The 41,685-nt window shown below is 68.1% G+C and carries 38 protein-coding genes, 1 tRNA gene and 8 pseudogenes; 22 read left to right on the top strand and 25 right to left on the bottom strand.

All coding sequences use genetic code 11. The annotated features are described in order from the left end of the window. The 5 genes and pseudogenes from WA944_RS12075 to WA944_RS12055 form a co-directional block, all read left to right on the top strand. Positions 1–202: pseudogene (locus tag WA944_RS12075) on the top strand (4-(cytidine 5'-diphospho)-2-C-methyl-D-erythritol kinase); the annotation flags it as partial. 309 nt (positions 203–511) lie between these two features. Beyond that, positions 512–2,149: a fatty acyl-AMP ligase gene (locus tag WA944_RS12070; protein WP_526375568.1), complete on the top strand. Its 1,638-nt coding sequence runs from the start codon at positions 512–514 to the stop codon at positions 2,147–2,149. A 76-nt stretch (positions 2,150–2,225) separates the two neighbouring features. Beyond that, positions 2,226–3,188, top strand: coding sequence for an efflux ABC transporter ATPase subunit, DrrA-related (locus WA944_RS12065; protein WP_526375566.1), 963 nt, complete (start codon positions 2,226–2,228; stop codon positions 3,186–3,188). Further along, on the top strand, positions 3,185–4,039 hold the full coding sequence (locus WA944_RS12060; protein WP_526375564.1) for an ABC transporter permease: 855 nt from the start codon (positions 3,185–3,187) through the stop codon (positions 4,037–4,039). The genes WA944_RS12065 and WA944_RS12060 overlap by 4 nt, the downstream gene beginning before the upstream one ends. 65 nt (positions 4,040–4,104) lie before the next feature. After that, positions 4,105–5,134, top strand: a pseudogene (locus WA944_RS12055) (4Fe-4S binding protein). Here the strand turns inward: WA944_RS12055 and pth are convergent. The 8 genes from pth to WA944_RS12015 all read right to left on the bottom strand — a co-directional run bounded on the left by pth (position 5,131) and on the right by WA944_RS12015 (position 11,167). Beyond that, the gene (gene pth, locus WA944_RS12050; RefSeq protein WP_526375562.1) at positions 5,131–5,733 is read right to left on the bottom strand and encodes an aminoacyl-tRNA hydrolase; all 603 of its coding nucleotides are present in this window, start codon (positions 5,731–5,733) and stop codon (positions 5,131–5,133) included. The pseudogene WA944_RS12055 and the gene pth overlap by 4 nt on opposite strands. A 23-nt stretch (positions 5,734–5,756) precedes the next feature. Beyond that, positions 5,757–6,413, bottom strand: a complete 657-nt coding sequence (locus WA944_RS12045) for a 50S ribosomal protein L25/general stress protein Ctc (protein ID WP_526375569.1) — start codon at positions 6,411–6,413, stop codon at positions 5,757–5,759. A gap of 157 nt (positions 6,414–6,570) precedes the next feature. After that, on the bottom strand, positions 6,571–7,440 hold the full coding sequence (locus WA944_RS12040) for an SDR family oxidoreductase (RefSeq protein ID WP_526374048.1): 870 nt from the start codon (positions 7,438–7,440) through the stop codon (positions 6,571–6,573). Between the two features lie 103 nt (positions 7,441–7,543). Beyond that, complete coding sequence (locus WA944_RS12035) at positions 7,544–8,197, bottom strand: LpqN/LpqT family lipoprotein (RefSeq protein WP_526374047.1); 654 nt, start codon at positions 8,195–8,197, stop codon at positions 7,544–7,546. Continuing rightward, positions 8,194–8,547: an arsenate reductase (glutaredoxin) gene (gene arsC / locus WA944_RS12030; RefSeq protein WP_526374046.1), complete on the bottom strand. Its 354-nt coding sequence runs from the start codon at positions 8,545–8,547 to the stop codon at positions 8,194–8,196. The genes WA944_RS12035 and arsC overlap by 4 nt, the downstream gene beginning before the upstream one ends. A 1-nt stretch (position 8,548) precedes the next feature. After that, a complete protein-coding gene (locus tag WA944_RS12025; protein WP_526608777.1) occupies positions 8,549–9,529 on the bottom strand; it encodes a ribose-phosphate diphosphokinase in 981 nt (326 codons plus the stop codon). A gap of 91 nt (positions 9,530–9,620) precedes the next feature. Next, on the bottom strand, positions 9,621–11,078 hold the full coding sequence (glmU, locus tag WA944_RS12020; protein WP_526646976.1) for a bifunctional UDP-N-acetylglucosamine diphosphorylase/glucosamine-1-phosphate N-acetyltransferase GlmU: 1,458 nt from the start codon (positions 11,076–11,078) through the stop codon (positions 9,621–9,623). A 17-nt stretch (positions 11,079–11,095) separates the two neighbouring features. After that, positions 11,096–11,167 (bottom strand) — tRNA-Gln (locus WA944_RS12015). 95 nt (positions 11,168–11,262) lie between these two features. On the opposite strand from WA944_RS12015, the gene WA944_RS12010 reads away from it, so the two are divergent. The 3 genes from WA944_RS12010 to WA944_RS12000 all read left to right on the top strand — a co-directional run bounded on the left by WA944_RS12010 (position 11,263) and on the right by WA944_RS12000 (position 16,609). After that, the gene (locus tag WA944_RS12010) at positions 11,263–11,856 is read left to right on the top strand and encodes a TetR/AcrR family transcriptional regulator (RefSeq protein ID WP_163896398.1); all 594 of its coding nucleotides are present in this window, start codon (positions 11,263–11,265) and stop codon (positions 11,854–11,856) included. Between the two features lie 112 nt (positions 11,857–11,968). Continuing rightward, a complete protein-coding gene (mfd, locus tag WA944_RS12005; RefSeq protein ID WP_526609359.1) occupies positions 11,969–15,625 on the top strand; it encodes a transcription-repair coupling factor in 3,657 nt (1,218 codons plus the stop codon). A 30-nt stretch (positions 15,626–15,655) separates the two neighbouring features. Then, complete coding sequence (locus tag WA944_RS12000; protein WP_526609358.1) at positions 15,656–16,609, top strand: nucleoside triphosphate pyrophosphohydrolase; 954 nt, start codon at positions 15,656–15,658, stop codon at positions 16,607–16,609. 27 nt (positions 16,610–16,636) lie between these two features. On the opposite strand, the gene WA944_RS11995 is transcribed toward WA944_RS12000, so the two are convergent. From WA944_RS11995 to WA944_RS11985, 3 genes are read right to left on the bottom strand one after another with little or no spacing between them, the layout of a single operon-like run. Beyond that, on the bottom strand, positions 16,637–17,686 hold the full coding sequence (locus WA944_RS11995) for an ABC transporter ATP-binding protein (protein ID WP_526370452.1): 1,050 nt from the start codon (positions 17,684–17,686) through the stop codon (positions 16,637–16,639). After that, positions 17,683–19,254 (bottom strand): ABC transporter permease, encoded by a 1,572-nt coding sequence (locus tag WA944_RS11990; RefSeq protein ID WP_526370464.1) that lies wholly within the window; start codon positions 19,252–19,254, stop codon positions 17,683–17,685. Before WA944_RS11990 ends, WA944_RS11995 begins: the two co-directional genes overlap by 4 nt. 18 nt (positions 19,255–19,272) lie before the next feature. Next, the gene (locus tag WA944_RS11985; RefSeq protein WP_526370454.1) at positions 19,273–20,298 is read right to left on the bottom strand and encodes an iron ABC transporter substrate-binding protein; all 1,026 of its coding nucleotides are present in this window, start codon (positions 20,296–20,298) and stop codon (positions 19,273–19,275) included. Between the two features lie 163 nt (positions 20,299–20,461). Between WA944_RS11985 and WA944_RS11980 the strand changes: the two genes are divergently transcribed. From WA944_RS11980 to WA944_RS11950, 7 genes are all read left to right on the top strand, one after another. Then, complete coding sequence (locus tag WA944_RS11980) at positions 20,462–21,394, top strand: EfeM/EfeO family lipoprotein (RefSeq protein WP_526370456.1); 933 nt, start codon at positions 20,462–20,464, stop codon at positions 21,392–21,394. After that, entirely contained in the window at positions 21,391–22,650 is a 1,260-nt protein-coding gene (locus WA944_RS11975) for a Dyp-type peroxidase (RefSeq protein WP_526370458.1), read from the top strand. The genes WA944_RS11980 and WA944_RS11975 overlap by 4 nt, the downstream gene beginning before the upstream one ends. A 132-nt stretch (positions 22,651–22,782) precedes the next feature. After that, positions 22,783–23,514 (top strand): lytic transglycosylase domain-containing protein, encoded by a 732-nt coding sequence (locus WA944_RS11970; RefSeq protein ID WP_526370460.1) that lies wholly within the window; start codon positions 22,783–22,785, stop codon positions 23,512–23,514. 100 nt (positions 23,515–23,614) lie between these two features. Continuing rightward, positions 23,615–24,904 carry a phosphopyruvate hydratase gene (gene eno, locus WA944_RS11965; RefSeq protein ID WP_526609354.1) on the top strand — a complete coding sequence of 430 codons (1,290 nt, stop codon included), beginning with the start codon at positions 23,615–23,617 and terminating at the stop codon, positions 24,902–24,904. A gap of 3 nt (positions 24,905–24,907) precedes the next feature. Beyond that, entirely contained in the window at positions 24,908–25,639 is a 732-nt protein-coding gene (locus WA944_RS11960; RefSeq protein WP_526646975.1) for an FtsB family cell division protein, read from the top strand. Next, the gene (locus WA944_RS11955) at positions 25,632–26,126 is read left to right on the top strand and encodes a DUF501 domain-containing protein (protein WP_163894212.1); all 495 of its coding nucleotides are present in this window, start codon (positions 25,632–25,634) and stop codon (positions 26,124–26,126) included. Before WA944_RS11960 ends, WA944_RS11955 begins: the two co-directional genes overlap by 8 nt. Further along, the gene (locus tag WA944_RS11950; RefSeq protein ID WP_526374633.1) at positions 26,123–27,070 is read left to right on the top strand and encodes a Ppx/GppA phosphatase family protein; all 948 of its coding nucleotides are present in this window, start codon (positions 26,123–26,125) and stop codon (positions 27,068–27,070) included. The genes WA944_RS11955 and WA944_RS11950 overlap by 4 nt, the downstream gene beginning before the upstream one ends. Before the next feature lie 70 nt (positions 27,071–27,140). On the opposite strand, the gene WA944_RS11945 is transcribed toward WA944_RS11950, so the two are convergent. Both WA944_RS11945 and WA944_RS11940 read right to left on the bottom strand, forming a co-directional pair. Beyond that, positions 27,141–27,599, bottom strand: coding sequence for a DUF4383 domain-containing protein (locus WA944_RS11945; protein ID WP_526374631.1), 459 nt, complete (start codon positions 27,597–27,599; stop codon positions 27,141–27,143). A 78-nt stretch (positions 27,600–27,677) separates the two neighbouring features. Beyond that, positions 27,678–29,549 carry a propionyl-CoA synthetase gene (locus tag WA944_RS11940; RefSeq protein ID WP_526374629.1) on the bottom strand — a complete coding sequence of 624 codons (1,872 nt, stop codon included), beginning with the start codon at positions 29,547–29,549 and terminating at the stop codon, positions 27,678–27,680. A gap of 38 nt (positions 29,550–29,587) precedes the next feature. Here WA944_RS11940 and WA944_RS11935 point away from each other — a divergent pair, with 38 nt between their 5' ends. Then, the gene (locus WA944_RS11935; RefSeq protein ID WP_526374627.1) at positions 29,588–30,454 is read left to right on the top strand and encodes an alpha/beta fold hydrolase; all 867 of its coding nucleotides are present in this window, start codon (positions 29,588–29,590) and stop codon (positions 30,452–30,454) included. 75 nt (positions 30,455–30,529) lie between these two features. Here WA944_RS11935 and WA944_RS11930 read toward each other — a convergent pair. The 9 genes and pseudogenes from WA944_RS11930 to WA944_RS11890 form a co-directional block, all read right to left on the bottom strand. Beyond that, positions 30,530–31,221 (bottom strand): annotated as a pseudogene (locus WA944_RS11930) (response regulator transcription factor). Continuing rightward, positions 31,218–31,913 (bottom strand): annotated as a pseudogene (locus WA944_RS11925) (sensor histidine kinase); the annotation flags it as partial. The pseudogenes WA944_RS11930 and WA944_RS11925, both read right to left, overlap by 4 nt. Positions 31,914–31,980: 67 nt before the next feature. After that, positions 31,981–32,064, bottom strand: a pseudogene (locus WA944_RS11920) (hypothetical protein); the annotation flags it as partial. Between the two features lie 91 nt (positions 32,065–32,155). Beyond that, positions 32,156–32,982: pseudogene (locus tag WA944_RS11915) on the bottom strand (potassium-transporting ATPase subunit C). 1 nt (position 32,983) lies between these two features. Then, a pseudogene (gene kdpB, locus WA944_RS11910) lies at positions 32,984–35,020 on the bottom strand (potassium-transporting ATPase subunit KdpB). A gap of 59 nt (positions 35,021–35,079) precedes the next feature. Next, positions 35,080–36,748 (bottom strand): annotated as a pseudogene (gene kdpA / locus WA944_RS11905) (potassium-transporting ATPase subunit KdpA). Further along, a complete protein-coding gene (locus WA944_RS11900; RefSeq protein ID WP_526375165.1) occupies positions 36,748–36,849 on the bottom strand; it encodes a potassium-transporting ATPase subunit F in 102 nt (33 codons plus the stop codon). The pseudogene kdpA and the gene WA944_RS11900 overlap by 1 nt, the downstream one beginning before the upstream one ends. Then, positions 36,831–36,923 (bottom strand): potassium-transporting ATPase, encoded by a 93-nt coding sequence (locus WA944_RS11895; protein ID WP_526375167.1) that lies wholly within the window; start codon positions 36,921–36,923, stop codon positions 36,831–36,833. Before WA944_RS11895 ends, WA944_RS11900 begins: the two co-directional genes overlap by 19 nt. Positions 36,924–36,995: 72 nt before the next feature. Then, positions 36,996–37,214 (bottom strand): hypothetical protein, encoded by a 219-nt coding sequence (locus tag WA944_RS11890; RefSeq protein WP_526375169.1) that lies wholly within the window; start codon positions 37,212–37,214, stop codon positions 36,996–36,998. Between the two features lie 111 nt (positions 37,215–37,325). On the opposite strand from WA944_RS11890, the gene WA944_RS11885 reads away from it, so the two are divergent. Beyond that, complete coding sequence (locus WA944_RS11885; RefSeq protein ID WP_526375171.1) at positions 37,326–37,808, top strand: DUF6328 family protein; 483 nt, start codon at positions 37,326–37,328, stop codon at positions 37,806–37,808. Positions 37,809–37,819: 11 nt separating this feature from the next. Here the strand turns inward: WA944_RS11885 and WA944_RS11880 are convergent, their stop codons facing one another. Next, positions 37,820–38,536 (bottom strand): pyrimidine reductase family protein, encoded by a 717-nt coding sequence (locus WA944_RS11880; protein WP_526375173.1) that lies wholly within the window; start codon positions 38,534–38,536, stop codon positions 37,820–37,822. Beyond that, complete coding sequence (locus tag WA944_RS11875; protein WP_526375175.1) at positions 38,533–39,042, bottom strand: flavin reductase family protein; 510 nt, start codon at positions 39,040–39,042, stop codon at positions 38,533–38,535. The genes WA944_RS11880 and WA944_RS11875 overlap by 4 nt, the downstream gene beginning before the upstream one ends. A 192-nt stretch (positions 39,043–39,234) precedes the next feature. On the opposite strand from WA944_RS11875, the gene WA944_RS11870 reads away from it, so the two are divergent. Together WA944_RS11870 and WA944_RS11865 are read left to right on the top strand one after the other, a co-directional pair. Beyond that, positions 39,235–39,405 (top strand): Rho termination factor N-terminal domain-containing protein, encoded by a 171-nt coding sequence (locus tag WA944_RS11870; RefSeq protein WP_526375177.1) that lies wholly within the window; start codon positions 39,235–39,237, stop codon positions 39,403–39,405. A gap of 25 nt (positions 39,406–39,430) precedes the next feature. Then, the gene (locus tag WA944_RS11865; RefSeq protein ID WP_526375179.1) at positions 39,431–39,799 is read left to right on the top strand and encodes a hypothetical protein; all 369 of its coding nucleotides are present in this window, start codon (positions 39,431–39,433) and stop codon (positions 39,797–39,799) included. A gap of 4 nt (positions 39,800–39,803) precedes the next feature. Here WA944_RS11865 and WA944_RS11860 read toward each other — a convergent pair whose 3' ends face one another. Further along, a complete protein-coding gene (locus tag WA944_RS11860) occupies positions 39,804–39,974 on the bottom strand; it encodes a hypothetical protein (protein WP_526375181.1) in 171 nt (56 codons plus the stop codon). Positions 39,975–40,122: 148 nt separating this feature from the next. On the opposite strand from WA944_RS11860, the gene WA944_RS11855 reads away from it, so the two are divergent. The 3 genes from WA944_RS11855 to WA944_RS11845 are packed head-to-tail and all read left to right on the top strand — an operon-like array spanning position 40,123 to position 41,563. Then, complete coding sequence (locus WA944_RS11855) at positions 40,123–40,743, top strand: flavodoxin family protein (RefSeq protein WP_526375183.1); 621 nt, start codon at positions 40,123–40,125, stop codon at positions 40,741–40,743. A gap of 36 nt (positions 40,744–40,779) precedes the next feature. Then, positions 40,780–41,091: a protein UsfY gene (gene usfY, locus WA944_RS11850; RefSeq protein WP_163894178.1), complete on the top strand. Its 312-nt coding sequence runs from the start codon at positions 40,780–40,782 to the stop codon at positions 41,089–41,091. 52 nt (positions 41,092–41,143) lie between these two features. Then, positions 41,144–41,563 (top strand): DoxX-related protein, encoded by a 420-nt coding sequence (locus WA944_RS11845; RefSeq protein WP_526375185.1) that lies wholly within the window; start codon positions 41,144–41,146, stop codon positions 41,561–41,563. Positions 41,564–41,685 lie beyond the last annotated feature (122 nt).

The following is a 41,685-nucleotide window of genomic DNA, read 5'->3' as shown; positions in this document are numbered from 1 at the left end:
GCGCGCGGGCGTGGCGGCCGGCGCCCTGGCCGGTGTGGTGTCCGGGTCGGGGCCCACCTGTGCGTTCCTGTGCGGTTCGGCAGGCGCCGCGGTGGATGTCGGCACCGAGCTCGCCGGGGCCGGGGTGTGCCGCACGGTGCGGGTGGCCAGCGGCCCGGTGCAGGGCGCCCGGGTCGTCCCCAGTCCGTCGACCTCGGTGTGAACACGCTTCGACCAGGTCACGAACCGGTGTGACTAATGACTCATTCCTCGCTTCCGTTTGGCAGTTACTTAAGAGTTGCCTAAGATGAGCGACGGTGAGAGCTAGCGGTCGAGCAATGGACGCAACCAGTTCCGCCACCGTTGAGCACGGTGGGCGACGGACTGGGTGTGATCGCGCTTATGGGCCATCACCGATTCGAGACACAACTGCTGCCCAACCGTGTGCGCGCCTCCGTGAAAACGCCTCCCAGCAGGCGGAGCATGGCAAACGCGCATGCGCATCGGGGCAGATGTCGGCGAGGAGGTCGTGGTGAGCAGATTCACCGAGAAGATGTACCGCAGTGCGCACACCACCGGCAGGGGCATGGTGACCGGCGAGCCGTACGAGCCGGTCCGGCACACCTGGGGTGAGGTGCACGAGCGGGCCCGGCGCATCGCCGGAGGTCTTGAAGCGGCCGGTATCGGCCTCGGCGACGCCGTGGGCGTGTTGGCCGGGTTCCCGGTGGAGATCGCCCCGACGGCCCAGGGCCTGTGGATGCGCGGTGCGAGCCTGACGATGCTGCACCAGCCGACCCCGCGCACCGACCTGGTGGTGTGGGCCGAGGACACGATGAACGTGATCGGCATGATCGAGGCGAAGGCCGTGATCGTGTCCGAGCCGTTCCTGGTGGCGATCCCGGTGCTCGAGGAGAAGGGCATCAAGGTCCTCACGGTCGCCGACCTGCTGGCCTCGGAGCCGATCGACCCGATCGACGTCGGCGAGGATGACCTCGCGCTGATGCAGCTGACGTCCGGGTCCACGGGCTCCCCCAAGGCGGTGCAGATCACCCACCGCAACATCTACTCGAACGCCGAGGCGATGTTCATCGGCGCCGAGTACGACGTCGACAAGGACGTCATGGTCAGCTGGCTGCCCTGCTTCCACGACATGGGCATGGTCGGCTTCCTGACCATCCCGATGTACTTCGGCGCGGAGCTTGTCAAGGTCACGCCGATGGACTTCCTGCGGGACACCCTGCTGTGGGCCAAGCTCATCGACAAGTACAAGGGCACCATGACCGCGGCGCCGAACTTCGCCTACGCGCTGTTCGCCAAGCGGCTGCGCAGGCAGGCCAAGCCGGGTGAGTTCGACCTGTCCACGCTGCGCTTCGCGCTGTCGGGGGCCGAGCCGGTCGAGCCTGCCGACGTCGAGGACCTCATCGACGCCGGCCAGCCGTTCGGCCTGCGGCCCGAGGCGATCCTGCCCGCATACGGCATGGCCGAGACGACGCTGGCGGTGTCGTTCTCGCCGTGCAACGCCGGCCTGGTCGTCGACGAGGTCGACGCCGATCTGCTGGCCGCGCTGCGTCGTGCGGTGCCCTCGAGCAAGGGCAACACCAAGCGGCTGGCCACCCTCGGCCCGCTGCTCACCGATCTCGAGGCCCGCATCATCGACGACCACGGCAACATCATGCCGACGCGCGGTGTCGGGGTCATCGAACTGCGTGGCGAATGCCTGACACCGGGCTACCTCACCATGGGCGGCTTCATCCCGGCTCAGGACGAGCAGGGCTGGTATGACACCGGAGACCTCGGCTACCTGACCGACAACGGCCACGTCGTCGTCTGCGGACGCGTCAAGGACGTCATCATCATGGCCGGCCGCAACATCTACCCGACCGACATCGAGCGCGCGGCGGGCCGGGTCGAAGGGGTCCGGGCCGGTTGTGCCGTTGCGGTTCGACTGGACGCTGGGCACTCGCGCGAGACCTTCGCCGTCGCCGTCGAGTCCAACGCCTGGGAGGACCCGATCGAGGTCCGCCGGATCGAACACCAGGTCGCCCACGAGGTGGTCGCCGAGGTCGACGTGCGGCCCCGCAACGTCGTTGTGCTCGGGCCGGGCAGCATCCCGAAGACGCCGTCGGGCAAGCTGCGCCGCTCCACGTCGGTCTCGCTGATCACCGGCTGACCCTTCAGCGCGCCCTGCGTGCCGCGACGGGAAATCGAGTGGCCGGATGTCGGTCCGCGCGGATACCGTCGAGCCCATGTCATCCCCGCCGGCGATCGAAGCGATCGAACTGGTCAAGCGTTACGGCCAGGAAACTGCCGTCGACGGCGTCAGCTTCACCGTTCCCCCCGGCACCGTGTTGGGTCTGCTGGGGCCCAACGGCGCCGGGAAGACCACAACGGTCCGGATGATGACCACGCTCACCGAGCCCACCAGCGGCACCGCACGCGTCGCCGGCTACGACGTGCTGACCGAACCCGACCAGGTGCGCCGCCACATGGGCCTGACGGGTCAGGTGGCCACCGTCGACGAGCTGCTCACCGGGCGGGAGAACATCCGGATGATCGGCGGCCTCTACGGTATCCGGCGCAAGGACCTGAGCAGGATCGGCGATCAACTGCTGCAGCAGTTCTCGCTCACCGACGCGGGGGACCGGGTGGTGAAATCCTATTCCGGCGGCATGCGGCGTCGGCTGGACCTCGCCGTGAGCCTGCTGGCGTCGCCGCCGGTGCTGTTCCTCGACGAGCCCACCACCGGGCTCGATCCCCGCAGCAGAAGCGAGCTGTGGGACGTGCTGCGCGGGCTGGTGGCGCAGGGGACCACTCTGTTGCTGACCACCCAGTACCTCGAGGAGGCCGATCAGCTGGCCGACAACATCGTGGTGATCGACCGGGGACGCATCATCGCGCAGGGCTCGCCGCTGGAACTCAAGCAGCAGGCGGGTCGTGCCAGCCTGGTGGTCACCGTCGCCGACGCCGCCGACCTGCAACCCGCCCACGCACTGTTGGCCAGGACCGGGGCCGAGGTGTTCACCGACACCGCGGCCCGCAGGCTGACCGCCTCCGCCGACGGGCTCGACGACATGATCAGTGTGGCGGGCTGGCTGCGCGACAGCGGCATCGGTGTCGACGACATCGGGTTGTCGCGACCCAGCCTCGATGACGTGTTCCTGACGCTGACCGGGCACCGAACCGAAGACAGTGAGGAGGTGGGCGCATGACCGCACTCGAGACCAGGGCGCAGGCGCCCATCGCCCCCCGCCCCGTTCCCACGCATCCGACGAACCTGCGGCAGCAGTCCTGGATCATGGTCAAGCGCAACATGATCCACACCAAACGGATGCCCGAGATGCTCAGCGACGTCACGGCGCAGCCGATCATGTTCGTGCTGTTGTTCGCATTCGTCTTCGGGGCGTCGATCACCAACACCGGCGGGGCTTCCTACCGTGAGTTCCTGCTTCCGGGCATTCTGGCGCAGACCATCGTGTTCTCGGCGTTCGTGGTGGCGGCGGGAATCACCGCCGACGTCGAGAAGGGAATCATCGACCGGTTCCGGTCGCTGCCGATCTCCCGGTCGTCGGTGCTGATCGGGCGCAGCATCGCCAGCGTCATCCACTCGTCGCTGGGCGTGGTGGTGATGGCGGTGACGGGGCTGCTGATCGGATGGCGGATCCGGGGCGGCATCGCCGAAGCGGTGCTGGCGTTCGCGCTGCTGCTGTTGTTCGGCTTCGGGATGATCTGGTTCGGCATCCTCGTCGGTTCACTGATGCGCACCGTCGAGGCGGTCAACGGCGTGATGTTCACCGCGCTCTTCCCGGTGACCTTCTTGGCCAACACCTTCGTGCCGACCGAGCCGATGCCGCACTGGTTGCGGATGATCGCCGAGTGGAACCCGGTCTCGTCGCTGGCTCAGGCGATGCGCGAGCTGTGGGGCAACGGCGGTCCCGCACCCGCCGGCGCCCAACTGCCGCTGCATCATCCGGTGCTGTCGACGATCCTGTGGTCGCTGGCGTTGACGGCCGTCTTCGCGCCTGTGGCGTTGTATGCCTACCGGCGCCGCACGTCCGGATGACAACGTCCGGTCTGCCCCGGCGAGGCCACTGCCCGACCATCTGAGTATTGTATACTATACCTAGCATGGAGAGGTTACCTGCGCGACTGGCCGAACATCCCACCGTGCGCACGGTTCGCGCCCGTCCCGCACAGAAACCCGGCACCCTCGACGCGGACTGGCTGCGGCAGGTGTGTCTGGACGCCGGGGCCGACGACGTCGCCTTCGCCGCCGTCGACGACCCGGCCCTGAGCTCGGAGCGCCAACACGTCGAAGCCGCCCTGCCGGGCACGCTCAGTTACATCTCCCTGGTGGTGAAGATGAACCGCGACAACGTCCGGTCCAGTGAGCGCAGCGTGGCCAACCAGGAGTTCCACTGCAGCGGCGAGATCATGAACGAGGCGGCGCACCGGATCACCCGGGTGCTGCAGTACATCGGCTACCGGGTGGTCAACCCGTCGGCCACCTTCCCGATGGAGATGGACCGCTTCCCCGGCCGGATCTGGGTGGTGGCGCACAAACCCGTCGCAGTCGCCGCCGGCCTTGGGGTGATGGGCATCCACCCGCAACGTGATCCACCCCAGGTTCGGCAACTTCATCCTCCTCGGCACCATCCTGGTCGCCGCGCCGATCAGCAGTTACGGTGAGCCGCTGGACTACTCGCCGTGCCTGGAATGCAAGCTGTGCGTTGCGGCGTGCCCAGTGGGTGCCATCAAGAAGAACGGCGACTTCGACTTCTTCGCCTGTTCGGTGCACAACTACCGCGAGTCCATGGGCGGTTTCACCGACTGGGCGCAGACCGTCGCCGACAGCACCGACGCCGCCGACTTCCGCTCCCGCATCACCGATTCGGAGAACGCGTCGATGTGGCAGAGCCTGTCGTTCAAGGCGAACTACAAGGCTGCCTACTGCCTGGCTGTCTGCCCTGCGGGGGAGGAGGTGATCGAACCCTATCTCGATGACCGCAAGGGGTTCATGGACCTGGTGCTGCGGCCACTTCAGGACAAGGTCGAGAACCTATATGTGCTCAAGGATTCCGACGCCGAGGCGCACGCGAGAAAGCGTTTTCCCCACAAGCCCGTCAAGGTGGTCGACGGCGGGATGGGGCTGCGCTAGGACCACGCGTGGACGGTGTTCTGCGCGGTTTCGAGTCCCTGGGCGATCAGCAACTCCGCGGCGTCGGCGGCCTGCTCACAGATCGTCGGAACCTCGGCGCGCTCGACCGAACTGAAGTTCTCCAGCACATAGGCGGCCGGATCCTTGCGGCCGGGCGGCCGGCCGATGCCGAACCGTACCCGCTTGAAGTCCTTGGTGCCCAACGCCGAAACGATGGAACGCAGCCCGTTGTGGCCGCCCTCGCCGCCGCCGAGCTTGAGCCGGATGCGACCGAAGTCGATGTCGAGCTCGTCGTGGATCACCACGATGTCCGCCGGGGCCACCGAATAGAACTTCGCCAGCGGCCCGACCTGCCTGCCGGACTCGTTCATGTACACCCGCGGCTTGGCCAGCACCACCGACCGACCGGCGAGCCGGGCGGTGGCCACATCGGCCCCGGACTTCTTGTGCACCTTGAACGTCTCACCGACCCGGTCGGCAAGGACGTCGACGACCATGAAGCCGACGTTGTGCCGGTTCTGGGCATACTTCGGTCCCGGGTTGCCGAGGCCGACCACCAACAGGGGCCCCTGCCCGTGGGCAGGGGGCGGCTCGGCCACGGCAGCAGTCCGTCCCGGCAGGCCTACTCGGAGTCGGATGCGGCTTCCTCGGTGGCTTCCTCGTCGGCGGACTCGCCGGTGGCGGCCTCGCCCTCGTCGCCGGCACCCTCGGACTCGAGGTCGGCGGCCGTCGGCGCCACGATCACGTTGACCACCAACAGCTCGGGGTCGGACACCAGCGTCACGCCCTCGGGCAGGTCGACCCCGGCGGCGGTGATCTGGGTGCCCGCAGTGGCGCCCTCGACCGACACCGTGAACTGCTCGGGGATCGACTGGACGTCGGCCTCGATCTCGATCGTGTTGGTTTCCTGGTTGACCAGGGTGTCGGGGGCGGCGTCACCCTCGACCACGATGTGGACCTCGACGGTCACCTTCTCGCCGCGGCGCACCACCAGCAGGTCGGCGTGCTGGATGTTGCGGCGGATCGGGTGGATCTCCAGTGCCCTGGTCAGCGCGAGCTGCTCGGTGCCCTCGATGTCGAGCGTGAGCACGGCGTTGGTGCCCGTGTGGCGGAGCACGGCCGCGAAGTCACGTGCGTCGAGCTCGAGATGGCGCGGGTCGGAGCCGTGGCCGTACAGCACCGCGGGTACCTTGCCCTCGCGGCGGGCGCGGCGCGAGGCGCCCTTGCCGGTCGCGGTGCGGACCTGCGCGGTCAGATTGTTGGGGGCGTTCTTCGCCATTGTGGTGCTCCTGTGCCGGTGATCGATGTCGGGCACGGCCAGGGTTGAACACCATCGAAGATGCTGGTTCCCGTCGATAACGGTGGCCATGAAGAGCAGGGCCACCCTCGCCGTGACGTGTCGGTAAGGGTAGCGCAGAACCGTGGTCAGCCAAAAATCAGAAGGGAAACTCCACTCCGGTGAGCTGCTCGGACAGAATCCACAGCGCTGCGGCCTTGGCGCGGTTGCGGGCCAGCGGGCTGCGCTGGGCTGCTCCGGTGGGGCCGCGCATGGCGAATCGCGGCCCGATGAAGCTGTCCCCGGGCAGCGGCTGTGACGCCGCGTAGAGGGTCTGGCGGGCTCCGAAGTCGGCGTCGGTGGCAAACAGTCGGTTGCCGACGTCCGCGACGCGGGTGCCGAACTGGTTCCCGCTCTGTCCCTGCAGGTTGGTCGCCGAGTACCCGGGATGGGCCGCGACGGCCGTCAGCGGCGACCCGGCTGCGTCGAGCCTGCGCTGCAACTCGGTGGTGAACAGCAGGTTGGCGAGCTTCGACTGGCCGTAGGCCGGCCAGGCGAGGTAGGGCCGGGACTTCCAGTTGAGGTCCTTGAGGCTGATGTAGCCGAACAGGTGCATCATCGAGGACACGGTGACCACCCGGTCGGTGATCTTCGGCAACAGCAGATTGGTCAGCGCGAAGTGGCCGAGGTGATTGGTGCCGATCTGGCTTTCGAAGCCGTCGGCGGTCAGTGCGTACGGCACCGCCATGATGCCGGCGTTGTTGATAAGCACGTCCACGGTGGCGCCGGACTCGGCGAAGGCCCGGATCGAGGCCAGGTCTTGAAGGTCGAGCTTGCGCACCTCGACGTCGCCATCCATCTGCGCGGCGGCCGTCTCACCTTTGTCGAGGTTGCGCACCGCCAGGATGGTCTTGGCGCCGACGCGGGCCAGCTCGCGTGCCGTGACCAGGCCGAGGCCGCTGTTGGCGCCGGTGACGATCACGGTGCGTCCGGCGAAGGAGGGCAGATCGGAGGCGGTCCAGTCGCTCATGGCTTCCCACCCTAGTGTTCGCCCCCCACCTCCGCCGGAACGATATTCCAGCAGGCCGTGACTCGCAAAACCTCTGCTGGAATACCGTTCCGGCGAGGACGGGTCAGGGCACCTCGACGGTGAAGCCCTCGATGATCTCCTCGATGTCCGGCGCCTCGTCGGCGGCGTCCTCGGCATACCCCGTCACGGTGAACTGGATCAGGTAGCGCTGGTTGGCCGGTGGTGCGCCGGTGGCGATGACGATCCGGTTGTAACTGTGCATCCGGGCCCCGTTGAGGTCGTAGCTGCCCTCGATCATCGACGACGGGAACCCGGCGAAGTCGGCTGCGGAAGTGTTGAGCTCCCGGAAGTTCTGCGACATCTGGGCGTCGACGTTGCCGTGTGTGACGGCTTCGCGGGCGTCGAAGTCACCTTCGAGTCGGAACACCATCAGCATCGCGGTCGGGTAGGTGTCACCCTTGACGATCATCCGGGTGCCCGGTGCCAGGTTGGTGCCCTGGTACGGGGTCCATCCCTGCGGCGTGGGCATCTTGATCGTGAGGTCTGTCAGCTTGTCGAAGACGACGGGCTCGCCGACGACGCCGGCCTGTTCCAGGAAACCGGCGATGTTCACCGGAGCCGCCACCGCCGAGGTGGGTGGCACCGCGCTCGTCTCGCTGGGCGTCGACCACACGGACTGGTAGTCGGGGGCTTCCGTCCCGCAGCCCGCAGCCACCACGGCCACCGCGGCAGCCGCCGCCAGGGACCGTACCGTCACAGAATCTCTCGGACGTTGTCCAGCGGCCGCGCCAGCCGGGTTCCCTTGGAGGTCACCACGAACGGCCGCTCGATCAGGATCGGGTGCTGCGCCATCGCGTCGAGCAGTTCGTCCTCCGACGCCGAGGCCAACCCCAGCTCGGCGTAGAGCGGTTCCCGCTTGCGCACGGCGGTCCGCACGTCGATCCCGGCATCGGCGATCAGCTTCGCGATCTCGGCCCGTGACGGCGGGGTCTTCAGGTACAGCACGATCTCGGGCTCAACGCCGTTGTCGCGCAACAACTCGAGCGTCTTGCGCGAAGTCGAGCACTTCGGGTTGTGAAAGATGGTTGCCGTGTCACGCCCCGACATGTCACGCGGACCCGTCGAAAAGCCCTGTCACCGAGCCGTTCTCGAAGACCGCACGAATGGTGTTCGCCAGCAGTGGCGCGATCGACAGCACGGTGAGTTGCGGAAAAATCTTCTCCTCGCCGATCGGCAGGGTGTTGGTGACGATGACCTCGCGGGCGCCGCTCTCGGCCAGTCGCTCCCGGGCGGGGTCGGACAGCACGCCGTGGGTGGCGGCGATGACGACGTCGACCGCGCCGTCCTCCTTGAGCAGCCGGACCGCGCCGGCGATGGTGCCGCCGGTGTCGATCATGTCGTCGGTGAGGATGCACGTCTTGCCCCGCACGTCGCCGACCACCCGGTTCGACTTGACCTGGTTCGGCACCAGCGGGTCGCGGGTCTTGTGGATGAAGGCGAGCGGGACACCGCCCAGCGAATCGGCCCACTTCTCGGCGACACGCACCCGTCCCGAGTCGGGGGAGACGACGACCATGTCGTGGTTCGAGTAGTGCTCGGCGATGTAGCCGGTCAGCAGCTTCTGCGCGCGCATGTGGTCGACCGGGCCGTCGAAGAACCCCTGGATCTGGTCGGTGTGCAGGTCGACGGTCACGATCCGGTCCGCGCCTGCGGTCTTGAGCAGGTCGGCGACCAGGCGCGCGGAGATCGGTTCGCGGCCGCGGTGCTTCTTGTCCTGGCGGGCGTACGGATAGAACGGCAGGATCGCGGTGATCCGCTTGGCGCTGCCGCGCTTGAGCGCGTCGATCATGATCAACTGCTCCATCAGCCACTGGTTCAGCGGCCACGGATGGCTCTGCAGCACGAACGCATCGCAGCCGCGCACGGACTCGTCGAAGCGGACGAAGATCTCACCGTTGGCGAAGTCGCGGGCGGACTGCGCGGTGACCGGAACGTCGAGTTCCTTGGCGACCTGCTCGGCCAGTTCGGGGTGCGCCCGCCCGGAGAACAGCATCAGGTTCTTGCGATTGTCGGTCCAGTCGTGGCTCACGGGCTGCCCTCGCGTCGGCGATCAATACCGGGCCATCGTACGTAGCGCTCACGCACGCACGCTGCCGGGTTACCAGAATGCCAACAAACGGCTACTGATCGGTAGGTACGGAATCCTCCGCTGCCTCGGCCGCCGCCGCTGCGGACGCCGCCGCGCTGCCCGGGCGCTTGCGCTGCACCCAGCCCTCGATGTTGCGTTGCGGGCCCGCGGACACGGCCAGCGCGCCTGGGGGCACGTCCTCCCGGATCACCGTGCCCGCACCGGTGTAGGCGCCGTCGCCGATGGTCACCGGTGCGACGAACATGGTGTCCGAACCGGTGCGGACGTGGGAGCCGATCGTGGTGCGCCGCTTGGTTTCTCCGTCGTAGTTGACGAATACGCTGGAGGCGCCGATGTTGCTGTGCTCGCCGATGTCGGCGTCGCCGACATAGGTCAGATGCGGCACCTTGGTGCCGTCGCCGATGGTGGCGTTCTTGGTCTCGACGAACGCGCCCAGCTTGCCTGCGGCGCCCAGCACGGTGCCGGCGCGCAGGTAGGTGAAGGGGCCGACGACCGCCCCGGCCCCGATCACCGAGGCGCTGCCGTGGGTACGCACCACCTCCGCGCCGTCGCCGACGGTGACGTCGGTCAGGGTGGTGTCGGGCCCGATCTCGCAGCGGCCGCCGATCGCGGTGGCGCCCTGCAGGTGGGTGCCCGGGCGTACCACGGTATCCCGGCCGATCGTCACGTCGACGTCGATCCAGGTGGAGGCGGGGTCGACGATCGTCACGCCGGACCGCTGGTGGGCGGCGACGATCCGGCGGTTGAGCTCGGCGCCCAACTCGGCCAGCTGCACCCGATCGTTGACGCCGGTGACCAGCGCGGTGTCGTCGACCTGTTCGGCCCGCACGAGGTGCCCGTCGGAACGCACGATCGAGACCACATCGGTCAGGTAGAGCTCCTGCTGGGCATTGTCGGAGCGCAATCGGCTCAGCGCCGACCGCAACGCCCCGATGTCGAACGCGTACACACCGGCGTTGACCTCGGTGATCGCCCGTTGGGACGGGCTGGCGTCGGCCTGCTCCACGATGCCGATCACCTCACCGTCTTGGGTGCGAAGCACCCGGCCGTAGCCGGTCGGATCGGCCAGCGTGGTGGTCAGCACCGTGGCGACGGCCGATTCGGCGCTGTGCGCGGCGATCAGGCCGGCCAGCGTGTCGGCGTCCAGCAGCGGGACGTCGCCCGAGGTCACGACGACGACGCCGGCGAAATCCGGGGGCAGCGCCGACAGGCCGCACTCCGCGGCGTGCCCGGTTCCGCGCTGCTGCTCCTGCACCGCGATCTCGACCGGCCGGCCCAGGTCCGCGCCGATCTGCTGGGCCGCCGGTGCCACCCGCTCACGGTCCCGTCCGACCACCACGACCAAGTGCCCGGGCTCCACCGCGGCCACCGCGTGCAGACAGTGCGCCAGCATGCTGCGGCCGGCGAGGGTGTGCAACACCTTGGGGGTGTCGGATTTCATCCTGGTACCGGCACCTGCCGCCAACACCAGGACCGCGGCCTCACGCATAGACGTCCTCGCTAATGCTCCGTCGCCAGGACTCGAACCTGAACTATCTGAACCAAAATCAGAGGTGCTGCCGATTACACCACGACGGACTGATCACCCAGAGACTCTAGTCCAAGCAGTCTCGAGGTTTACCCTGACAACCGTGGCCGGCCCCGATAAGGAAATGCGTGCACCGCGCGCCCGAATGACCGGCAGCGAACGTCGCCAGCAGCTGATCGAGATCGCCAAGTCGCTGTTCGCGGAGCGTGGCTTCGACGGCACCTCGATCGAGGAGATCGCGCTGCGCGCCAACGTGTCCAAGCCGGTGGTCTACGAACATTTCGGCGGTAAGGAGGGGCTCTACGCCGTCGTCGTGGACCGGGAGATGTCGGCGCTGCTGGACGGGATCACCGCATCGCTGACCAAGAACCGGTCCCGGGTGCGGGTCGAACGGGTCGCGCTGGCACTGCTGACCTACGTCGAGGAGCGCACCGACGGCTTCCGCATCCTGATCCGCGACTCCCCGGCGAGCATCACCTCGGGCACCTACTCGACGCTGCTGAACGACGCCGTCAGCCAGGTGGCGTCGATCCTGGCCGGGGACTTCTCCCGCCGCGGGCTCGATCCCGACCTGGCGCCGCTGTATGCGCAGGCGCTGGTCGGCTCGGTGTCGATGGCCGCGCAGTGGTGGCTCGACGTGCGCGAGCCGAAGAAAGAGGTGGTGGCCGCCCACCTGGTCAACCTGTGCTGGAACGGGCTGACCCACCTCGAATCCGACCCGGTGCTGCACCAGGAGTGACCGGGCCCACACACCACCGCAACGGCGCCGACACCGCCTGCTGAGCACCGACTCCGGCGCCGCAGTGCCCGTGCCACAGGCAGTCCGGCAGATGCCTACGATGGACCCCATCATGACCGTATCGGGGACCCTTGACGTCCACACCCCGATCGCGGGCCTCGTCGATCTGGCACTGCGCGACCCCTCCCTGCAGGAGGCGGCTCGCCGTGCTGCGGACCGGCCCGCCGATCTCGACTTCGTCGGCCCGGCAAGTGCCCGGGTCTACCTGGCATCGGCGCTCGCGCAGTCCGGCCCGCTGCTGGTGGTCACCGCCACCGGGCGCGAAGCCGACGACCTGACCGCCGAGCTGCGCGGCGTGTTCGGCGACGCCGTCGCGATGTTCCCGTCCTGGGAGACGCTGCCGCACGAGCGGCTCTCGCCGGGGGTGGACACGGTCGGCGCGCGGCTGATGGTGCTGCGCCGGCTGGCGCATCCCGAGGATCAGCGGCTGGGGCCGGCGCTGCGGATCGTGGTGACCACCGCCCGGTCGCTGCTGCAGCCGATGGCCCCCGACATCGCCGCGGTGGAACCGGTCACGCTGACCGTGGGCGCCGACATCGCGTTCGATGCCACTATCGCCCGGCTCGTCGAGCTTGCGTACACGCGGGTCGACATGGTCGGCAAGCGGGGCGAGTTCGCGGTGCGCGGTGGCATCCTCGACGTCTTTCCGCCCACCGCCGAGCACCCGGTGCGGATCGAGTTCTGGGGCGACGAGGTCTCCGAGATGCGGATGTTCTCGGTCGCCGACCAGCGCTCGATTACGGAGATCGACATCAACACGGTGATCGCCGTGCCGTGCCGCGAGGTGTTGCTCACCGCCGACGTGCGCGAGCGCGCCGCCGCGCTGTCGGCCGAACACCCGGTGCAGGAGAACGGCGTTCCCGGCAACGTGCCTGACATGCTGGCCAAACTCGCCGAGGGCATCCCGGTCGACGGGATGGAGGCGCTGTTGCCGGTGCTGCGTCCCACCGATCTGGCGACGTTGCCTGCGCACCTGCCCGAGGGCACCCCGCTGTTGATCTGCGATCCGGAGAAGGTGCGCAGCCGCGCCGCCGATCTGATCAAGACCGGGCGCGAGTTCCTCGAGGCGTCCTGGTCGACCGCCGCCGTGGGCGGGGGCGTGCCCATCGACATCGAGGCGCTCGGCGCGTCCGGGTTCATCGGGTTCGGCGCCGCGCGCGACGCCGCCCGCGAGGGTGGCCATCCGTGGTGGACGTTGAGCCAACTCGACAGCGGCGGCGGCGAGGCGACCACACTCGACATCCGGCCGGCGCCGACCGCGCGGGGCCAGCAGCACAGTGTCGAGGAGATCTTCGCGATGCTACGCGCCCACGTGAGTCTCGGCGGGGCCACCCCGAACTACGCAGTCGTGGTCACCCCGGGCACCGGCACGGCGATGCGCGTCGTCGAGCAACTCGGTGAAGCCGACACTCCGGCAGCGATGTTGGAGCCGGGCGCCAGACCGAAGGAAGGTGTCGTCGGCGTCCTCAAGGGCCCGCTGCACGACGGGGTGGTGATCCCCGGGGCCAACCTGGTGGTGATCTCCGAGACCGACCTGACCGGCAACCGCGCCGCCGCCACCGAGAACCGCAGGCTGGCGGCGAAGCGACGCAACGTCGTCGACCCGCTCGCACTGACCGCGGGCGACCTGGTCGTGCACGATCAGCACGGCATCGGGCGGTTCGTCGAGATGACCGAGCGGGTCATCGGCGGGGCCCGGCGCGAGTACCTGGTGCTGGAGTACGGTTCTGCCAAGCGGGGCGGCGGCACCGACAAGCTGTACGTGCCGATGGACTCACTGGACCAGCTGTCTCGCTACGTAGGTGGTGAGGCGCCGAACCTGTCCCGCCTCGGCGGCAGCGACTGGGCGAACACCAAGACCAAGGCCCGCAGGGCGGTCCGGGAGATCGCCGCGGAGCTGGTCGCGCTCTACGCCAAGCGTCAGGCGTCGCCCGGGCACGCGTTCAGCCCGGACACCCCGTGGCAGACCGAGATGGAGGACGCGTTCGGGTTCACCGAGACCGTGGACCAGATGACCGCGATCACCGAGGTGAAGTCCGACATGGAGAAGCCGGTCCCGATGGACCGGGTGATCTGCGGCGACGTCGGTTACGGCAAGACCGAGATCGCGGTGCGCGCGGCGTTCAAGGCGGTGCAGGACGGCAAGCAGGTGGCGGTGCTGGTGCCGACGACCCTGCTGGCCGACCAGCATCTGCAGACGTTCACGGCGCGCACCGCCGGGTTCCCGATCACGGTGAAGGGACTGTCGCGGTTCACCGACCCGGCGCAGTCCCGAGCCACCCTCGAGGGGATGAAGGACGGCTCGGTCGACATCGTCATCGGCACCCACCGGTTGCTGCAGACCGGGGTGGCGTGGAAGGACCTCGGCCTGGTCGTCGTCGACGAGGAGCAGCGGTTCGGGGTCGAACACAAGGAGCACATCAAGTCGATGCGCACCCACGTCGACGTGCTGACCATGTCGGCGACGCCGATTCCGCGCACCTTGGAGATGAGCCTGGCGGGGATCCGGGAGATGTCGACGATCCTGACGCCGCCCGAAGAGCGCTACCCGGTGCTGACGTACGTCGGGCCACAGGACGACAAGCAGGTCGCCGCTGCGCTGCGCCGCGAGATGCTGCGTGACGGGCAGGCCTTCTACATCCACAACCGGGTCCGGACCATCGACCAGGCCGCCGCGAAGGTGCGGACGTTGGTGCCCGAGGCCAGGGTCGTCGTCGCGCACGGCCAGATGCCCGAGGAGCAACTCGAACGCACCGTCGAGGGTTTCTGGAATCGTGAGTACGACATCCTTGTGTGCACCACGATCGTCGAGACGGGGCTGGACATCTCCAATGCCAACACGCTGATCGTGGAGCGTGCCGACACGTTCGGTCTCTCCCAGCTGCACCAGTTGCGAGGCCGGGTCGGACGAAGCCGGGAACGTGGCTACGCGTACTTCCTGTATCCGCCGGAGGTCCCGCTGACCGAGACGGCCTACGACCGGCTCGCGACGATCGCCCAGAACAATGAGCTGGGTGCGGGAATGGCTGTGGCGATGAAGGACCTCGAGATCCGTGGTGCGGGAAATGTGTTGGGTGCCGAGCAGTCCGGGCATGTCGCCGGCGTGGGTTTCGACCTCTACGTGCGGTTGGTCGGTGAGGCCGTGGAAGCGTATCGCGCGGTGGCCGACGGGGAAACCGTTGCCGCACCACAGGAACCGAAAGACGTCCGGATCGACCTGCCGGTCGACGCGCACCTGCCACCGGACTACATCGCCAGCGACCGGCTGCGGCTGGAGGCCTATCGCCGCCTCGCCGCGGCACAGGACGACGGCGCGGTCGACTCGGTGATCGAGGAGCTCAACGACCGGTACGGCCCGTTGCCCGAACCCGCCCAGCGGCTGATCGCGGTGGCGCGGCTGCGGCTGCTGGCCCGCGCCCACGGTGTCACCGAGATCGGTGCGGTGTCGGCGTCGACGCTGAAGATCGGACCGCTGACGCTGCCGGATTCGGCTCAATTGAGGCTCAAGAGGCTGTATTCCGGTGCCAACTACCGTGCCACCACCTCGACCGTGCAGGTGCCGATACCGCGGGCGGGTAGCGGTGTCGGGGCGCCCCGGATCCGTGATCTGGAGCTGGTGGCGTTCGTGGCGGGGTTGATGCTGGCCATCGGCGGGAATCAGCAGGAGGAAGTTGATATAACCAAGTTCGGAGGTGGTCCGCGCCAATGAACGACCTGAGATCGATATGAGTACGTGCCGATGACGGTCATCCTGGTGGACCCTCGCCGCCCGTCGCTGATTCCGGTGGAGGCCGTCGAGCTGCTGGCCGGGGACCTGCAGTACACCGAGGAGCTGCCGATCAAGGTGCCGTGGTCGCTGCCGGCCGCACGGCCGGCCTACGACGGTGACGCCGCCGACGTGCTGCTGTCCTCGGACGCCGACCATCCCACGGTCGCCGCGCGGATCGCCGCAGGGGAGCGGGTGATCTCGGTCGAGCCGCAGTCCGGTGAGCGGCTGGTGGACGCGGTGGCGATGATGGACAAGTTGCGCACCGCGGGCCCGTGGGAGAGCCAGCAGACCCATGACTCGCTGCGGCGCTATCTGCTCGAGGAGACCTACGAACTGTTCGACGCGGTGCACGGCGGTGATCTCTCCGAGTTGCGGGATGAGCTCGGAGATGTGTTGCTGCAGGTGCTCTTTCACGCCCGCATCGCCGAGGACGCGCCCGAGAACTCGTTCGGCATCGACGATGTGGCCGATGCGCTGGTCCGCAAGCTCGGCAACCGGGTTCCCGCGGTGCTCGCCGGTGAGTCGATCACGCTGGAGGACCAGCTGGCGCAGTGGGAGCAGCGCAAGTCGTTGGAGAAGCTGGCACGCGAGTCGATCATGGACGACATCCCCACCGCGCAGCCCGCGTTGGCGTTGGCGCAGAAGGTGCTCGCCCGGGCCGAGACCGCCGGCCTGCCGGCTGACCTGATTCCCGATGCGATCACCACCGTGACGGTGTCGGCCGACAACGACGCCGAAAATGCCTTGCGTTCAGTGGTTCTGGAGTTCATGTCCGATGTACGGGCGGCGGAACGAGCGGTCGCCGAGTCCCGGCGGGGCGCCGAGGTGGCCGCGGAACTCGACGACGGACCGCTGGAGACGATCGGCGAGGATGAATGGCGCGCGCACTGGCCCGGTGTCTTGGTCGAAAAAGAGGCAGAGTAGCGCCGCACAGGTGCTCGATGAGTCCCGTCAGCGGAACACCACACCGCCGCCGATCACGTCGATGTGGACCTTGGCGTCCACCGCGGGTGGTTCGATGCTGTGCTGGCGCACGGTGATCGGGGCGACGTCACCGCCGGGGTCGATGGTGAGCAGCACATCATGGCCCAGGAACTCGGTCGCGGCTACGGTGCCGATGCCGGTCTGGCGCTCACCGTCGGCGACCTCGGTGGCGATCAGCTGTTCTGGTCGCAGCATCAGGGTGCCGGCTCCGTTTTCGACCGCAGAGTCGACGGGCACCCGGCCCAGCGCACAAGACGCCACACCGCCGGACACGGTGCACGGCAGGAAGACACACTCGCCGAGGAACTCGGCGGTGAACCGGTCGACGGGATAGCGATAGACCTCGCGCGGACTGCCGAGCTGGGTGAACCGGCCGTGACGCATCACCGCGATCTGGTCGGCGATCGACATCGTCTCCTCTTGGTCGTGGGTCACCACGAGTGTCGTGACGCCGGCGGTGGCGAGCAGGTGCGCGACGGCCTTGCGGGTGGACGCGCGAAGCCCGGCGTCGAGCGAGCTGAACGGTTCGTCGAGCAGCATCAGCTTCGGTCGACGGGCCAGGGCGCGGGCCAGCGCCACCCGCTGCTGCTGCCCGCCGGACAGTTGGTGGGGTCCGCGCGACGCGTAGGACGGTTCCAACGCAACCGTTTCCAGCAGCTCGGCGACTCGCCGGCGGGTCGCGGCACCGCGGCGGGTGGCGGGCAGGCCGTAGGCGATGTTCTGGCCGACCGTGAGGTGCGGGAACAGGGCACCGTCCTGGGCGACGTAGCCGACCGCGCGCCGGTGGGCGGGTACGAACACGGCCGGGCCGGACATCTGCTGGCCGGAGATGGAAACACTTCCAGAATCCGGTGTTTCGAATCCTGCGATCAGGCGCAGCAGCGTGGTCTTGCCGCACCCGGAGGCGCCGACGATGGCGGTGGCGCTGCCCGGCGGCAAGTCCAGGTCGATGCCGTCGAGCACCGTGGTGCCGCCGAAGGACTTCGTGAGTCCGCGCACCTGCACCTTCGCGCTCATCCGGCCGCCGCCTTGGTGGACTGGCGGAACAGCACCATCGTCACCGGCATGGCCAGCACGACCATGACCAACGCATAGGGTGCGGCGGCGGCGTAATCCAACTCACTGGACAAGGCCCAGAAGCCCATCGCCAGGGTGCGGGTGCCCGTCGGCGCCAGCAGCAGCGTCGCGGTCAGTTCCGTTGCCACGGCCACGAACACCAGCGACGCCCCGGCGGCCGCGGCCGGTGCGGTCAGTCGCAGCGTCACCCGCAGGAACGTCATCCACGGCGGCGCTCCCAGCGATCGGGAAGCCTCCTCGAGCCCGATCGGCACCTGCGCCAGCCCGGCGCGCACGCTGACCAAGGCACGAGGCAGGAACATCAGCACGTATGCGCAGACCACCACCACCACGGTCTGGTAGAGCGGAGGCGCCACCCGGATGGTCACCGTCACCAGTGCCAATGCTGTGACGATGCCGGGCAGTGAACTTGTCACGTAATTCGCGCCCTCCACCGTGCGGGCCAGGACTCCCTGGGAGCGCACCGCCACCCAGGCCACCGGGAACGCCAGCACCGTCGCTGCCAGCGCCGCGACCGTGGCCAGCCCGATCGTCTGGGTGAGCGCATGACTGATCGGGGCGAGCTCCCACACGTCGGCGCCGCCGATCCACAGCCAGCGCAACAACGTCCACAGCGGAACCCCCAAGGCCAGCGCGGCGAGCACGACCAGAGCAGTCAACGCGGGAAACCGGTTGCGGCCCAGGCGAAGCGCCACGATATCGCGGGCGGCGCCGCTGCCGATCCGCGCCATCCGGGCGTTGCCCCGCGCGCCTGCCTCGGCGACCAGCAGCACCAGACAGCACAACACCAGCACTCCGGCGAGCATGCTGCCGGCCGGGCCGTCGAACGTCGCCTGGAACTGCTGAAAGATTGCGGTGGTGAAGGTCTCGAAGCGCAGCATCACGAACGCGCCGTACTCGGCGAGCAGATGCAGACCGATGAGCAACGCCCCGCCCAGTATCGCCAGGCGCAGCTGCGGGAGCGCCACCCGGAAGAACACCCCGGTCGAACTGGATCCCAGCGCGCGAGCCGACTCCTCGACCGCGGGGTCCAGCCGACGCAACGCCGCCGCTGCGGGCAGGTACACGAACGGGAAGTAGGACAGCGTGGTGACCAGCACGCCGGCGCCCAGCCCGTGCAGCGACGGCACGATCCCCAGCCACGCGTAGCTGTTGACGAACGCGGGCACCGCCAGCGGCGTGACGAACAGCGGCCGCCACAACGGGCGTCCCGGGACGTCGGTGCGCTCAACCAGCCAGGCGGCACCCACGCCGACGACGAGGCACAGCGGCACGGTCAGCACCACCAACGCCACGGTGTTGACCAGTAGCTCGCCGACGTGTGGCCGCACGATCAGCGCGTAGGCCTGATCCCATCCGGTCGTGACGAATGCCCAGCCCACGTAGCCGAGTGGGATGAAGGTGGCAGCCACCAGGACCGAGACGGTGACGGCCACCAACGGACCGGGTCGGTGTGGCGGCCCCGAGCGGGCCGGGGAGCGCTGCGACCCCGACTCGAGGTCCTGCACGGCGGCCGGAGCGGCCACCTACAGCAAACCGTCCTTCGTCATCATGTCCGACACGGCCTGCGCATCGAGGGTGGACGGGTCGACGGCCGGGGCCTGCAGTTCGGCCAGCGGGACCAGGGCCGGGTTGGCGGCGACGTCGCTGGCCACCGGATATTCGAACGAGGTGCCGGTGCGCAGGATGTCCTGTCCGGCCTCGCTGGTGACGAACTGCAGGAATTGCTGCGCCTGATCCTGCTTGTCGCTCGAGGCGAGTACCCCGGCACCGGAGGTGCCCACAAAAGCGCCCGGATCCTGGTTGCGGAAGTAGTGCAGTTCGGTGTTGCCGCTGATCTCCTTGGTTTCCGCCTGATCGCGGAACCAGTAGTAGTGGTAGATCACCCCGCCGGCCACTTCGCCGCTGTTGACGGCCTTGAGGGTGGTGATGTTGTTGTCAGAGACCTGGGCGTTGGTTTTCATGCCCTCCAGCCACTGCTGGGTGACCTCGGGGCCTTCGAGCTGCAGCAGGGCGGCGACGATGGCCTGGAAGTCGGCCTTGGCCGGAGGTGCGGCCCACCGGCCTTGCCACTCCGGCTGCTGCAGGTCCAGCAGCGAGGCGGGCAGCTGTTCGGGGGTGAGCATGTCGGTGTTGTAGGCGAACACCGTGGCGCGGGCGGCGACGCCGGTCCACTTGCCGCTGGACGGCCGGTATTGCTCGGGGACCTGGCCGGCGATGGCGGGGCTGATGTCGGCGAACAGGCCCGCCCGCTCGACGGCGGCCATGGCGGGGGAGTTCTCGGTCAGGAACACATCCGCGGGCGAGGCATCACCCTCGGCAACCAGCTGGTTGCCCATCTCGGTGTCACCGCCTTGCCGATAGGTGACCGGGATGCCCGTTTCCGCGGTGAAGGCCTCGATCCACTCCTTGGTCAGCGACTCGTGCTGCGCGCTGTAGATCAGAAGCTCGTCGCTCTGGCCGGAACCCGAGCACGCCGCCGTGCCGAGTGCTGCGGTGAGGGTCACGACAGCGCCTATCCGCCTGACGATTCGACTCCACCGTGTGTGCATGCGGGCCACGTCCTTCCCGCGCCGTGTCCAGACGCTATTAGCGAACCCTAGCCTAAGCGGGCGGACCTGCTCCACGGACTAAGGTCACCTTTACGAAGGTGTGGCTATCCTCAGCGACAAAAGCCGGTTAGCCTGCCTTTCGACCCGACCAAGGAGGTTCTACATGAGGCGGCTTTCTGCCCTGCCGATCTCGGCACTGGCGCTGGGGCTGGCGCTTGCCGGCTGTTCCAGCTCCGGCACCGACACCGCGACGACCGAGACCGGCACCGCGAGCGAGACCAGTGAGACCAGCACATCGGCGGCAGCCCCGGCGGGCCCGCTGCTCACCCAGGCCGCCGAGGAATACCAGGCGTATGCCGTCGACCAGACGAACCAGCTGGTGACGGTGGTCAAGACGTTCACCGACGCCGTTCGGGCCGGCGATCTGCAGGCAGCCCAGGCGGCGTACGCGCCGTCACGCGAGCCGTGGGAGCGAATCGAGCCGTTGGCCGGACTGGTCGAGGAGATCGACGGCCTCGTCGATGCCCGGGTCGACGACTTCGCCGGCGTCGACGACCCGGCGTTCACCGGGTGGCACCGGCTGGAGTACCTGCTGTTCGAACAGAACACCACCGACGGCGGTGCGGCGTTCGCCGACCAGCTCGACGCCGACATCGCCACCCTCAACGAGCAGATGCCGACGCTGGAGGTGACGCCGTCAGATGTTTCCGTCGGGGCCGCGGAGCTGATCGAAGAGGTCTCCGAGGGCAAGATCACCGGTGAAGAGAACCGCTATGCCAAGACCGACCTGTGGGACTTCCAGGCCAACCTGCAGGGTTCGGAGGCCGCAGTCAACCGGCTGTCACCAGCGCTGGTCGAGGCCGACCCCGCTCTGCTGGGCAAGATCGAGGCCGGATTCTCGGAGATCTTCGCGACGCTGGCCCCGCTGCGCCAAGGGGACGGATGGGTGTTGTACTGCACCGAGAACGACCAGTACCCGTCGCCGCGCTGCCCTGAGGTCACGGTCGACCAGCAGACCATCGACACGCTCAAGGCCCAGCTGGCCGGGCTCTCGGAGAACCTCTCGCAGGTCGCCGGGGTACTGAACCTGCAGTGACCAAGCAGTCTCCGCGATCCGGCATCAGCCGCCGCAATTTTGTCACCGGGGCCCTGGGCGCCGGTGCGACGGTTGGTGCCGGCGCGGCGATCGCCGGGTGTTCGTCGCCGGAGGGTGAGCCGGTGGCGGGCCCTCCGGACCCGCGCTACGTGCAGTTCGAAGGCCCGCACCAGGCGGGGATCACCGCGATCCCCGTTCCCATGCAGGGGCTGATGGCGGCCTTCACCGTCATCGCGGACAGCAGGGAACGCCTCGCCGACACGCTGGCCGAGCTCACAGACGAGATCCGCGCGCTGATGGCGGGTCGCCCGCCCGAGCAGCTCGGACCGGCCTATCCGCCGGTCGACTCGGGGATCCTGGGTGAAGAACCGCCGCCGGACGATCTGTCGGTGGTGGTCAGCGTCGGAGCGTCCTTGTTCGACGGCCGCTTCGGGCTCGCCGACCGCAAGCCCAAAGAGCTGGTGCAGATGCCGTTTCTGGCCAATGACCGGCTCGACCCCAAGCTCTCCCACGGTGACCTGCTACTGACGATGGAGGCCGGGCACATCGACACGCTGCAGTTCGCGCTGCGCCAGTTGATGCGACGCACCCGCCGGCACCTGGTGCTGCACTGGATGATGGACGGCTACGCCCGCGGGGCGGGGGTGGCATCACATGCCGCTACTCCGCGAAACCTGTTGGGCTTCAAGGACGGAACGGCCAACCTGGACAGCGAGGATCAGGCCCTGATGGACCGCTACGTCTGGGTCGGGCCTGAGGACGGTGAACCCGACTGGGCGGTGGGTGGCTCCTATCAGGCGGTGCGGATCATCCGGATGTTCGTCGAGTTCTGGGACCGCACCAGACTTGTCGAGCAGGAGCAGATCTTCGGTCGCGAGAAGATCAGCGGTGCCCCGTTGGGGATGACCGACGAGTTCGCCGAGCCCGACTACGCCGAGGATCCCGACGGTGACCGCATTCGGCTCGATGCTCACATCCGGCTGGCCAATCCACGCACTGCCGAAACCGAGGACAGCCTGATCCTGCGCCGTGGGTTCTCGTATGTGCGCAGTTTCGACGGCGCCGGCCGGCTGGATCAGGGCCTGGCGTTCGTCTCCTATCAGCGCAGCCTGGAGCGCGGCTTCCTGGCGGTGCAGAGCCGCCTCACCGGCGAACCGCTGGAGGAGTACATCATGCCGGTCGGAGGCGGGTTCTTCTTCGCCCTGCCGGGGGTGGAGGGGCCAGACCGGTTCCTGGGCGAAGCGCTGGTGAGCTGATCCGACGGTGCCTGTCCGGCGGCGCCGGCTGCGGCGTCAGCAAATGAACACCCGAAACCGACCCCGGGGTCAGACCGATGTCCGCGCACGCGTGGCAGCATGGACGGTGACCACAGTGGGTTGAGGAGTCCGGTGACGCGGGTGCGTTGGCTACAGGCGATGGCCGTGATCGGCGCGACAGCGCTGCTCCTGGCTTCCAGCTGTTCGTGGCAGCTCGGCACCCCCATCCCGGAGGGGGTGCCGCCGCCTCCCGGTGACGCGGTGCCGCAGATCGACACCTCGGCCGCCGGTCGGCCCGCCGATCAGCTGCACTCCTGGGCCGCCGAGCGGGCGCCAGGGCTGGGAATTCCGGTCACGGCGCTGGAGGCGTACGCCTACGCCGCCCGGGTGGCCGAGGTGGAGAACCCCGACTGTCACCTGTCGTGGACGACGCTGGCGGGCATCGGTCAGGTGGAGAGCCACCACGGCACCTACCGGGGCGCGAACATCGCCGCCAACGGCGACATCTCCCCGCCGATCCGGGGCGTCCTACTGGACGGGACCGGCGGCAACCTCGAGATCCTGGACAACGAGGCGGTGAGCCACGACGGCGACGAGTCCTTTGCCCGCGCGATGGGGCCGATGCAGTTCATCCCGGAGACGTGGCGCCTCTACGGGGTCGACGCGAACAACGACGGCGACGTCAGCGCGGACAACATCGACGATGCGGCGCTGTCGGCGGCGGGCTATCTGTGCTGGCGGGGCAAGGACCTGGCCACACCTCGCGGCTGGATGGAGGCGCTGCGTGCCTACAACTACTCCGACCAGTACGCCCGGACCGTCCGGGACTGGGCGACTGCCTACGCCGATGGACATTCACTCTGAGCGCACCAGCCGACCGCACACGCTCTAGGCTCAAGACCGAGTCTTTTCGAGAGTTGCCTTTTCGAGAGCCCGTTTTCGCCCAGAGACCAAGGAGACCACAGTGCCCATCATCGAGCAGGTCGGAGCCCGCGAGATCCTCGATTCCCGGGGGAACCCGACAGTCGAGGTCGAGGTGGGCCTGCTGGACGGCACCGTTGCGCGCGCCGCGGTCCCGTCGGGAGCCTCCACCGGAGAGCACGAGGCGGTCGAGCTGCGCGACGGCGGGTCCCGCTACCTCGGCAAGGGCGTGGAGAAGGCCGTCGAGGCGGTGCTCGACGAGATCGCCCCGGCGGTGATCGGGCTGGGCGCCGACGAGCAACGTCTGGTCGATCAGGCGCTGCTGGACCTGGACGGCACCCCCGACAAGTCGCGGCTGGGCGCCAACGCGATCCTCGGCGTCTCGCTGGCGGTGGCCAAGGCCGCGGCGCAATCGGCCGAGCTGCCGCTGTTCCGCTACATCGGCGGACCCAACGCGCACATCCTGCCGGTGCCGATGATGAACATCATCAACGGCGGCGCGCACGCCGACACCGGTGTCGACGTTCAGGAGTTCATGATCGCCCCGATCGGCGCGCCGAGCTTCAAGGAGGCGCTGCGCTGGGGCGCCGAGGTCTACCACGCGCTCAAGTCGGTGCTGAAGAAGCAGGGTCTGGCGACAGGCCTCGGCGACGAGGGCGGCTTTGCCCCGGATCTGCCCGGGACCAGTGCGGCCCTGGACCTGATCGGCACGGCGATCGAGGCCGCCGGGCTCAAGATCGGTGCCGACGTGGCGCTCGCGCTCGATGTGGCGGCCACCGAGTTCCACACCGAGGGCACCGGCTACTCGTTCGAGAAGCAGACCCGCAGCGCCGAGCAGATGGCCGCCTTCTACGAGGAGCTGCTGAACGCCTACCCGCTGGTGTCCATCGAGGATCCGCTGTCGGAAGACGACTGGGACGGCTGGGTGACCCTGACCAACACGATCGGCGACAAGGTGCAGATCGTCGGTGACGACCTGTTCGTCACCAACCCCGAACGTCTCGAGGACGGTATCGAGCGCGGCGCCGCCAATGCCCTGCTGGTGAAGGTGAACCAGATCGGCACCCTGACCGAGACGCTGGACGCGGTGGCGCTGGCCCACAACAGCGGCTACCGCACGATGATGAGCCATCGCAGCGGCGAGACCGAGGACACCACCATCGCCGATCTGGCGGTGGCGGTCGGCAGCGGCCAGATCAAGACCGGCGCGCCGGCCCGCAGCGAGCGGGTCGCCAAGTACAACCAGTTGCTGCGCATCGAGGAGGAGCTCGGCGACGCCGCCCGGTACGCCGGTGACCTGGCGTTCCCGCGATTCAATGTGGAGACCAAATAGCCCGTGCCCGAAGCGAAACGGCCCGATCCGCGACGGCGGAGCTCGGGGGACGCCAGGAGCAAAAAGGCTCCGGCGTCCCGGCCGGGCAAGTCCGGTGACGGCGGGCGGGCCAAGCCGCGGGCCAGCGCATCGCCGCGCCGCGACGTTCGCACCACCGAGCCGCGGCCGGGCAAGCAGGTCGCCGAGCTTTCTGGGGCTCCCGACAGCCTCGAGGCGGGGGATTCTATCCGGGAATCGATCGCGGCCGCCGCGGAGCGGGCCTCCGAGCAGAGGTTCGGTTCGGCCGCGCGCCGCGCCGCCATCCTGGCGGCCGTGGTGTGCGTGCTGACCCTGACGATCGCCGGACCGGTGCGGACGTACTTCGCCCAGCGCACCGAGATGAAGCAACTCCAGGCGTCCGAAGCCCAACTGCGCGAACAGATCGCCGAGCTCGAGGAGCAGAAGGAAAAACTTGCCGATCCGGTGTTCATCGCCGCGCAGGCCCGGGAGCGGCTGGGTTTCGTGATGCCTGGCGAGATCCCGTACCAGGTGCAGCTTCCGCCCGGTGCCGCGCAACCCAGTGCTCCGTCGGGTGAGCTCGCCGAGGTGAACAGCGGCGACCCCTGGTATACCGCGTTGTGGCACACCATCGCCGATGGGCCGCAGGGCGTTCCGCCGACGGCGCCCCCGAGCCCGCCCGGCGCGCCCGGCGCCCCCGAGCCCGTCGCACCCGATGCGCCCCCGCCCGGTGGTTGAGTCCGCCGATCTCGACGCCGTCGCGCGCCAGCTGGGCCGCGAACCCCGAGGCGTACTCGAGATCGTCTACCGCTGCCCCAACGGTGAACCCGCGGTGGTCAAGACCGCGCCGAAACTGCCTGACGGAACTCCGTTTCCGACGCTGTACTACCTGACCCACCCGGCTCTGACGGCGGCGGCCAGCCGGCTCGAGTCGTCGGGGTTGATGCGGGACATGACCGACCGGCTGGCGCAGGACCCTGAGTTGGCCGCGGCCTACCGTCGGGCACACGAGTCCTATCTGGCCGAACGTGATGCCATCGAATCTCTGGGGACGACGTTCTCGGGTGGCGGGATGCCGGACCGGGTGAAGTGCCTGCACGTGGTGATCGCCCATTCGTTGGCGAAAGGGCCCGGTGTGAACCCGTTCGGTGACGAGGCGTTGGCGATACTGGCGGCGGAGCCCGGAATGGCCGGGATCCTGGACAAGGAGTGCTGGACAACATGAATCGTGTCGCCGCCGTCGACTGCGGAACCAACTCGATCCGGCTGCTCATCGCCGACATAGCCGACGGTCGGCTGACCGATGTGCATCGCGAGATGCGGATCGTGCGCCTCGGGCAGGGGGTCGACGCGACCGGGGAGTTCGCACCCGATGCACTGGCCCGCACGCACGGCGCGCTGGTCGACTACGCCGAGTTGATGCGTCGCCACGACGTCGGGGCCGTCCGGATGGTGGCGACGTCGGCGGCCCGTGACGTCTCCAACCGCGACACGTTCTTCGCCATGACCTCCGACGTGCTCGGCGCGGTGGTACCCGGTGCGGTGGCCGAGGTGATCACCGGCGCCGAGGAAGCGGGGCTGTCGTTTCACGGTGCGGTCGGTGAATTGGATTCCACTGAAGCACCTTTCGTGGTCGTCGACCTCGGCGGCGGTTCCACCGAGGTGGTGCTGGGTGCTGATGACTCCGATGAGGTGGTGGCCGGCTACTCGGCCGATGTCGGGTGTGTACGTCTCACCGAACGCTGCCTGCATTCCGATCCCCCCACCGAAGGCGAGATCGCCGCCGCCCGAGCGGTGGTGCGCGAGGCCCTCGACGAGGCGCTGCGCCTGGTCCCGATCGAGCGGGCCCGCACCTGGGTGGGGGTCGCCGGCACCATGACGACGCTGGCCGCTCTTGCCCACCGGATGACCACCTACGATCCCGACTCCATCCATCTGTCCCGGGTCGGCTTCGACGATCTGCTGGCGGTCTGCGCGGAGCTGCTGTCGATGACGCGTCAGCAGCGGGCGGTGCTCGGGCCGATGCACGAGGGCCGCGTCGACGTGATCGGCGGGGGAGCGATCGTCGTCCAGGAACTGGCCGCCGCGTTGCGCGAACGGGCGGGCATCAACGAATTGGTGGTCAGCGAGCACGACATCCTCGACGGCATCGCACTGTCGATCGGGTGAGTGTCCTCGAACGTACGGTTTCTGATGGAATTTGGGCTCTTCTGACACTTCCGTGGGTGTGTTTGTTGATCTAGGTCGCAGTGCGCACCCGTGACCGGCGTTTTGTCGGGTCGTGCTGCCCGGCCAGTGTGACCGCCAGCAACACCATCACCGCGCCGAGTCCCAGGTGCAGCCACTGGTCGGCGCCGTTGAGGGGCAGCACACGGGCACGACTGCCCTGTCCGACGAGCACCCCGTAGAGCCACAACGCCAGGTAGACCGCCCCGCCGACCAGCAGGTAGGCCCGCGCACCCGCATACGAGCGGGCCAGGAAGTAGCCGGCGGCGCCGACGGCCACGTGGAGGATGTTCTGCAGGGCCGACACCACGAAGACGCCGAAAAGCATGGCGTCAGAACGCTGCCCGAGCCAGGTGAGTTGGTCCACGTTCGCCGTCACACCCGGGATGAAGCCCAGCACGCCGACCGCTGCCAGCACGGTGGCCACGATGACGGCTGCGCCCTGGACGGCCATGTACTTCGGTGCAGACATCTGGCCGCCTCCTCCCGCACGAAGTTATTGACGTGCGTGCTGAGGAAGTACCCAGGCGTGGCAGGAAGTGAACCTGGCTCAGGTGCGCAGAATCGGCGTGAGGGTGTCGAGCACCGCGGGGTCCTCGATGGTCGACGGCACCGGCTCGTCGCGGCCCGCGGCGATACCGCGCATCGTCTTACGCAGGATCTTGCCCGATCGGGTCTTCGGAAGTGCCGGGACGACGTCGACGAGCTTGAACGAAGCCACCGCACCGATCTCGTCGCGCACCATCCGGACGAGTTCATCGGTGAGGCCGTCTGTCGGCGCCCCCGCTTTGACGACCACGAGCCCCCGCGGCGCCTGCCCCTTGATCTCGTCGACGACCCCGATGACCGCGCATTCGGCCACCGACGGGTGCGTGGCGAGTACCTCCTCGATCGCCCCCGTGGACAGGCGGTGGCCCGCCACGTTGATGACGTCGTCGATGCGGCCCATCACGAACAGGTAGCCGTCCTCGTCGAAGTGGCCGCCGTCGCCGGTCAGGTAGTAGCCGGGGTGCTCGGACAGATAGGAGGCCTCGAACCGGTTCTCGGCGTTCCACAGCGTGGGCAGGGTTCCGGGCGGCAGCGGCAGCCGGATGCAGATGGCGCCCTCTTCGCCGACGTCGCATCCGTTGCCGTCGTCATGCAGGATGTGCACGTCGTAGCCCGGCATCGGAACGGTGGGCGAACCCGGCTTGAGCGGAAGCGCTTCGGTGCCCATCGGGTTGGCCGCGATCGGCCACCCGGTCTCGGTCTGCCACCAGTGGTCGATCACCGGGATGCCGAGCTTTTCCGAGGCCCAGTGGTAGGTGTCGGGGTCGAGTCGCTCACCGGCCAGGAACAGGTACTTCAGCGCCGACAGGTCGTAACCGGCCAGGTAACGCCCGTCGGGATCTTCCTTGCGGATGGCCCGGATCGCGGTCGGCGCGGTGAACAGTGCCTTCACCCGGTGCTCGGCCGCCACCCGCCAGAACGCGCCAGGGTCGGGGGTGCCGACCGGCTTGCCTTCGTAGAGCACCGTCGTCGCGCCCACCAGGAGCGGCGCATAGACGATGTAGGAGTGGCCGACCACCCAGCCCACGTCGGAGGCCGCCCAGAACACCTCGCCGGCGGCGATGTCGTAGATGTGGCGCATGCTCCACGCCAGCGCGACCGCGTGCCCGCCGTTGTCGCGGACGATGCCTTTCGGTTTGCCGGTGGTCCCGGAGGTGTAGAGCACGTAGAGCGGGTCGGTGGCGGCGACGGGCACTGCCTCGGCGGGCGTCGCGTCCGCCAACACCTCGTCCCAGTCCAGGTCACGTCCCTCGACGAGGTCGCAACGGCACCGGTCCCGCTGCACCACAACGCAGTTCTTCGGCGGGTGGGACACCATCGCAATCGCGGCGTCGAGCATCGGCTTGTACTCCAGCACCCGCGCCGGTTCGATGCCGCAGGATGCGGAGACGATCACCGTCGGCCGGACGTCGTCGATGCGTACCGCCAGTTCGTGCGGCGCGAAGCCCCCGAAGACCACCGAATGCACCGCACCCAGCCGGGCGCAGGCAAGCATGGCGATGACGGCCTCGGGGATCATCGGCATGTAGATGACCACGCGGTCGCCCTTGCCGACCCCGAGTGCCCGCAACCCCCCGGCGAACCGTGCGGTCTGGTCGAGCAGTTCGGCGTAGGTGTAGGTGCGCTTGGTGTCGGTCACCGCGGAGTCGTAGATCAGGGCGGGCTGGTCGGCCCGGCCGCCGTCGACGTGGCGATCGAGCGCGTTGGCGCAGGTGTTGAGCTCGGCGTCGGGAAACCAGCGGTAGAACGGCGGGCGGCTGTCGTCCAGGATCCGTTGTGGGTCTCTGGTCCAGGTGATGGCCGTCGCCGCGTCGGCCCAGAAGGCGGCGGGATCGTTGATGCTGGTGTCGAAGAGGTCGCGATACCCGGGCATACCCAGAACGGTAAACCCTTCGGATTAGTCTCAGGGCCATGACGAACCAACCCCCGCCGATCGGTGAGGTGCGCAGAAGCTTTGTCACTGCCCGTGGGGTCCGATTCCACGTGACCGAGGCCGGACCGCCGGACGGCCGGCCGGTGCTGGCCCTGCACGGCTGGCCCCAGCATCACTGGGTGTATCAGGATCTGCTGGCCGATCCGCCGCCCGGAATGCGCATCATCGCCCCCGACCTGCCCGGTTATGGCTGGTCGGGTCCAGCACCACACCGGTGGGCCAAGGAGGATGTGGTCAGCGACCTGATCGCGCTTCTCGACGCTCTCGGCCTGGAGCGGGTGCTGCTCGTCGGCCACGACTGGGGCGGCTTCCTCGGCCACCTGTTGGTGTTGCGGGTGCCCGAGCGCATCGAGGGCTACCTCGCGCTGAACATCGCCCATCCCTGGGTGCCGCCGAAGGTGATGGCCAGGCACGCCTGGCGGTTCCTGCTGTACCAGCCGTTGATCGCCGCCGCCGGGATACGCGTTCAGACTCGCACGCGGTTCCTCGACCGGGTCTACGCCAAGGCCTCGGAGATCGATCCGCAGACCGCGCGCGTGTACACCGACCGCTTCCGGGATCCCGTGGTGGCCCGCACTGCACGGGACACCTACCGGACGTTCCTGGTGCGGGAGATCCCGCGGATGACCCGCTCCGGTGAGCGGCGGCGGGCCACGGTGCCGATCCGGGTGCTGTTCGGCAAGAACGACACCGCGATCGCACCGGCGCTGGCCGCCGTGGAGACCGCCCGCGCCGACGACTACACGCTGGAGACGGTCGACGCCGGCCACTTCATCGCCGACGAACGTCCCGAGTTGGTGCGTGCCAAGCTGATCGCGCTGGCCACCGAAGTCCCTGCCACCTGAGCCGCGGAATAGTATTCCTGGTTGCGGTCGGGACCGGAATCACAGCCAGGAACGCTATTCCGCGGGAGCAGGTAGTCAGGCGTGGAAGCGGTAGCCCATGCCGGCTTCGGTGAGCAGGTGCACCGGGTGTGACGGATCGGCCTCGAGCTTGCGCCGCAACTGCGCCCGGTACACCCGCAGGTAGTGGGTTTCCTTGGCGTAGGCGGGGCCCCACACCTCCTTGAGGAGTTCCTCGCGGCCCACGAGCTTGCCGCGATTGCGCACCAGCATCTCGAGCATCCCCCACTCGGTCGGGGTCAGATGTACCTCGGTGCCGTTGCGGGTGACCTTCTTGGCGGCCAGGTCGACGGTGAACGACGACGTCTCGACGACGGGTTCGTCGGTGTCGGCGGCCGCGGCGGCCCGGCGCACCGCGGCACGCAGCCGAGCCAGGAACTCGTCCATGCCGAACGGTTTGGTGACGTAGTCGTCGGCGCCGGCGTCGAGCGCCTCGACCTTGTCGGCAGAGTCGCTGCGGGCGGACAGCACGATCACGGGCGCCGAAAGCCAGCCCGCAACCCGGCGAGCACGTCGATGCCGGACATGTCGGGCAGCCCGAGGTCGAGCACCACCACATCGTGGCGGTGGTCGGCGGCGCTCTGCAGGGCATCGGCTCCGGTGGCCGCGGTGAACACCTCGTAGCCGCGCACCGAAAGGTCGATGCGCAGCGCGCGCAGGATCGGCGGCTCGTCGTCGATGACCAGGACCCGGGTCTTCACGGTGCTCACTGCGGCGCCGCCAGGTCGATCTCGATGGTCAGACCGCCACCGGGGGTGTCCGCGGGCGTGATGGTGCCGCCCATCGATTCGACGAAGCCGCGGGCGACGGACAAGCCGAGGCCGATACCGGTGCTGGTGTCGTGGTCGCCGAGGCGCTGGAAGGGCGCGAACAGCTGTTCTCCGGTGCCGCGCGCGATGCCGGGACCCTCGTCGGCGACCGCGATCAGCACCCGGTCGCCGACGCGTCCGGCCGTGACCCGCACCGGCGCGTCCTGTGAGTACCGCAGCGCATTGTCGATGACGTTGGCCAGCACCCGTTCGAGCAGCCCACTGTCGGCCATCACCACGGCGCCGTCGACCTCGACCTTCACCCGGTCGATGGCCTCACCGCCGAAGCCCGCGGCGCGCCGACCGATCCCGAGCAGCGCGCGTGGCACCGCCTCCTCCAGATAGACACGGCGCAGCTGCGGGTGCACGACGCCGGCTGCCAGCCGTGAGGAGTCCAGCAGGTTGCCCACCAGTGCGGTCAGCTGATCGATCGACTCCTCCACGGTCGCCAGCAGTTCGGCGGTGTCCTCCGGGGAGAACCCGATGTCGTCGCTGCGCAGGCTCGACACCGCGGCCTTGGCCGCAGCCAACGGGGTGCGCAGATCGTGGCTGACCGCAGACAGCAGCGAGCGGCGGAGTTCGTCGGCCCGGGAGGAACCCGCAACCCCGGTACTCGATCATCTTCGGCGGCACCACCTCGATGCCATCGACGAGTTCGGCGGTCTTGCATCGGCCGTGGGTTTCGACGACCGCCGCGACCACATCGGTGCCGCGTTCGCGCCGGCGGTGCGCCTCGCCGAGCATCGCGTACGTCTTGCCGACGCCGGGTGCCGCGCCGAGGTAGATGCGCAGTTCACCCCGCTTGGCGCGGTGGTCGGGCGAGCTCACCTCTTCATCATCCACCGTCGAGTGCCAGGTTGAGCTCCAGGACTTTCACCCCCGGCTCACCCAGGAATCCCAGCGTGCGGCCTTCAGTGTGGGCGGCCACGAGGGTCCGCACCTGATCGGGCCGCAGGCCGCGGGCTGCGGCGACCCGCTCGACCTGCAGGTCGGCGTAGCCGGTCGAGATGTGTGGATCCAACCCGCTCGCGCCGGCGGTGACGGCGTCGGCGGGTACCGCCGGTTGCGTGGGAGCCGCACCGTGGATCGGCACTACCTGGCCGTCGCTGTAATCCTCACCGGCCTCGGCGCACTCGACGCGCACGCCCGCATAGGTGGCCAGGAACGGTGTCGGCGCCGTCTCGCAGGGTTCGTTGACGCTGACGCCGCGGGTGGGGGTCACCGACAGCACCGCGCCGACGCCGTCACCGGTGCAGAACGGGCGCGCGCCGCTGACGCCGTCGAGCTCACCGGCGGCTGCGCTGCGGGAGCACACCACGGTGAGCAGGCTGGGCTTCCCGGGAAGGTCGACGATGCTTTCCGGGCCCAGGTTGCTTCCGCCGGAGGCCAGCGGGTCGTAGCCGTCACCGGCCGCCGACGGCCGGCCCTGGAAGTACTGCGGTAACGGGTCGCCGTCGGCGTCGGTGTAGCTCTGGCCGATCAGACTGCTGCCGACCGCTCTCCCGTCGGCAACCACCAGTGAGCCGTCGGCCTTGTCCGCGAGGCCCGGGAGCTGACCGACCAGCCATACCAGCAGCGGTAGCCGAAGCCGAGGACCACGGTGCACACCAGTAGGGCGCGGAGCGCGGCCCAGTGCTGTCGAACGATGCTGCCGAATTTCATGTCACATTCCCGGGAGGAGTTGGATGGTCAGATCGATGAGCTTGATGCCGATGAACGGGGCGACGATTCCGCCGAGACCGAAAAGGGAAAGGTAGCGGTTCAACAGCTTCGATGCGCTGCTCGGGGTGTAGCGCACACCGCGCAGCGACAACGGGATCAAGGCGACGATGATGATCGCGTTGAAGATGACTGCCGACAGGATCGCCGACTGAGGACTGTGCAGCCGCATGACGTTGAGCAGCTCCAGGCCGGGGAACAGGCCGACGAACAGCGCGGGGATGATGCGAAGTACTTGGCGATGTCGTTGGCGATGGAGAACGTCGTCAAGGCGCCGCGGGTGATCAGCAGCTGCTTGCCGATCTCCACGATCTCGATCAACTTGGTCGGGTCGGAGTCCAGATCGACCATGTTGCCGGCTTCTTTGGCCGCGGCGGTGCCGGTGTTCATGGCCACGCCGACATCGGCCTGATCAACGCGATTTTGTCCTCAGGGGTGGCTTCGGCCAGAAAGTCGTCGACGCCTGCCTCGTCGGCGATGGCCTTGGCGGTCAGCGGGTTGTCGCCGGTGATCATCACCGTCCGGATCCCCATGCGGCGCATTTCGTCGAAGCGTTCTCGCATCCCCTGCTTGACAACGTCTTTGAGCCCGATGACACCGAGCACGGTCGCGATGCCGTCCTTGGCCTCGCCGACGGCCAGTGGTGTGCCGCCAGCCGCAGAGATCGTGTCGACGATGTCGCCCAGTTCGGTGGGCACGGTGCCGCCTTCGGCGCGCACCCAGTCGGCCACCGCGCTGGTCGCGCCTTTGCGCAACCGGTGGCTGTCCAGGTCGACGCCGGATATCCTTGTGGTGGCCGAGAATCCGATCCACGTGGCGTGGGCCAGCTCGCCGGGGGTGCGGGCGCGCAACTTTCCCCCGTCGCTTCGCTCGCCCCGGCAGCCGTGATGCTCCTTGGCGAAGACGACGATGGATCGGCCTTCCGGCGTTTCGTCGGCGAGGCTGGACAGCTGTGCGGCATCGGCGACTTGGTAGGGCGTCACCCCGGGCAGCGGAACGAAATCCGACGCCTGCCGGTTGCCGAGCGTGATGGTGCCGGTCTTGTCGAGCAGCAGCGTGTTCACGTCGCCGGCGGCCTCCACCGCGCGCCCGGACATCGCCAGCACGTTGCGCTGCACCAGGCGATCCATTCCGGCGATGCCGATGGCGCTCAGCAGCGCGCCGATCGTGGTCGGGATGAGACACACCAGAAGGGAGACCAGCACGATACCGGTGACGCCGTTTCCGTTGAGCGCCAGACTGTCCGGCACTCCGGGGTTGCCCGCCTTGGAGTAGATCGCCAGCGGCTGCAGGGTCGCCACGGCGAAGACGAAGATGATCGTCAGGGCCGCGAGCAGGATGTTGAGCGCGATCTCGTTGGGCGTCTTCTGCCGGTCGGCGCCTTCGACGAGGGCGATCATCCGGTCGATGAAGCTCTCACCGGGTCTCTGGGTGATCCGGACGACGATCCGGTCCGACAGCACGGTGGTGCCGCCGGTGACCGCGGACCGATCTCCGCCGGACTCGCGGATGACGGGGGCGGATTCCCCGGTGATGGCCGACTCATCCACCGAGGCAATACCTTCCACCACGTCCCCTCTCCGGGAATCGTCTGACCGGCCTCGACGACGACGACGTCGCCCTGCTGCAGCAGCGAGGCGCTCACCTGCTCCTCGTGGCCCGGGTGCCCCGGTGACCAGCCGGTGAGGCGGCGCGCCGTCGTCGCGGTCTTGGTCTTGCGCAGGGTCGCGGCCTGCGCCTTGCCGCGGCCCTCGGCGACCGCCTCGGCGAGGTTGGCGAAGATCACGGTTAGCCAGAGCCACACCACGACCAGCCAGGAGAACCAGGATGGCTCGGTGGCGGCCAGGATCGTGCTCCACAGTGCGCCCAGTTCGACGATGAACATCACCGGGTTGCGCCACAGCGTGCGCGGATCGAGCTTGCGCAGTGCCTCCGGTAGGGAGGTCCACAGCAGCCGTGGGTCCAGCAGTCCGCTGCGCATCCGGGTCGAGGATGTGTGCGCGGAGTGCTCGTGGGGGGCTGCTTCGACAGTGACCGACGTCAGTGGATTCCTTCGGCGAGGGGGCCCAGCGCGAGGGCCGGCAGGAAAGTGAGGGTGACGAGGATCAAGGACACGCCGACGACCAGACCGACGAACTGCGGTCGGTGCGTGGGCAGGGTGCCGATGGACGCGGGGGTCTTCGCCTGGGCAGCGAACGCGCCTGCGAGCGCGAGCGCGAAGAGGATCGGCAGGAACCTACCGAACATCATCGCCAACCCCAGGGCGGTGTTGTACCACGTGGTGTTCACCGCGATTCCGGCGAACGCCGAGCCGTTGTTGTTGGCGGCCGAGGTGAACGCGTAGAGCACTTCCGACAACCCGTGCGGGCCGGTGTTGAGCATGGCGGCACGTTGCTCCGGCATCGCGATCGCCACCGCGGTGCCCGTCAGCACGATCAGCGGCGTGATGAGGAATATGTTGCCCGCCAGCTTGATCCCGCGTGGGGTGATCTTCTTGCCCAGATACTCCGGGGTGCGTCCCACCATCAGGCCGGCGACGAAGACGGTGATGATCGCCAGGATCAACATGCCGTAGAGCCCCGAGCCCACCGCCCGGTGCGACTTCGCCGAGTTGCATGTTGAACAACAACATCAGGCCGCCGAGGCTGGTGTAGGAGTCGTGCATCGAGTCGACCGCGCCGGTGGACGTCAGCGTGGTGGCGGCCGCGAACACCGCTGAGTTCGCCACTCCGAAGCGCTGTTCGACACCCTCCATTGATGCGCCGACGGCGGTGGGCACGGTGCCGTGGTGCTGCAGCTGGAACAGCATCGTCAGGCTGACGCTGAGCGTGGCGATGAACGCCATCACGGCCACGATCGCCAGTCCTTGCCTGCGGCTTTCGACCATCCGGCCGAATGTCCGCGGCAGCGAGAACGCGATCATCGCGAGCAGGAAGAGCTCGACCCAGTTGGTCCACGTGGTGGGGTTCTCGAAGGGATGGGCCGAGTTGGCGTTGAAGAAGCCGCCACCGTTGGTGCCCAGCTCCTTGATGGCTTCCTGGCTGGCCACCGGACCGCCGGGGATCGTCTGCTGCGCGCCGGCGAGCGTGCCGACCACCTGGTCGTGCAGCGCGAAGTTCTGGATCACGCCGCCCGAGATCAGGATGGCCGCAGCAATGACCGACAGTGGCAACAGGATCCGGATGACTCCGCGCACCAGGTCGACCCAGAAGTTGCCCAGCTCGCCGGTGCTGCGTCGGGACAGGCCGCGGACGAACGCGATCGCCACCGCCATGCCGACGGCGGACGAGACGAAGTTCTGCACCGTCAACCCGGCCATCTGCACCAGGTGGCCCTGGGTGGATTCCCCGGAGTAGGCCTGCCAGTTCGTGTTGGTGACAAAACTGACCGCGGTGTTCCAGGCAAGCGCCGGGGTCATCTCGGTGGCAGGGCCGTCCAGGTGTAGCGGCAGCTTGCCCTGCAGCAGCTGGAGGCCGAACAGGAACAGGATGCTGACCGCCGAGAAGGCGAGGACGCTGCGTGCATAGGCCCCCCAGGTCTGCTCGGCTCTGGGGTCGGCCCCGATGATCCGGTAGATCAGCCCTTCGGCGCGAGAGTCCCTGGTGGAGGCGTAGACCCGGTACATGTAGTCACCGAGCGGCACGTGCACCGCGGCCAACGCGACGACCAGAGAAGCGGCGAACACGATGCCTGCCGCAGTGGTGCCCACTAGAACTTCTCCGGGAACAGCAACGCGGCGAACACGAACACCGCCATCAGGACGGCGAGCGCGAGGCCGATCACGTTCTGGATCACAGGGTCTCGACCCACTTCTGGACCGCACCGAGCAGGGCGAAGACCGCCACCGTCAGCGCGACGTAGATGGCCACGGATATCACGGACATCAGCGCACTCCCGCTTCGCCGCCGTTTTTACGGCCTCCTTGCGGGGCGTGGCGCCGGGCTCGCCGTGCGGGGTCAGTAGGGGGCGACGACGCCGGCTGCGCGCGCGTTGACGAGCATGCGGTCCCACGCCGATTCGCCGGCCACGATCAGGACCATCGCGCCCGCGATGGCGACGGCCGAGACGGCCCAGTACGCCAATACCGAGTGAATGCCGGGCAGGGCGGCGAGCATGATGCCGGACATCAGCACGAACACCGCCGCCAGCGCGGCCCGTCGAGAAGAACCAGCCATGGCTCCACGGTGGAGTGCCAGCCTGAGAAGCGCCTCGCCGGTACCTGTGGAGATCCTTAGTTAGATTTCCGAGTCGCGCCCCGTGGCCTTGCCGACTGCGAAGATCAACCTGTGGACGACCAGAATCCCAGCGACGGCCCGCTACGCAACGAGACCGACAGCGAACGGTTGGACCGCAACTGGGCCAGCCTGCTGCAGGAACTGCGTGTGGTGCAGACGGGTGTGGCGCTGCTGACCGGTTTCCTGCTGACGTTGCCGTTTCAAGCCCGCTTCGACCTGCTCGACGACACCATGGTGGCGGTGTACATGGCGACCGTCGTTGCGGCTGTGGTGTCCACCGCGTTGCTGATCGCCCCTGTGGCGATGCACCGGATGTTGTTCCGCCGTCACCGACTGGTGTCGCTGGTCGCGGCGGCGCACCGCTGCGCCTACACCGGTGTGCTCTTCCTCGGACTGGCCCTGACCGGGATGACGACGATCATCTTCGAGGCGGTGGCGGGGCGGCCGGCCGCCCTCGTCGCCGGTGGTTGTGCCCTGGTGTTGTTCACCGTCTTCTGGCTGGTCTGGCCGTTGAGCATGCGCACAGGCCGGTGAGCAGCCCCGAGTCAGAGCCGACGTCCGTACCGGAGGAAGAGATAGTCGTCCTCGGAGATCAGCAGGTGACGCAGGGTCAGCCCGGCGGGAGCGGGCAGGGTGCTGGGGGTGCCGCGGCCGAGCGGCTGGCTCCCGGCCAGCTTCGGCGCCAGCGTCACGCAGAGTTCGTCGACCAGATCGGAGCCCACCAGTTCGTCGAGCAGCGTCGGCCCGCCTTCACACAACACTCGCCGGAGACCGCGATCCCGTAGCTGAGCCAGCGCGTCGGGGATGTTCACGGCGTCATCGCCGCAGGTGAGCACCTGACACGGTGTCGCGTGTACCTCGGGATTGTCACGAGCGCTACGGGCACTGGTGATCAGGAACGGCGGCGTCGACCCGAACATGGTGTCGGGCAGCTTTCCCGACTGAGACACCACGGCAATCGGCGGTGGCTGCTCGGAGAGTCCGAGCGCGATGCGTTGTTCTCGGTGGGCGGGGGACAGCCGTACCGGTCCGTAGCGTTCGGCACGCGCCGTCCCCGCCCCGACGAGCACCACGTCGGCATAGGCCCGCAGCGCCACCAGTAGTTGCTGATCAGCAGGACACGACAGCGGACCCGCACGGTCCTGGAACGCCGCGGCCCCGTCAGCACTGAAGATCATGTTGGCCCGCACGCCCTCGGGAGCAGGCCGGTAACCGTGGTCCTCAACGGCGGCGCCGGCGTCGATCCGTCCCAGCTCGGTCATGCGTCGTGTCCGGGATCGACGTCGCGGACATCGGAAAAGCTGATGAGTTCGCGCAGTTCGTCGGGGGCGCTTCCTGCCACCGGCTCCAGCAGATGTCCGACGTGGTCACCGACGTCGAAGCGGTGGGTGATCGTGCCGACGAACCACGATTCGGCCGCATCCAGAATCGGCAGCCCCTCGGGTCCAGAGTGCCATCGGCATTGGGCGAACTTGTCGGTCTCATCACCGGTCTCACCGCCGAACAAGCGTGCCACCGGCAGTTCGTCGCGCGGCAGCACGTGCACGGCCAGGTGAGTGGCGTCGGCGGCCACCGTGAAGGTGTGGTTGCGCCGGGACAGCCCGACCAGGAATCGCGGCGGGTTGATGCTGGTCTGTGAACTGAAGCCGACCAGGCATCCGGCCTGCTGGCCGCCTGCTTTGGTGGTGACGATGAACATCGGGTAATCGAGCAGCGACACCAGGCTCTCGAAAGCCACGGTGCCCTGCGGGTTCTCGTGCTCATCCATGCCGAACCGAACCGGTCGTCGGCGCACACATACGAACCTCCTTAGGAGGGCTGCGTACCCGAAGACCCCGAGCTGAAAACCTGTCGGAGGGTTCGTCGCCGCTGGTCAGTGGGGCGGCCGTCGCTGCGGTTTTGGTAGTTCGCGTGTCGGGCACCCTACGGGAGCTGGATTCGAACCTAGGAGGTCATGGTGATGGCACCTGTCACCCGTACCAGGCCGGTGGCCGGCCGGCGCGGCGCAGATTCCAGTTCGTACTACAACTGGACCGTGCGCCAGTTGAAGTGTCGGGCGAAAGAACTCGGCATGACGGGTTATTCCACGCTGAGCAAGGAAGACCTGATCTTCAAGTTGCGCTACTCCTGAACAGAAGCCGAGGTTAGGAGATCCCATGTCAGTGACTGCATTTCAAGATCTACCTGTGGCTGACCGCGATCGCGAATGGGATGGCAGCGCCGCGGAGGAGCGTGTGCGTTCCTGGGCTGACGCCACCGACGAGCCCAACCAGAAGTACCGCGATGCGCACGTGTGGTACGACCACGAGAAGAAGGACAATTTCACCGCGTACAAGCTGTTGATCGCCGATGTCGTCGACGGTGAATTGAGGGCTGTTCCGCGCGGCGTGATCGCGGCCGCGGCGGTGATGCAGGGCTCCCGCGGCGGGGTGGACCTCCCGAAGAAGGACATCGACCGGGTGAAGAGCCACCTGGCCAAGTACTACGACAAGATGGACGACACCCCACCGTGGGAGGACGAGTGACGGATCACCCGTCCTGGCTGCGTGCCTCCGCGCCGCTCTCTTCGGCATCGAAGTCGTCGTCGGAGAAAGTCTGGCCCACGTAGGCGCCATCTTCCCCCTTGTTGGCCCGTGAGCTGGCGACCTTGTCGTCAGACTCGACGTCGGGTTCGCTCTTGTCCGGATTTGGTTGGCTCATAAGTAGGGTCCTCCCATATGTGTTGGCCACGAACACATGCCCTGGTGCAGCAGCTCTGAAACCCTCGCCATGATCGTCGTAACGTGACCTATGACTGACGCCTGAGTCGGCCCCGTTTGGTGGCCCGTACGTCGGGTACCACGACGACATGTCAGATTCGACGACACTTCGCGCGCTGGCTCTGGTGTGCAGCCTCACACCGAGTCCTGCACCGTCGAGCAGCGCGTTGATAGCAGAGCACCTGTTTGAAACATTGCGTATCCAGGACGTTGAGTGTGACGCAGTCCGCTGTGCCGATTTCCAGATCGCCCCGGGAGTTGAGCCCGACATGGGCGACGGTGATCAATGGCCGCAGCTGCGGGAGAAGGTGCTTGCCGCAGACATCCTGCTCATCAGCACTCCGGTGTGGCTCGGGCATCCGTCCTCCATCACCCAGCGAGTGCTGGAGCGACTGGACGCTGAACTCTCCAACAACGACGAGCAGGGACGTCCGGAGATGGCCGGAAAAGTGGCCGCGGTCAGTGTTGTGGGCAACGAGGACGGCGCCCACAAGGTGATCGCCGACGTGTTCCAGGCGCTCAACGACATCGGATACAGCATCCCGGCGCAGGGAGGCACGTACTGGAACGGCGCCGCCATGGAATCGACGGACTACCAGGATCTGGACGAGGTGCCCAAGGCGGTGGCATCCACGACAGCGGCAGTCGCTCGGAACGCAGCTCACCTGGCGCGGGTGCTTCGCCAGGCGCAGTACCCGCCCTACGAGTGACGTCGAAACACCGAAACTCAATGGGAGATGGATCGTATGCCTGACACTTCGCGTGATCCTGTCGATCACGCCCGCACCTATCGCCAGCACGCCGGCGAGTCCATGAAGAACGGTGTCAACGCCCCCGGCCTGATCGCCGTCGGGATCGGGGTGGTGGCCCTGGTCGTGGGGCTTTTCTCATTCGGCAGCGGCAACGCCACGGTGGGCATCGTGGCAGTGGTGATCGCCGTGATCCTCGGTGCGTCCGGACTGAGCTGGCTGGCGTACACCCACCGGCGAGTTCGGCAAGCCGAAAACCGCTGGCATGCCGAACATCCCGAGGTGCCCCACGAGCCGCCGACAAGCTGAGTGCGACGCCTCGCCTGACGCAACGCGGTCCGTGCCCGGTAGAAAGGGAGGCATGACCAACACCGATCTGCCGGAGCCGCCCCCCACCACGCCGGCACGAACCGCGGCCCGTCTCGCTCTGGCGGGTGTGCTCGTCTTCGCGGGTCTGAGCCATCTGTTCTGGGGGCGGGAGACGTTCCGCGCCCAGGTCCCGAAGTTCGTCCCGCTCGACGAGGACGGGGTGGTGATGGCCTCAGGCGGCGTCGAGATCATGCTGGGGACCGGTCTGGCGCTGCTGCGCCGCGACCGGGTGTTGGTCGGGCGGCTGGCGGCAGCGTTCTTCGTGGCCGTGTTCCCTGGCAACATCGCCCAGTTCGTGAACAAGCGTGACGGCTTCGGGCTGAACACCGACGGCCGTCGCTTTGTCCGTCTACTCTTTCAGCCGGTCCTAGTTGCCTGGGCGTTGTGGTCGACGGGCGTGCCCCGACGTTGACATGGTGCGTCGCAGGAGCGGCGCGTTGCGGGGTTGTCGGGGCGTCGCACACGCGAAGTCTTTAGGATCAGCGCGTTGGTGACGCCCCCATAGCCCAATTGGCAGAGGCAGCGGACTTAAAA

Source organism: Mycobacterium sp., assembly GCF_049683355.1.
Lineage (GTDB): Bacteria > Actinomycetota > Actinomycetes > Mycobacteriales > Mycobacteriaceae > Mycobacterium.
Note: the sequence above shows the minus strand (reverse complement) of the source record. Positions and strands in the feature narration are given on the sequence as shown.

Excerpts from the sequence above, each read along its gene's own strand:
- WA944_RS12065 (WP_526375566.1), top strand. The coding sequence starts at position 2,226 with ATGTCATCCCCGCCGGCGATCGAAGCGATCGAACTGGTCAAGCGTTAC.
- WA944_RS12060 (WP_526375564.1), top strand. The coding sequence starts at position 3,185 with ATGACCGCACTCGAGACCAGGGCGCAGGCGCCCATCGCCCCCCGCCCC.
- WA944_RS12045 (WP_526375569.1), bottom strand. The coding sequence starts at position 6,413 with ATGGCGAAGAACGCCCCCAACAATCTGACCGCGCAGGTCCGCACCGCG.
- WA944_RS12040 (WP_526374048.1), bottom strand. The coding sequence starts at position 7,440 with ATGAGCGACTGGACCGCCTCCGATCTGCCCTCCTTCGCCGGACGCACC.
- arsC (WP_526374046.1), bottom strand. The coding sequence starts at position 8,547 with ATGTCGGGGCGTGACACGGCAACCATCTTTCACAACCCGAAGTGCTCG.
- glmU (WP_526646976.1), bottom strand. The coding sequence starts at position 11,078 with ATGCGTGAGGCCGCGGTCCTGGTGTTGGCGGCAGGTGCCGGTACCAGG.
- WA944_RS12010 (WP_163896398.1), top strand. The coding sequence starts at position 11,263 with ATGACCGGCAGCGAACGTCGCCAGCAGCTGATCGAGATCGCCAAGTCG.
- mfd (WP_526609359.1), top strand. The coding sequence starts at position 11,969 with ATGACCGTATCGGGGACCCTTGACGTCCACACCCCGATCGCGGGCCTC.
- WA944_RS12000 (WP_526609358.1), top strand. The coding sequence starts at position 15,656 with ATGACGGTCATCCTGGTGGACCCTCGCCGCCCGTCGCTGATTCCGGTG.
- WA944_RS11995 (WP_526370452.1), bottom strand. The coding sequence starts at position 17,686 with ATGAGCGCGAAGGTGCAGGTGCGCGGACTCACGAAGTCCTTCGGCGGC.
- WA944_RS11985 (WP_526370454.1), bottom strand. The coding sequence starts at position 20,298 with ATGCACACACGGTGGAGTCGAATCGTCAGGCGGATAGGCGCTGTCGTG.
- WA944_RS11980 (WP_526370456.1), top strand. The coding sequence starts at position 20,462 with ATGAGGCGGCTTTCTGCCCTGCCGATCTCGGCACTGGCGCTGGGGCTG.
- WA944_RS11950 (WP_526374633.1), top strand. The coding sequence starts at position 26,123 with ATGAATCGTGTCGCCGCCGTCGACTGCGGAACCAACTCGATCCGGCTG.
- WA944_RS11945 (WP_526374631.1), bottom strand. The coding sequence starts at position 27,599 with ATGTCTGCACCGAAGTACATGGCCGTCCAGGGCGCAGCCGTCATCGTG.
- WA944_RS11940 (WP_526374629.1), bottom strand. The coding sequence starts at position 29,549 with ATGCCCGGGTATCGCGACCTCTTCGACACCAGCATCAACGATCCCGCC.
- WA944_RS11935 (WP_526374627.1), top strand. The coding sequence starts at position 29,588 with ATGACGAACCAACCCCCGCCGATCGGTGAGGTGCGCAGAAGCTTTGTC.
- WA944_RS11895 (WP_526375167.1), bottom strand. The coding sequence starts at position 36,923 with ATGTCCGTGATATCCGTGGCCATCTACGTCGCGCTGACGGTGGCGGTC.
- WA944_RS11890 (WP_526375169.1), bottom strand. The coding sequence starts at position 37,214 with ATGGCTGGTTCTTCTCGACGGGCCGCGCTGGCGGCGGTGTTCGTGCTG.
- WA944_RS11880 (WP_526375173.1), bottom strand. The coding sequence starts at position 38,536 with ATGACCGAGCTGGGACGGATCGACGCCGGCGCCGCCGTTGAGGACCAC.
- WA944_RS11875 (WP_526375175.1), bottom strand. The coding sequence starts at position 39,042 with ATGGATGAGCACGAGAACCCGCAGGGCACCGTGGCTTTCGAGAGCCTG.
- WA944_RS11870 (WP_526375177.1), top strand. The coding sequence starts at position 39,235 with ATGGCACCTGTCACCCGTACCAGGCCGGTGGCCGGCCGGCGCGGCGCA.
- WA944_RS11865 (WP_526375179.1), top strand. The coding sequence starts at position 39,431 with ATGTCAGTGACTGCATTTCAAGATCTACCTGTGGCTGACCGCGATCGC.
- WA944_RS11860 (WP_526375181.1), bottom strand. The coding sequence starts at position 39,974 with ATGAGCCAACCAAATCCGGACAAGAGCGAACCCGACGTCGAGTCTGAC.
- WA944_RS11855 (WP_526375183.1), top strand. The coding sequence starts at position 40,123 with ATGTCAGATTCGACGACACTTCGCGCGCTGGCTCTGGTGTGCAGCCTC.
- usfY (WP_163894178.1), top strand. The coding sequence starts at position 40,780 with ATGCCTGACACTTCGCGTGATCCTGTCGATCACGCCCGCACCTATCGC.
- WA944_RS11845 (WP_526375185.1), top strand. The coding sequence starts at position 41,144 with ATGACCAACACCGATCTGCCGGAGCCGCCCCCCACCACGCCGGCACGA.